This is a genomic window from Pseudoxanthomonas sp. LH2527 (assembly GCF_022539275.1).
Lineage (GTDB): Bacteria > Pseudomonadota > Gammaproteobacteria > Xanthomonadales > Xanthomonadaceae > Pseudoxanthomonas_A.
The window spans coordinates 57672-113033 of the sequence record NZ_JAKZBW010000010.1 but is presented as its reverse complement, the minus strand read 5'-3'; the positions used below and the strand labels follow the sequence as shown (position 1 = coordinate 113033).

Genomic DNA, 55362 nt, shown 5'->3' with positions numbered 1-55362 from the left:
CTGCAGCTCGAAATCCAGATGCCGCACCGCCCAGCGTTCGGCATCGGGATAGCGGAAGCCGACATTCTCGAACACGAAGCCGCGGGTGATCGGGCGCGGGATCGGCACCGCGTCGGCGGGCGAGGTGATCTCCGGTTCGATCTCGAAGAACGAGAACAGGTCGTCCAGGTACAGCGCCTGGCCGGCCACCTGCGAGAAACCGATCAGCAGGCCCTCCAGCAACTGGCGCAGGCGCAGGAAGCTGCCGGCGAGGAAGGTCAGGTCGCCGATGCTGAAGTCGCCGCGCACCGTGCGCCAGGCGATGTAGCCGTAGGCGACGTAGTAGCCCAGCGTGCCGAGTGCGGCGAGCACCGTGCCCCAGACCGCGCGACGTCGCGCCAGGGCGCGGTTGGCGAGGAAGAACTTCTCGGCCAGTCCGCGGTAGCGCTCAATCAGGAAGCGATGGAGGTTGAAGATCTTCACCTCCTTCGCGGTTTCCACGCTGGCGCCCATCTGGCGCAGGTATTCCAGCTGGCGACGCTCCGGCGTCCACTGGAAGTTGAGCGAATAGCCCAGCGCGTTGAAGTGCGCCTCGCCGACGAACGCGGGGATCAGCGCCAGCGCCAGCAGCGCGATCAGCCATGGTGCATACACCAGCAGGCCGGCGGCGAAGGCGACCACGGTGATCGCGTCCTGCACCTGGCCGAACAGCTGGCTCATCAGGTTCATGCGGCCCATCGTCTGGCGGCGCGCACGGTCCAGCTTGTCCTGCAGGTCGGGGTCTTCAAAGTCCTCCAGGTCGAGCGTGGCGGCGTGTTCCATCAGCCGCACGCTGGTGGCGTTGGTGAACAGTTCCGACAGCAGCGCGTCGGCATAGCTCACCAGCCGGCCGAGCAGGTCGGAGCCGATGGCCAGCGCGAACTCCAGCGCCAGCAGCGAGGCCAGCGTGTCGAGCTGCCCGCTGCGCCAGGCCTCGCCCAGCGAGCCGAAATCCAGGCCCAGGCCGACCAGGCGGATGGCCTCGTCGATGATCAGCTTGGCGATGTACAGCGTGACCACCGGCATGAAGGCCCGCACCAGCCGCAGGCCCAGGCTGGCCAGGGTCAAGGTGCGGCTGGTCTGCCAGATCTGGCGCAGGAACGGGCCGAGGTTGCGCATCGCGTCGAAGCGCTCGCGCAGGTTGGGGGTGGGACTGCGTGCGGGCGCGCTGTGCGGGGAGGACGACGGCATGCCCGGATTGTGCCCGTTCGTGGCGTCGTCGTCAGTGAAGGGGCGGCGTGCGGCCCGCGGCCATCGTGGCCTCGGCGTCAGCGCATCGCCACCGCCGGGCCGGACGGCCCGATGTCGAGCGGCTGGATGTCGAGTCGCTGGCCTGGCTCGACGCGTTCGCCGCCGCGGATCACCAGGCGGTCGCCGACGCGGACGCTGCCGGTCACTTCGACCAGCCCGTCCATGTCGGCGCCGGTCTTCACCGGCACGCGCTCGGCCTTGCCGGCCGCATCCACGCGCACGACGAAATCGCCTTCCCGGCGCAGCATCACCGCGTCGCGCGGCACCGCCACCACCGTGCGCGTCGCGGCGCTGGGCAGGCCCACGTCGACGGCGGTGCCGACGGGAATGTCCAGGCCCTGCACGGCGATGCGCAGTTCCAGCTGCCGCGAGGTTTCGTCGCCGACTGGCACCAGCGCACTGACGGGGTAGGTGCCTTCTTCGCCCGCGCTGCGCACGCGCACCTCGGTGCCGGCTGCCAGGTGGCGGGCCAGGTCCACCGGCGCGCGCACGCGCACTTCCTGCGCGCCGGTGTCCACCACCCGTGCCACCGAACCGCCGGTGACCAGGTATTCGCCCAGTTGCGTATGCCGCTCGGCGACGATGCCGTCGAACGGCGCGCGGATCACCATCTGCGTGCGCTGGTGGCGGATCTGCGCGAGTTGCGCCAGCACGCGTGCGCGGTCCTGCACCAGCACGTCGCGGTCGGCACGCAGCTGGTCGTACTGCGCGCGCGCGATGTTCTGCTGCGCGGCCAGCTGCGCGTACCGCTGCTCCTGCCGGTTGGCCAGCGCCAGCTGCGCCTGGATGCGGGCCAGGTCGGCCTGGCCTTCCTGTTCGCGCAGGCGCAGCGCGGTGTCGTCGAGCACGGCCAGCGCCTGGCCGCGGCGCACGCGTTGTCCCACGTCCGCCACCTCGACCACGCGACCCTCCTGCTCGCCGGCCACGCGGGCATCGCGGCGGCTGATGACGCTGCCCGGCGACCAGTGGCGCGGGGAGAACGGCGCGTTGATGGCGGGCGCCACGCTGACGATGGCAGCGGGGCCGTCGGCAGTGTCGGCAGGCGCGCTGGCGTCGGCGTCCCGTTTCAGCAGGGGGAGGGCGAGGACGCCGGCCAGCGCGAGGGCGATCAGCAGCTTGTGCAGGGAACGCATGGGGATTCTCCGGAGCGGGGGTCAGGAAGCAGGATGGGGACGCGATGCGTCGAGCGCGTCGCGTGCCGGCCGCGGCGCGCGTTCGCCCGCCAGCCGCAGCAGCGCGGGCACCAGCACCACGGTGAACAGCAGGCTCAGAGCGACACCGCCGACCGACACGGCGGCCAGTCCGCGATAGATCACCGCGCCGGGGCCGGGGTTGATCGCCATCGGCAGCGCGCCGAGTACGCCGGTGAGCGCGGCGATCAGGATCGGACGCAGGCGCTGGTCCAGCGCCTGCTTCAGCGCGTCGTCCAGCGAGGCGCCGGCGGCCTGCGCTTCGCGTGCCTGCGCCACCAGCAGGATGGCGTTGTTGATCACCATGCCCAGCAGCATGATGAAACCGATCATCGACAGCAGGTCCAGCGTCTGTCCGGCGGCGAGATCCAGCACGCGCAGGCCGGCGACACCGCCAAGCACCGCCATCGGCAGCGTGGCCATGACGAAGGCGCTGTCGCGCAGCGACTTGAACATCGCCGCCATCAGCATGAACAGCACCACCAGCGCCAGGGCGAAGTTGGCGCCCATGCTGCGCACCACTTCGCCCAGCCGGTCAGCGCTGCCGGAGATGCGGATGGCCGCGTCCGGCGGCAGGTCGGCGCGCAGCGACGGCACGATCTCGTCGTTGACGATGTCCAGCGCTTCTTCCAGCGACATTGCCGCGGGCGGATCGACCGTCAGCGTCACCGTGCGGCGGCGGTCGATGCGGCGCAGCTGGTTGGGCGCCAGCACGGTATCCACCTGCGCCAGGTCGGCCAGGCTCAGCACGCCGCCCTGCGGCGTGGCCAGCGGCGCGGCGCCGAGGCGCTCGACATCGTCTCCGCGATTGCTGCGCAGGATGATGGCCAGGCGGCGGTCGCCGTCGAAGTATTCGCCCAGCCACTGGCCGTCGCCCAGCGCGCGCACCACGGTGCCCAGCTCCGGACGGCGCCAGCCGACTTCGGCCAGCCGGCGGTCGTCGGGGTTGATACGCAGCTCGGGCGTGCCGGCATCCGCATTCGGCCACGCCTGCACGTTGGCACCGGCGAAGCGGTCCGACAGCAGCTTGCGACCGGCTTCGGCGGCACGCGCCAGTGCGTCGCCGTCGCCGTGTTGCAGGTGGATGGCGATGGCGCGCGCGGAACCGCCGAAGCTGCCGAACAGCTCGCCCTCGCTGGCGAAGGCGCGGGTGTCGGGGAAGCCGACGACGATCTCGTCGCGGACGATGCGCTCCAGTTCGCCGATGTCGTCCGGATCCACCACGCGCGCACCCAGCGAGCCGCCGCCGGGCCACAGGTTGAGATACCAGTTGCTCAGCTGCGGTCCCTTTTCGCCGTCCATGTACGGGCGCATGCGCTCAAGCACGAGCGGCGCGATCTCGCGGTTGACGCGTTCCGGACTCATGCCCGGCGGGAAGTTGAAGAACGCATCCACGGCCGCGCGCTTGACCGGCGGCAGGTAGTCGATCTGCGGCATCAGCAGCGCCGCCAGCAGGGCAGGGGCGAGCACCAGCGCGCCGACCCACGTCCACTGGCGCCTGCGGCCCTGGGTGACGCGCAACGCCCAGTCGCTGATCTGCGACCAGGCGCGATGCCGCGCGCCATCGCCCGGCCGCGTGCGCAACCAGGTGCCGGCCGCCGCGGGCAGCACGGTGACCGCCACCAGCAGCGAGATGCCGACGGCAATGGAGATGGTCAGCGCGAGGTCGGCGAACAGCTGGCCTTCCACGTCGTCCATGAAGATCACCGGCAGGAACACCGCCACCGTGGTCAGCGTGGACGCGACCAGTGCGCCGCCCACCTGGCGCGTGCCTTCCAGCGCGGCGCGGCCGGCCGGCAGGCCCTGCTCGCGCAGGCGCACGATGTTCTCGGCCACCACGACGGCGGCGTCCATCACCATGCCGACCGCGAACGCGAGGCCCGCCAGCGAGATGACGTTGAGGCTGCGGCCGGTCAGTTGCAGCACGATGAAGGTCGCCAGCAGCGAAATGGGGATCGCGCAGGCGATCAGCGCGGTGGCGCGCACGTCGCGCAGGAACCACCACAGGCAGCCGATGGCCAGCAGCACGCCGGCGGTGAGGCTGCCGGACAGCAGGCCGAGCGCGCGGTTGATGAAGACCGAGGCGTCGAAACTCTGCGCGATGTCCAGACCGAGCGGCTTCAGTTCCTGTTCGCGCACGTCGGCGACGACGCGCTTCACCTCGTCCAGCGTGTCCAGCACGTTGGCGCCGCTCTCGCGCAGGATGCGCAGCCCGATCGCCGGATTGCCGTTCTGGTAGGCGAAGAAGCGCTGCTCGGGCCGCTTCACGTCCACCGCGGCGACATCGCGCAGCCGCACCGGCCGGCCGTCGCGCCAGGCGAGGATCAGGTCGCCCATCGTCTCCGGCGAGTAGCGGCCGGCGAAGCGCAGCACGTATTCGCGACGACCGGCTTCGACCACGCCACCGGAGACGTCGGTGGCACGCGCGGCAACGGCGGCGACGTCGGGTATCTGGATGCCGAGCGCCGCGGCGCGTTCCAGGTCGAGCGTGATGGTCAGCTCGTCCTCGGCGCCGCCGTTGATCTCCACGCCCGCCACCCCGTCCACCGACGTCAGTCGCGGCACGATGCGGTCCTCGATCATCTGCCGGTAATCGAGGATGTCGCCATTCGTGCCCGGCAGCTTCTGCACGAAGAAATAGGTCAGCGAGTTGTTGGCGTTGTCGGCGCCGGCCTGCACGACCGGCGGCGTGGCATCGCGCGGCAGCGGCTGCAGGCGGTTCATCCGCGACAGCACTTCCACCAGCATCGCGTCCATGTCGCTGCCGACGGCGAAGGTCAGATTGATGAAGCTGTTGCCGGCATTGACGTTGGAGGCGATCTCCTCCAGTCCGGGCAGGCCCTGCATCACCGCCTCGATGGGCTCGACGATCTCCGACTCCATCTCCTGCGGCGAGGCCGCGCGCCACGCGGTCTGGATCGACATCTGCGGCCGCTCGATGTCGGGGAACAACTGCAGCGGCAGCTTCAACAGGCTCATCAGGCCCAGGGCGCAGACCATCGCCACCACCACCGCGACGGCGGCCGGATTGCGCAGGGAAGCGTCGGTGAGTTTCATCGTGCAGGTCCGCGTGGTGGTCGGCGGAGCGCACGATGCGCGTGTCCTGCGCTGGGGTTATGGCCCGGAAGTCATGCGATGCGCCGCGTTGCGGCGAGCGGTGGAACGCGTGCGATGAACCGAGCGTTGTGAATCCAGGTTGCGTCGGTTTGGCTTAGCCGATGTGGGAGCGACGTAAGTCGCGATGACCGCATCAAGGTGTGTCATCGCGACTTACGTCGCTCCCACAGGAAGCAGGCAACGCTCAGAGCAACACCGACAGCTTGTCGCGATGGCTGCGCGACAGCTTGAGTTCCTGCCCGCAATCCAGGCGCAGGAAGCTCTCGCCGTTGGTGTGCGGTCGCATTTCCACCACGCGACGCGCGTTGACGATGGTGGAACGGTGGATGCGCGGGAAGCGCTGCGGGTCCAGCTGCTTTTCCAGGTCGCGCATGGTCGCGCGCAGGATCAGGGTGTTGCCGTTCGGGCCGTCGCCGTCGGTGTGGATGCACATGTAGTCGCCGGCCGCGTCGATCCAGCGGATGCTGTGCAGGTCCACGCGCACGGTGCGGCCGCCGTCGCGCACGGCGAGCTTTTCCTCGCGGCGCAGCAGGTCCAGTGCATCCGGCTTGAGCGCATCGTCCAGGTCCAGCGGCGGACGGCCGCTGAGTTCGCCCAGCAGGCCGAGCAGGTGCGCGCAGTGGCCGCTGGCCTCGCGCTGCGCGCGGGCCTGGCGCACGCGCGACAGGGCCTGCGCCAGGCGCGATTCCTCCACCGGCTTGAGCAGGTAGTCGGTGGCCGAGGCCTCGAAGGCGCGGATGGCGTAGTGGTCGTAAGCGGTCACGAACACCACCAGCGGCATCTCGCTGGCGGGAATCGCGCGCAGCGCCTGGAAGCCATCCATGCCCGGCATCTGCACGTCGAGGAACATCAGGTCCGGACGATGCTCGCGCAGGCCGGCGATGGCCGATGCGCCGTCGCCGTAGTGGCCGACGATCTCCACGTCCGGGTGCGCGGCGAGGCGGATCTCCAGGCCGCGGCGGGCGAGCGGTTCGTCGTCCACGATGAGCGCGCGCAGCGGGGTGGAAGCGGCGGTGTCCATGCCTCAGTCTCCGCGCGTCTGCGAGGTTTCGAAGGGCAACCTCAGCGTCACCTCGATGCCGCGCTCGCGGTTGTGCACCGCAAAGCCGCTGGCTTCGCCATACAGCACCTGCAGCCGTTCGCGCGTGTTGCGCAGGCCCACGCCCTTGCCGGGCGGCAGCTGGTCGCCTTCGAGCGCACTGCAGCCGGGGCCGTCATCGATCACCCGCAACACCAGCCGGTCTCCGTCGCGCTCGGCCTCGATCCGCAACAGGCCGCCGGCCACCTGCTTGGCCACCGCGTACTTGATGGCGTTCTCCACCAGCGGCTGCAGCAACAGGCTGGGCAGCAGGGCGCGCCAGCAGTCCTCGTCGATGGCGGTCTCGATGCGCAGGCGGTCGGCGAAGCGGATCTTCTCGATGTCCAGGTACAGGGTCAGCGCGTCCAGCTCCTGCCGCAGCGTGACGCGCTGCATCGGATCGTTGTCCAGCGAGTGGCGCAGGAACGACGACAGGCTCTGCACCATGCGGTTGGCGGTGGCGTTGTCGCGGTCCAGGATCAGGGTGGAGATGGCGTTGAGCGTGTTGAACAGGAAGTGCGGGTTCAACTGGTAGCGCAGCATCTTCAGCTGCGCCTGGTGGGCCATGCTGCGCGCGGCCAGCGTGCGCTGGGTCTGGTCCTGCAGTTGCCGGTAGTACTTCAGGCCGAGATACAGGCCCACCCAGGCCAGCACCACGTAGATGTAGCTGAGCGAATGCGCGACGAACTCCAGCCGGTTGGCCGGGGCGCATTCTTCGCAGAACCGCAGCATCACCGCGCGGCTGGTCAGGTTCATCACGGTCGACGCCGCCAGCATCGGCAACACCATGATCGCCGTCAGCACGGGCGGCGGCAGCGACCAGCAGGCACGCAGCAGCTGGCGCAGTCCCAGGGTCGCGACGAAGCCGGTGCAGGCGGCGGTGAACGGCACGATCCAGTAGCCGGACGGCTTGCCGTAGGCGAGCGCCTGCAGCGAGCCGAGCGTGAAGTAGGCAATCCAGCCGCCCATCTGCAGCATCCAGAACGGCTGCTTGCGGGTCAGGTCGAGCGGATGCGAGGACGCGATGGCCATGGGGGAGTAAGTGGACGCAGGTGCCGCCATGCTAACGCCGTCGGTCCGCTTGGGCGGCTCGGCTCGACGGGCGGCAGGCACGCTTCGGCGCAGCCGCGGCCTGTCCGCCCGGTCACTGCAACGGCCCGGGCGGCTCGCCCTCGCCGCCGGACTGCAGGGCGACCGGCAGGTGCCAGCCGTAGGTCACCGCCATCATCCGCAGGCCGAAGCACAGCCCCGCGCCGACCAGCGCGCAGGGCAGCGCCGGCAGCGACAGCCAGTGGCCCAGCGCCACCACCAGTGCACCGGCCAGCGCCGCGACCGCATACAGCTCGGCGCGCAGCACCAGCGGCACCTGTGCCAGCAGCAGGTCGCGGGCGATGCCGCCGCCGATGCCCGTCAGCATGCCCATGCCGGCGGCCATCGGCGGCCAGATGCCGTATTCCAGCGCTTTCTGCGTGCCGGCCACGGCGAACAGCGCCAGCCCCATCGCATCGAACATGCGCACGGGGTGGTGCAGCTTTTCGATCAGCGGGGCGCGGAAGAACGTCACGATGCCGGCCGCCAGCGAGGTCACCGGGTAGCGCCAGTCGCTGAGCGCAGCCGGCGGCGTCGCCCCGATCAGCAGGTCGCGGGTGATGCCGCCGGCGGTTGCAGCAATGAACGACAGCACCAGCACGCCGAAGATGTCCAGGCGGCGGCGCACGCCGAGCGTGGCGCCGCTGAGCGCGAACACGAAGGTGCCCACCAGGTCGAGGATGAGGACAAGGGTATCCATGCCGGCATTGTGCCGCCGGCATGGCAGGCCTGCGAGGGCGGCGCGGTCAGGGCAGGATGGGCTGCATGCCCACGCCCAGGCGGTTCCAGGCGTTGATCGTGGCCACGGCCATGGTCAGTTCGGCAATGCCGGCCTCGTCGAAGTGCGTTTTCAGCGCATCGTAGGTGGCGTCGGCCGGTGCGCCCGCCGGCAGGGTGGTCAGCTGTTCGGCCCAGGCCAGCGCAACGCCTTCGCGGGCGTCGAAGAAACGGCTGTCGCGCCAGCCGGCCAGCGTGTCCAGCTTGCGCGGCTCCACCCCGGCCTTGCGCAGCGCGCCGCCGTGCATGTCCATGCAGTAGGCGCAGCCGTTGATCTGCGAGACGCGCAGGAAGATCAGTTCGAGGAATTCCTTGCCTAGCGTGCCGTTGTGCACGGCGGTGCTGGTGGCATACAGGCTGCGGAAGGCGTCGGGGACGTGCTTCGGATAGTCGACGCGATGGAACTTCATGCTCATGGCAGTGCCTCAATGGCGGCCACGATGGCCACCTTCGCTACCAGGACGCGCCACCGTCCTTCGCCGTGACAGCCGTACCCAGCTTGTCGGGATTGGCGACCGTGAACAGCTCGCTGATGCGCTCGCCATCGCTCACCGCCACCATTACCGCGACCAGCACGCCGTCGCGGTACCGCAGGATCGCCGGCTCGCCGTTGACCGTACCCATGCGCCACGTGATGGCGGGGTCGTGGCGGCGGTAGGCGGCCCAGAACAGGCGGGCGATGCGCACCGCACCCAGCAGCGGGCGCGTCACCGCCAGCGCCTTGCCGCCGCCATCGGACACCAGCCGCGCGTCTTCGCTCAGCAGCGCCGTGATCGCCGGCTGGTCGCCGCGTTGCGCAGCGCGCATGAAGCGCTCGAGCAGCTGGCGATGGTGTTCCGGCGCCACCTCGAAGCGCGGGCGGCCCGCCTGCACGCGTTCGCGGGCGCGATGGACCATCTGCCGGCAGTTCGCTTCGCTCTGTCCCAGCAGCGGGGCGATCTGTGCGTAGTCGTAATCGAAGGCTTCCTTCAGCAGGAAGGCCGCGCGCTCTTCCGGGCCCAGCCGCTCCAGCACGGCAAGGAAGGCCAGCGACACCTGCTCGGCGACTTCGGCGGACCGTTCCGGCGTGGGGGAGTCGTCGATCTCCGAGGGCGCAGGCAGCCAAGGGCCGGTGTAGTGCTCGCGCTGCACGCGGGCGGCGCGCAGGCGGTCGATGCCCAGGCGGGTGGCGGCGGTGACCAGCCAGGCTTCCGGGTCGCGGATGCCGGTCCTGTCGGCCTGCTGCCAGCGCAGCCAGGTGTCCTGGACCACGTCTTCGGCGTCGCTGCGGCTGCCCAGCAGGCGGTAGGACAGCCCGAACAGGCGGCCGCGATGGGCTTCAAAGGTGTTGGCGGCGTTCATGCGACCAAGGACGGGGCAGGGCGACGTGGCGTGACAGCCGGGCGAGGGGTCACTTTGGCCTAAAATGGCGGCTTCCGCCCGCGACCCCACCGGCAGCCCCGGCTCTACGTCCCATGACCTCGATCAAGCAGGAAGACCTCATCCAGTCCATCGCCGATGGCCTGCAGTACATCAGCTACTACCATCCCGTCGATTACATCAAGAGCCTGGCCGCCGCCTACGAGCGCGAGGAATCGCCGGCGGCGAAGGACGCCATCGCGCAGATCCTGATCAATTCGCGCATGTGTGCCGAGGGCCATCGCCCGATCTGCCAGGACACCGGCATCGTCACCGTCTTCCTCGAGATCGGCATGGACGTGCGCTGGGACGACGCCACGATGGGCGTGGAAGACATGGTCCACGAAGGCGTGCGCCGTGCCTACAACCACCCGGACAACAAGCTGCGCGCCAGCGTGCTGGCCGACCCGGCCGGCAAGCGCACCAACACGAAGGACAACACGCCGGGCGTGGTCAACGTCAAGGTCGTGCCGGGCAACACCGTGGACGTGATCGTCGCCGCGAAGGGCGGCGGTTCCGAGGCGAAGTCGAAGTTCGCCATGCTCAATCCCTCCGATTCCATCGTCGACTGGGTGCTCAAGACCGTGCCGACCATGGGCGCCGGCTGGTGCCCGCCGGGCATGCTCGGCATCGGCATCGGAGGCACCGCCGAGAAGGCGATGCTGCTGGCCAAGGAATCGCTGATGGAGCCGATCGACATCACCGAACTGCAAGCCCGCGGCGCCAGCAACCGTGCCGAAGAACTGCGGCTGGAGCTGTACGAGAAGGTCAACGCGCTCGGCATCGGCGCGCAGGGCCTGGGTGGCCTGACCACCGTGCTCGACATCAAGGTCAAGGACTATCCGACCCACGCGGCCAACCTGCCGGTGGCGATGATCCCGAACTGCGCCGCCACCCGCCATGCGCACTTCACCCTCGACGGCAGCGGCCCGGTGATGCTGGACCCACCGTCGCTGGAAGACTGGCCGGAGCTGACCTACGACGCCTCCAAGGGCCGTCGCGTCGATCTCGACACGCTGACCCGCGAGGACGTGGCCAGCTGGAAGCCGGGCGAAGTGCTGCTGCTCAACGGCAAGCTGCTGACCGGCCGCGATGCCGCGCACAAGCGCATGGTCGAGATGTTGAATCGCGGCGAACAACTGCCCGTCGATCTGCGGGGCAAGTTCATCTACTACGTCGGCCCGGTCGATCCGGTGCGCGATGAAGTCGTCGGCCCCGCCGGCCCGACCACCGCCACCCGCATGGACAAGTTCACCGAGCAGGTGCTGGCGCAGACCGGCCTGCTGGGCATGGTCGGCAAGGCCGAGCGCGGCCCGGCCGCGATCGAGGCGATCCGCAAGCACCAGTCGGCCTACCTGATGGCGGTCGGTGGCGCAGCGTACCTGGTGTCGAAGGCGATCAAGGCGGCGAAGGTCGTCGGTTTCGCCGACCTGGGCATGGAGGCGATCTACGAGTTCACCGTGCAGGACATGCCGGTGACGGTGGCCGTCGACTCGCAGGGCACCTCGGTGCACAACACCGGCCCGAAGGAATGGCAGGCGCGGATCGGGAAGATTCCGGTGGTGGTGGCGTAACGCTGTTCCCTTCTCCCTGCGGGAGAAGAGCCTGCCCCGTACTTGATACGGGGTGCCCGTAGGGCGGATGAGGGTGAGGCGGAGTCAGGGTGCTCAAACCATTCGGACTTTCGTCGCCCTCACCCCAACCCCTCTCCCGAAGGGAGAGGGGCTCAAACCGCAAGAGGTCCGTGCATGTCCACCACGCTCTACTACTCCCGCAGCACCGCCAGCCTGGTCGTGCACTGGTTGCTGATCGAACTCGGCATTCCGCATGAGCTGCACGAGCTGGACTTCGACAAGCGCGACCAGAAATCCGAGGATTACCTGAAGCTCAATCCCGCCGGCGTGGTCCCCACGCTGGTGATGGACGGGCAGGTGATCACTGAAACCGCCGCGATCCTGATGCATCTGGCCGACACGCATCCGCGCGCGGAGCTGGCACCGGCCGTGGCCACCACGCAGCGTGCGCAGTACTACCGCTGGATGCTGTTCTGCGCCAACACGCTGATGCCGGCCTATCGCGCGTGGTTCTACCCGGACGAGGTCGCCGGCGCGGCCAACATCGAGGCGTCGCAGCAGCATGCGCGGGCGAGGCTGGAAAAGGCGTGGGGTCAGGTCGCCGATCATCTGGAGGCGCACGGCCCCTACCTGCTGGGCACGCAGCGCAGCGCCGCAGACTTCCTGCTGACCATGCTGATGCGCTGGTCGCGCAACATGCCCAAACCGACCGACACCTGGCCGGTGCTGCACGCCCATGCCCAGCGCATGAAGGCGCTGCCGAGCTTCAGGGAAGTCTATGCCCGCGAGGGGCTGACGGACTGGACGTAAACGAACGCCGCTCTCTGTAGGAGCGACGTGAGTCGCGACCGAGAAGCTTGAATGAGTTGCATGCATGGTCAACAGCCGAGCATTCGCCATGCACCGCACGAGGTGAAGTTCCCGCCAGTTCGGCCGCGCGGTCGCGACTCACGTCGCTCCTACAAGTCGCTCCCACACCCGGCCACCGCGGTCGCTCAGTCCACGTACTCGTCGAACTTCCGCCCACCCTGGAACGGCATCAGGTGCTGGCGCACGATGCCGCGCGGCACGGTCTCCAGTTTCATCACGCCGTATTCCTCCGGCCAGTCTTCCTGCTTCGGCGGCAGCTTGAACGTGCCCATCAGCATGTCCACCAGCGGCAGGTGGATGGCGTAGTTCACGTCCAGATAGTCCTTGTGGCGTGCGTGGTGCCAGTGGTGGTAGCGCGGCAGCACCAGCAGGTACTCCAGCCAGCCGAAGCGGATGCCCAGGTTGGCGTGCGCCAGCACGGCCTGCAGGCCGACCAGGATCACGTACGCGTTCACCGCCGGCGTCGAGAAGCCCAGCACCAGCAGCGGCAGCAGCACCGCGCTGCGCGTCAGCACGATCTCGACGATATGGATGCGCGAGCCGGCCAGCCAGTCCATCTCGCGGCTGGAGTGGTGCACGGCATGGAAGCGCCAGAGCCACGGAATGTTGTGGTACGCGCGGTGCAGCAGCGCTTGCGCCAGGTCGGCCACGAACACCGCGATCAGGAACTGCACCCATACCGGCAGCGACTGGATCGCATTCTTCAACGCGGGGAACGCCGCCAGCCCTGCGATGGTCGAGGTGGATGCGGTCACCAGGATCAGGATGAACTGCACCAGCATGTGGCTCATGAAGAAGTAGGTGACGTCGGTGCGCCAGCCGGGCCGCAGCGGCGAGATGCGGCGCTTGCCCAGGTAATGCTCAAGCGGCACGAACACCAGCGCCGAGAAGAACAGCGAGATGACGAACCAGTCCAGGCCCAGCGAATATGGCGTCTTGCCGATGGCGTCGAACTGCACGTTGGTGCCGCCGAACAATACGGCCAGCGTGGCACTGCCCACGCCGACCAGCGCGATGCGCTTGTTGCGGTCGCGCAGGATCGCCCAGGTACCCATCGCGAACGCGGCCGCCAGTCCGACCAGCAGCAGGTGGCGGGCGAACTGCTCGTTATAGGCCGCGCGGAATTCCTTGCTGGTGAGCAGCTCCGGGAAGTGGAAGCAGGCCACGGCCAGCAGGCTGAGCAGCCCGAGCAGGGCGGAGGAGTACGCGAAGAACGAACGGCGCTGGCGTGACATGGTGCTTCCCTGGCAGGCGATGTGGATTCCTGCGCGGGATATTACGTCAGCGGATGCGGTTTCCGGCCGCATCGATGACCGCTTCGCCATCTTCCTTGTTGAAGGCCCCGCGTTGCGGCTGCGGCAGGATGTCCAGCACGGCTTCGGAAGGACGGCACAGTTTCGTGCCCCGTGCGGTCACCACGATCGGCCGGTTGATCAGCACCGGATGCGCCAGCATCGCGTCGACCAGCGCGTCGTCACCGGCATCGGCCAGGTGGAGTTCGGCGTAGAGCGGTTCCTTCGCGCGGACGACGTCGCGCACGGGGACCTGCATGGCATCGATCAGCGACCGCAACGTGGCGCGGTCCGGCGGCGACTGCAGGTACTCGATCAGCTGCGGCTCGATACCGGCGTTGCGGATCAGTCCCAGCGTATTGCGCGAGGTGCCGCAGGCGGGGTTGTGGTAGATCGTCACCGCGTCCATCAGTACCAGTCCAGCAGCGAGATGCCCAGGCCCACATAGGTGGCTTTATGGTTGTAGTCGATCAGGCTCTCGCCGTAGCCATGGAACACCTGCACATGGCCGCGGAACGCGCGGTTGATCGGGAAGCCGTAGTCCAGTTGCAGCGCGCCATGCGATTCATCGCCGCCCCGCAGCGAATGCCGGCCGAGCACCGTGAAGATGTGGCCGTCGCGCGCGTAGGTCAGCATCGCGTCGCCGCGGCCGATGTAATTCTCGATATCGGGATTGTCGTCGTCGTTGCCGTCCGGCACGCGGTACCAGGGGCGCACCACGAAGGCCCAGTTGTCGCGGTCCAGGCCGATGGTGGCGATGACGCGGTTCCAGCTGCGCGACAGCGGGTCGCTGCGGCCGTTGGACTGGTGGTTGATGCCGATGCCGGCCATCCGTCCCTTCCAGCCGGCGATGCTGTAGTTGTTGCGGAACACCAGCATCACTTCCGGCTCGTAGTTGGTCTCGCGGAACGGGCGCGATTCCTCGCCGTTGTAGACCTGCCAGCGCGAGCTCTGGGTGTAGGCGCCCCAGATGTCGCCGTTGTCGCCGAACACGTTCTCCGCGAACTTGGTCTTGAAGCTCAGCTGGAACTTGGCTTCGATGTCCTGCAGTTCCTGCGCTTCGGTGACCGTGTTGTCCGGATTGGGGGACGACGGGGTCTCGTTGACCTGGCTGGTCCAGAACGCCGGCAGCAGGTACATCGGCTTGTACGCACGCAGCTGGAACACGCCCAGCTTGGAGTCCTTGGCCAGCTCCCAGCGGCTGTCGAGCAGCGAGCCGCGGCCGGCGTTGGCGATCAGGTCGGCCTCGGTCGCGTCATCGACGCGGAACCAGACCCCCATGCGACGGCGTGCGCGCTCGCTCAACGGCAAGTCGGCCGCCTTGGCCGCGTCGGCTTCGGCGCGGGCGTCGGCGCGCGCCTTGGCGCGGGCTTCGGCTTCGGCCTCCTTCGCCGCCAGTGCCTCCTGGTCGGCGCGACGGGTGTCGGCGGCCGTTCGCCCCAGCGCGCTGTCGTAGCAGGCCAGGCGCGCGGCATCGTTTTCCAGCAGCAAGCAGGCTTCGGCCGATGCCGCAGCGGGCGGACTCTCCTGCGCCTGGCTGGCGAAGGAAACGGTGACGCCGATGACCAGCGGCAGCAGTCGGGTGCGTTGCATCATGCGGGGACTCGGTCGGGGGAGGGCGACATTCTGCCAGTCGGGCGGGATGGCGCGCGTGCAGGCGCGCTCAGAAGATCCAGGCGAACACGAACAGGCCGACCATCGCGAAGGTCAGGCCCAGCTTCAGCACCACGCCCAGCACGATGCCCAGCCAGGTTCCCAGGCCCACCTTGGTCGCCTGCCGCAGTTCACGCCCGTGCCACAGCTCGCCGAGCAGCGCACCGACGAAGGGGCCCGCCAGCAGGCCGATGGGCATGAAGAACAGGCCGGCGAACGTGCCGATCACCGTGCCCCACAGCGCCTTGCGGCTGGCGCCGACGCGCTGCGCCCCGATGGCCGTGGAGAAGATGTCCGCGGCGAACGACAGCGCGGTCAGCAGGCCCAGCATCACCAGCGTCACCCAGCCGATCTGCTGGAAGTCGCCGGCCCAGGCGGCCAGCAGCATGCCCGCGAACACCAGCGGCAGGCCGGGCAGGGCCGGCAACACCACCCCGGCGATGCCCACCAGGATCAACACCACCGCCAGGGCGTAATAGAGCATCTGGATGTCCAATCAAATCTCCTCGTGAATCAATGGGTTGCCGGGGGCTTGACTTTTCCGTTCAAGCGTTTGCATTTTGCCAAATGCCGGGTTACTGTGCGGCCGCTGCCGTTGCCAAGGTCACCGTGAATCGTGGCCTGATGGGGTAGATCCATGATCCGCTGCATCCTTGTACCTCGCTTCCTCCTTGCAACCAGCCGCCCAGCAGGCGTATCCACCACCCGTTTCAAGGAGCAAGTAGATGTCTGATCGTGAAACCGGAACCGTCAAATGGTTCAACGATGCCAAGGGCTTCGGCTTCATCAGCCGCGAGAATGGTGAAGACGTGTTCGTGCATTTCCGCGCCATCCAGACCCAGGGCTTCAAGAGCCTGAAGGAAGGCCAAAAGGTCAGCTTCACCGTCGTGCAGGGCCAGAAGGGCCTGCAGGCCGATGCCGTGCAGCCGGTCTGAGTCGAAATCGCCGAACCGCGCCCCGGCGCGTGCTCCCATGAAAAAGCCCGGCTGACGCCGGGCTTTTTCTTTGCGCTGGAAAAGGTGGATGCGATCAGCGGATCACCACGCGCCCGTTCTGGACGCGGACGTAGGTGTTCTCGCGTACGCCGCCCAGGTCGCGCTGGCTGATCGTCACCCGCCGGCCATCGTCCATGCGGACGGTGACGTTGTAGGTGTCGCCGGTGGTGCGGTTCTGGATGGCGTTGCCTGCCGCCGCGCCGGCGACGGCACCGGCCACGGTGGAGACATTCTTGTTGCCTTCGCTGCCGCCGGTGCGATCCGAGATCTGGCGGCCGGCGACGGCACCGACGATGCCGCCCAGCACCGCGCCGGTGGCCGACGGCGCCGTGCGGCCGGACGGCACCACGTCGATGCGCTCGACGATGCCGCAGTCGGCGCAATAGCGGTTGGCCGGTGCGCTGTTGTAGCCGCCGCCGTAGCCGCTGTTGCCGTAGCCGGGAGAAGTGCTGGCGCAGCCGGCGAGGGCGACGGTGGCGGTCAGGCCGATGGCGAGCAGACGCATGTTCATGGGTGCCTCCTGTGGGTGGTGGGGCTGCCGGTACCGGGCAGCGCTTCGTCGCGCATGCTCCACAGGCGGGCGTGAACATGATGACAATCGGGCCGCTTGCGCGGCCCGGATGTCAGGTGCGATTCAGTCGCGCGCCGCGTCCTATCCGCGGAAGTCCTGATGACAGGCCTTGCAGTCCGCTCCCACTTTTTCGACCAGCGCACCGGCGGCGGCGCAGTCGGTCGGCGGCGCGCTCAGGGCGGCATCGAGATCCGCACGGAACTGGCTGGTGTGGGTCTTGAACCGCTGGTCGTCCGCGATCCCGGGAAACGCCATCTCCAGATCGTTCGCCATCGCCCGCAACGTGCGCACATGCGGAATGGTGTCGGTGGCGGCGCAGCGGTTCTGCTTCACCTTGTCGGCCAACAACCCGGAATGCTTGGCCATCACCTGCATCACGCTGCCGGGGAACCGGTCCTGCTTCGCCTGGATGGCGCGCAGCGCCATCACCGTGCAGATGGCGCCCACCACCAGGCCGATCAGGAACAGGAACAGGTAACGCGAAGCGGCGGAAGGCTTCTTGGTCTCGGGCTGGCTGGCCATGCGGCGGGCTCCTTGTGGATGACGCAGTGATGGTACGACGGCCGTCACGGTTTGCGCCACGGCTTACACTGGTGCCATGAAGAAAGAACTCAGGGACCGGTTCGCCGGCATCGATCGTCTGTATGGCGTGGGCACGGTGGAGCGCCATGCCGCCTCACGTGTTGCCGTGGTGGGGATGGGCGGCGTCGGATCGTGGGTGGTGGAGGCGCTGGCGCGTTCGGGCGTCGGCCATCTGACCCTGATCGATGCCGACGACATCTGCGTGTCCAACACCAACCGCCAATTGCCCGCCCTGGAAGGCCTCTACGGACGCAACAAGGCCGAGGCGATGGCCGAGCGCTGCCGCGCGATCAATCCGCTGTCCGACGTCGAGGTGGTGCCGCAGTTCCTCACTCCCGCCAACATGTCGGACCTGCTGGATCGCGGGTTCGATCTGGTGCTGGATGCCTGCGACAGTTTCCGCGTCAAGGTCGAGATGATCGCCTGGTGCCGGCGCCGCAAGCTGCCGATCGTGGTGTCGGGATCGGCCGGCGGCCGTACCGACCCCACCCAGATCCGCCTGCGCGACCTCTCCCGCACCGAGCACGACGCGCTGCTGGCGCTGGTGCGCAAGAAGTTGCGTGCGGAGTTCAACTTCCCGAAGAACAAGGACCGCTACTTCGGCGTGCAGGCCGTCTATTCGCTGGAAAACGTCAAGTATCCGCAAGCCGATGGCAGCGTCTGCGGCCTGCGCCCGCAGCTCGGCGCGGACGCGGCATTGAAGCTGGATTGCGGCGTCGGACTGGGGGCCGCCACCCACATCACCGGCGCATTCGCGTTCGCGATGGTGGGCAAGGCGCTGGAACTGCTGGCCAAGCCGCCGAGAGCGGGGGTCAGTCCGCCGGCAGCGTGAACAACTGCTCGGCGTTGCGCGTCGTGACCCGTGCGATCTCGTCCGGCGAGACACCGCGGAGTTCCGCGATCACGTCGCGTATCACGGGGAGTCTGGACGGCTCGTTGCGTTGTCCGCGGATGCCAGCATCCGGTTGGTCGGGCGCATCCGTTTCCAGCAGTAGGAATTCGAGCGGCATCGTGCGCGCGAGCGTGCGCAGGCGGTTTGCGCGTTCGTAGGTGACGGGCCCGCCGAGGCCTATCAGGAAGCCCAGGTCCCACAACTGGCGCGCCTGCTCCGGACTGCCGGAAAAACTGTGCACCACGCCGCGCAGGCCGCCTGCGCGCTTGATGGCGGCGATCACGGCATCCACCGCGCGTCGGGCGTGCACGATCAGCGGAAGATCGAACTCGCGCGCCAGCTGCAGTTGGCCGTCGAAGTAGGCGTGCTGTCGGTCGCGGTCCAGGCCGTCGACGAAGTAGTCCAGCCCGCATTCGCCAACCGCCACCGGCCGCTCCCGTTCGATCCAGGCGCGCAGTTCTTCCAGGTGCTCCGGCCGGTGGTCCGCCAGGAACATGGGATGCAGCCCGTAGGCGGGAAACAGGCCGGAGTCCTGGGCGCAGACATCGCGGAGCTTGGGCCAGCTCGCAGCCGACACGGCGGGTACGACCTGCCGGGTGACGCCTGCGGCCCGTGCGCGCGCCAGCGCAGCTGCGCGGTCGGGGTCGAACTCCGGCGCATCGAAATGACTGTGGCTGTCGACCAGCATGTTTCAGCGCTGGGACGGTTCGATGGCCGGCGGCGGGTCCTTGCGACGCTTCCAGTTGGCCAGCAGCAGCGTGCCCAGGCCGAACAGGATTTCATCCACGAACGGAAACGGATCAGGCAGGAACAGCGTGACCGCAAACAGGGCGGCGGTGATCTTGAACAACGTGGGGTAACGCAGCTTTCGCGCCCAGTCGAGCAGTGGCAGCAACAGGGGGTTTGGCATGACGGTGCTCACTCTCCGCAGGGTGGAATATCGGCACGCTAGCATGATCGACATGTCGCCGAAGCGTTCATTTTTTGTTCGTTTTCGTGGGTCTTCGCGGGTGCTTTGTTCAGGTTGGCAATGGTGCAATGATGGCCAAGATGAATCGGGGACCGCCCCGACATGGAGGCAGCGATGAAGAGCAATACCACTACGATCCTGGTCGCCGTCGGCGCGCTGCTGGTGGGCGGTGTGGCCACGGCCGCCTTCCTCAAGGGCGGCGACAAGAGCCCGGCCGACCAGAACGGCCTGGTCACGGCAGCAGATGGCGCGCTGGTCGCGGATGATGCGGCGGCGACCGACAACGAAATCCCGATGGGTACGCTGCAGTACGCCACGGTGGTGAAGGCTGATCCGGTCACCAGCTCCGAAAAGCTGTACGCCACGGTGATCGGCACCGAACCGGTCCGCGAGACCACCACCACCAGCACGCCGCGCGAAGTCTGCGAGGACGTGGTGGTGCAGGAACGCCTGGCCGAGCGCGACGGCAACGTCGGCGGCACGGTGGCCGGCGCGGTGATCGGTGGCCTGCTGGGCAACCAGGTGGGCGGCGGCAGCGGCAAGAAGGCGGCCACGGTGGCCGGCGCGGTGGCCGGTGGCGCCATTGGCAACCAGGTCGACAAGCGCCACGTCGGCGGCCGGGTGGTCAACCGCACCGAGCGCCAGTGCCATACCGAAAACGCGACGTCGGAGTCCTCGCGCGTGACCGGCTACAACGTCACCTACCGCAACCCGGACGGCAGCACCGGTACAATGCGCATGGACAGCAAGCCGGGCACCCGCATCGCGCTGGGCACCACCGACAAGGTGATCGGTTACGACGTGACCTATCGCTTCGAAGGCCAGGACAAGACCATCCGCTTGGACCAGAAGCCGGGTGAGCGCCTGCCGGTGATCGATGGCCAGGTGGTGACGCAGACCGCCAGCGTGGACGCCCCCGACCAGGGCTGATCGCCGGCCGGCAACGGCCTGCGTTTCAACGTGGCACCCCGCAAAGGCCGGCATTTCGCCGGCCTTTGCTGTGCGTACTGGCGCTTACCGGCGCCGAGGGCCACCGCATACAATGCGGTGAATGACTCCTGCCGGTTGAAGCGCAATGGCCCTGAACCCGTATGACCTATTCGATGTCCGTTCCCTCCTGAGCGAAGAGGAGCGCGCCGTGCAGGACGCGGTGGCCCGCTTCACCGACGAACGCGTGCGTCCCATCATCGGCGACGCCTTCGACCAGGCCCGCTTTCCGAAGGAGCTGGTGCCGGAGATCGCCGAACTCGGCCTGCTCGGTTCCTCGCTGCCCGAGAAGTACGGCTGCGCCGGCCTCAATGCGGTCAGCTACGGCCTGATCTGCCAGGAACTCGAACGCGGCGACAGCGGCATCCGCAGCTTCGTCAGCGTGCAGTCCTCGCTGTGCATGTATCCCATCTATGCCTACGGCAGCGAGGAACAGCGCCAGCGCTGGTTGCCCGACATGGCCGCGGGCAAGGTCATCGGCTGCTTCGGCCTGACCGAGCCGCACGGCGGTTCCGACCCGGCCAACATGAAGACCACCGCGCGCCGCGACGGCGACGACTGGGTCATCAACGGCTCCAAGATGTGGATCACCAACGGCAACCTGGCCGACATCGCCATCGTCTGGGCGCAGACCGACGACGGTATCCAGGGCTTCCTGATCGAGAAGGGCACGCCGGGTTTCACCGCCCAGGAGATCAAGCACAAGATGAGCCTGCGCGCGTCGGTGACCAGCGCGCTGTTCTTCGACAACGTGCGCCTGCCCGACAGCAGCCGCCTGCCCAACGTCAAGGGACTGAAGGGTCCGCTGGGCTGCCTGACGCAGGCGCGTTACGGCATCACCTGGGGTCCCATCGGCGCCGCCATCGCCTGCCTCGATGAGGTGTTGGGCTACACCAAGGAACGGATCCTGTTCGACCGTCCCGTCGCCGCCACCCAGAGTGCGCAGATCAAGATGGCCGAGATGGCGCGCCGCATCACCCTGGCGCAGCTGCTGTCGCTGCAACTGGGCCGCCTGAAGGACGCCGGCACCATGGCGCCGGCGCAGGTGTCGCTGGCGAAGTGGAACAACTGCCGCATGGCCATCGACATCGCGCGCGAATGCCGCGACCTGCTGGGCGGCGCCGGCATCACCACCGAGCACGCCGCCATTCGCCACGCACTGAATCTGGAATCGGTGATCACCTACGAAGGCACGGAGACCGTGCACCAGCTGGTGATCGGCCGCGAACTGACGGGCATCAACGCGTTCTGAGGCTGAGCGCAAGGGATAGGGGACTTGGGCATCCTTTCATACGGTCGCAGACGCTGGGGAGCGTCGGTGTCCGCGCTGTTGTTGGCGGCTTGTGCCGCATTGCCACTCTCCGCGGCCGACTACAGGCTCGCCGACGACACGCCAGGCCCAACCCCGTGGACGTATCCCGAGCGTGAGGCGACGCCGGTGGCGGCGGACGGTGTGCGCTACCTGGGTGTGGCCGATCGCGTCGACCTTACAGGCGAGCATCCTGTCTGGCGCCGTTGGCTGAGCTACGAGGTGGCGGAAGAACGTGGCCTGTCGTCGGCAGGCCAGTTCAGTATCAGCTACCAGCCGGCGTACCAGCGCGTTGTCGTGCATGCCATCGATGTGTGGCGCGACGGGCAACGCTTGAACCGGCGCGGACAGTCGCGGATTGAAGTGCTGCGCCGTGAGGCGGGACTGGAGGATGGGTTGATCGACGGCAATCGCGAACTGTCCGTGACCATCCCCGACATCCGCGTGCACGATCGTGTCGAGTACCGTTACACCATCGAAGGCTACAACCCTGTCTTCGGTCGCGGCTATCACGACTACTGGAACACGCAGTACGGTGTGCCCCTGGGTACACGCGTGATCCGCACCGAGTACCCGGCCGACATGACGATGACCTTGCCGGTCACGCCCGAAGGGTTCGTGGCGAACAGCGGAACAAGCGCGCGCGGACGCTGGTGGGAGCTGCGCGGCGTGAATCTGCCGAAGCTGGAAGAAGAAGACGGCACGCCGGACAGCTTCGAGGAGACCCGCCAAGTGGAGATATCCACGGCGCGGGACTGGCGCGACGTCGCGCAATGGGCGATGCCCTTGTATCCCGGTCGTTTCAGCGATCGTGCGATGGCACGGGAACTCGCGGATCGGCTGGAACTCGATCCCGCTGACGCAGAGGGATCGCTGCTGCGCGCCACCGCGTTCGTGCAGGGCGAGGTGCGGTACACCGGTCTCGACATGGGGCTTCAGTCCCATGCGCCCAATCGTCCCGAACTGGTGGTCGAACGCCGTTTCGGCGACTGCAAGGACAAGACGCAGTTGTTGATCGCGTTGTTGCACGAAGCCGGGATTCCAGCTTCGCCGGTGCTGGTCAATAGCCGTCAGCGCGCCACGATCGCCATGCGCATGGCGAGTCCGCTTGCATTCGACCACGTGGTGGTGAGGGCCCAACTGCCCCGCGGAAGCGTGTGGATCGATCCCACTCGCGAACGCGAGCGTGGTCCGTTGTCGGGGAGGGCGCCCTTGGTTTTCGGTCGGGGATTGGCCGTGGCTGCGGACAGCGATCGCCTGATAGACATCCCGTCGCCGTTCCCCACCGAGCCGGATGTGGACGTCGACCAGCGGCTCGACTTCAGCGTAAAGGACGACTCGTTCAAGGCTGACTTTCTCGTGGAGACGCGCTATCGCCCGGGGCAGGCGGAGGGCATTCGCGCCAACTTCGTAGGCGAGGGCGCTGATGCCGTGGGCAAGCGCTACCTCGCCTATATGCAGAACTATTACGAAGGCCTCCGCGCATCCCGCGCGCCGGTGATGTCAGACGGCGAACAGGAGGTCAACGTCAGCGAGGCTTACACGCTGGAGTGGAGTGGTGAAGCCGCTGGATCGGTATTTGGCATCATCCCGTTCCAGTTGCTGGACTGGGCGCCCATGCTGCCGGAGCAGGCGGCGCGTCGCACGCCCTTGTCGTTGGGCGGTCCGCGTTACGGGCGGCAGGTGGTACGCAGTTTCCATCCCGACGGCTGGAGCGTTGAAGCGGGCGAGGACATCGTCGAGAACGCCTACTTCCACTTCCGCCGCCAGATCGAAGTCCGGCGCAACATGATGAAGATCACCGTGGAGTGGAAGCGGCTTGCCGACCAAGTGCCAGCGGCGGACTACATGCGTGTGCGAAACGACCTGCGCGAAATGCGTGAACTGCTGCAGTACGACATTGACCTGGCAGCCGGGTGGCCCATGCCGAGCCTGGAGCCCCGCGACTGGCTGTGGCCGGTGCTCGCATGGTTGTTGGCGATGGCCTCGGCGTCCGGCCTTTGGTTGATGCGAGCCAGATGGCTGGTGGCGGGCATGCTGTATCGACCGAGGCGGACCGTCGCCATGAAGCTGTCCACGGACACCCTGGCGATTGGCACTTTGTTCGGCTTGGCAGCGGCCTTGGTAGAGGTTGCCTTCGAAAGAGGCGGGACCCTGTTCGTCAAACCCATGCCGTTCGCGGTCGGGGTGCTGATTGGTGGTTTCGTCTTGATGGTGTTGCGCTGGTTCTTCTTCGCGGCCCTGCTGCAATGGGCGTTGCGGCTTTTCGGCCATCGCGTGGCCTACGCTGACATGCGCCGGGCGTATGGCCTGGCGCAGATTCCAATGACGCTCTTCCTGTTGCTGGCGATGCTGGCACAAGGATTCCGTCTGCACTGGATGGACGAAGTCGGCGATCCTGCGCGCGCGCCCGCCCAGATCACGGCGATCGCATTGGTCGTCGTGGGCATGGTGTGGTGGCTGGCGTCGCTGGCAGGCGCCTGCGCCGGAGTCGCGGGTACGCGACTCCGCAAGGGCGTGCTGGTGGTGAGTGTCAGTGTCCTGCCTCTGGTGTGTGCCGGTCTGGTTCTGGTCCTCTTTTTCCTCCCTGGATAGGTACGATGGACCTTTCCAATTTCCAGCTCGAAACCCCGCGTCTCCTGCTGCGCCTGCCGCGACGGGACGACTACGAAGCCTGGGCGGCCTTCGGCGCCGATGAGGACGCCACGCGCTACATCGGCGGCATGCAGGCGCGTTCGCCGGCGTGGCGCAGCCTCGCGGCGACGCTGGGCAGTTGGCATCTGCAGGGCTTCGGGATGTTCTCGGTGATCGAGAAGGCGAGTGGTCGCTGGGTGGGCCGGGTCGGGCCTTGGGAGCCCGAAGGCTGGCCGGGCACCGAGGTCGGCTGGAGCATCGCGCGGGAGGCGTGGGGCAGGGGCTACGCTCCCGAAGCCGCGGCGGCCAGCATCGACTGGGCGTTCGACCATCTGGGCTGGAGTGAGGTGATCCACACCATCGATCCGCAGAACGCCAACTCGAAGTCGGTGGCCGCCAAGCTCGGCTCGACCTACCTGCGCATGGATCGCCTGCCCGAACCGCACCACGAGAAACCGGTCGAAGTCTGGGGCCAGACGCGCGCGCAGTGGCAGGCGCGCAGAGCCGCGCAAGCGTGACCCCGACGTCCGCGCTACATGCAGGCTTGCACGAGGCCCTGCCGCAGATGGCGCGGACATTCCGCGATCCCTGGTGGATCATCGGCAGTGCCGCGATGACGCTGGCCGGCGTTGCCGGCATCGTGCCGCAGGACATCGACGTGCTGTGCAGCCGTCAGGATGCGCTGCGCCTGCGCGAGGCATGGAGCGACCATGTCGATACGGCCTACCGTCCCGCCGACGAAACCCGCTTCCGCTCCGCCTTCACGCGTTTCGTCCATCTGCCGATGCCGGTGGAAGTCATGGGCGGGCTGGAACTGATGACGGAGGCGGGGTGGCAGCCCGTGCGGGTGCACGACGACATGCGCATCGATATCGCAGGCGTCGCCGTGCCCATTCCGACGCGGCAGGAGCAACGTCGCATCCTGCTCGCGTTCGGTCGCGCGAAAGATCTCGCCAAGGCCGCCCGCCTGTCCGTTCCCGAGCATCCGCATGTCGCCTGATCCCGTCACTGTCCACGGCATGTCCAGCTCGGGCAACTGCCACAAGGTCCGCCTGCTGCTGGAACAGCTCGGTCGTCCCTACACCTGGGTCGAAGTCGACAGCGCCCATGGCGGCACCCGCACACCCGCATATCTGGCGAAGAACCCGAACGGCAAGGTGCCGATGCTGGAACGCGCCGACGGCTCCATCCTCGTCGAGTCGAATGCCATACTCTGCTGGCTGGCCGAAGGCAGTCCGTATCTGCCGGCCGATGCCTGGCAGCGTGCGCAGGCGCTCAGCTGGCTGTTCTTTGAGCAGTACAGCCACGAGCCGTACATCGCCGTGGCGCGCTTCATCCGTGGCTGGACGCCGCTGGATTCGCCGCGCCGCGCCGAGCTGCCGCGCCTGCAGGAGCGGGGTGAGCAGGCGCTGGCCGTCATGGAAAAGCATCTCGAACATGCGGCCTGGTTCACCGGCCCCGCCTATGGCGTGGCCGACATCGCGCTGTTCGCCTACACCCACTGCGCGGAGGACGGCGGCTTCGATCTTTCCGCCTGTCCGCGCATCACCGACTGGCTGGTGCGCGCGCGCGCCACGCCGGGTTTCGTTCCCATGCCGGGCGTGAGCGATGACGTCGCCGCGCGCCTGGCGGCTTCCCGATCCTGAGCGAGCACATGACTGCACATCATCCGATTCCGGCCCGCATGAAGGGCCTCAACCGTGCCGAGATCTGCGACCAGAACTTCATCGAGTTCGTGAAGGCGTGGAACGGGCATGTCGGCGCGACGCCTGCGGCCGGTGATGCGGTACTGCCGGGCAGCAGGCTGGACGCGAAGGGTTTCATCGAACTGCTGGAATCCCAGCTGATCTCGCGGCATCTCGATCTGATGGCACGCGTGCTGCGCGTGCAGAACAAGGTCTTCTACACCATCGGCAGTTCGGGGCACGAGGGCAATGCGATGGTGGCGCGGCTGACGCGGCATACCGATCCCGCCTTCCTGCATTACCGCAGCGGCGGCTTCATGGCCGAGCGCTTCCGCAAGCTGCCGGGGATGGACCCGGTGATGGATTCGGCGCTCAGCTTTGCCGCGAGCGCGGACGATCCGGCCTCCGGTGGCCGCCACAAGGTGTGGGGCAGCAAGCCCTTGTGGGTGTTGCCGCAGACCTCGACCATCGCCTCGCATTTGCCGAAGGCGCTGGGCACCGCCGTGGCGATCGAACAGGCGCGCCGCATCGGTCACGCGCTGCCGATTCCGGACGACAGCATCGCCATCTGCTCGTTCGGCGATGCCTCCAGCAACCACGCCACCGCGCAGACCGCGTTCAATGCGGCGGCGTGGACCGCGTACCAGAAGCTGCCGGCGCCCGTGCTGTTCGTCTGCGAGGACAACGGCATCGGCATTTCGGTGAAGACGCCGGAGGGCTGGATCGGACGGAACTTCCGCGACCGCAAGGACCTGGACTACTTCCACGCCGACGGCCTGGACCTGGCGACCGGCTACGGCCAGGTGCAGACGGCCGTCGAGCACTGCCGACGCACGCGTCGCCCGACCTTCCTGCACCTGCGCACCACCCGGATCATGGGCCACGCCGGCACCGACTTCGAGATCGAATGGCGGCCGCTCGAGGAACTGTGCGCTGTGGAGGCGACCGATCCGCTGTTGCGTTCGGCGGCGATCGCGCTGGAGTCCGGGCTGCTGTCGAAGGAGGCGTTGCTGGACCTGTACGAAGCCACCCGCACGCGTTGCTTCGCCGCCGCCGAGGACGCCGACCGCCGACCGCGCATCACCACGCTGGAACACGTGATGGAACCCCTGGCGCCTTGCACGCCGGATGCCGTGGCGAAGGAAGCGGTGCGCAGCGCACCACACGAGAAGCGCGTCGCCGCGTTCGGCAGCGAGGACAAGCTGCCGGAGAAGCTGCCGCCGCGTCACCTCGCCATCCAGATCAACAACGCGCTGCACGACCTGTTCTGCAAATACCCGGAGACCCTGCTGTTCGGCGAGGATGTGGCGCAGAAGGGCGGCGTGTACACGGTGACCAAGGGTCTGCAGAAGGCGTTCAAGGGCACGCGTGTGTTCAACACGCTGCTCGACGAGACCATGATCCTTGGCCTGGCGCAGGGCTACGCCAACCTGGGCATGCTGCCGATCCCCGAGATCCAGTACCTGGCCTACTTCCACAACGCCTGCGACCAGATCCGCGGCGAGGCCGCCAGCCTGCAGTTCTTCAGCAACAACCAGTACCGCAATCCGATGGTGGTGCGCATCGCCGGCCTGGGCTACCAGCGCGGCTTCGGTGGCCATTTCCACAACGACAATTCGATCACTGCGCTGCGCGACATCCCGGGCCTGGTCGTCGGTTGTCCGTCGCGTGGCGACGATGCGGCGATGATGCTGCGCACCCTGGCCGCGCTGGCGAAGGTGGATGGCCGCGTGTCGATCTTCCTGGAGCCGATCGCGCTGTACATGACCAAGGACCTGCACGAGGCCGGTGACGGCCAGTGGCTGTTCCCGTATCCCGCACAGGACGAGGCGATGCCGCTGGGCGAAGGCCGGGTGTACAACGAGGATGCGGACGACCTGGTCGTCTTCACCTACGGCAACGGCGTGCCGATGAGCCTGCGTGCCGCGCGCAGTATCGGGAACAAGCATGGCTGGAAGGTGCGCGTGGTGGACCTGCGCTGGCTGGTGCCGCTCAATGCCGCCTTCATCGCGGCGCAGGCGAAGACGGCCAAGCGCATCCTGGTGGTCGACGAAGGGCGCCATGCCGCCGGCGTCGGCGAGGGCGTCATCACCGCCATCGCCGAAGCGGGCTACGCGGCCCGGCCGTTCCAGCGCGTTGTGGGTGCGGACACGTACACGCCGCTGGCGAGTGCGGCGTTCCTGGTGCTGCCCGGTGACGAGGACATCGTTGCGGCGGCCGACCGGCTGGCATGATGGCGGTCCCCACCCGCTGAGGAACGGACATGTCCACGCGTCGTATCGGCGTCATCATCGGCAGCCTGCGCGCCGGTTCCTTCAATCGCCAGCTCGCCGGTGCCGTGCAGGTGCTGGCGGGTGACCGCTTCGTCTTCGAGGACATCGGCATCAGCGACCTGCCGCTGTACAACCAGGACAACGACGCGGATTTTCCTGCGGCCGGCCTGCGCTTCAAGCAGCAGGTGGAAGTCTGCGATGCCCTGCTGTTCGTCACGCCGGAGTACAACCGTTCCATCCCGGGCGTGCTGAAGAATGCCATCGACATCGGTACTCGCCCGGGCGGCAGCAATTCGTTCGCGGGCAAGCGTGCGGCGGTGATCGGCACGTCGCCGGGCGCGCATGGCACGGTGTCGGCCCAGCAGCACCTACGCAACGTGCTGGCAGCGGTGGATGTCGCCGTGCTGCCGCAGCCCGAGATCGCCATCCAGTACCGCGAAGGCCAGATCGACGCCGGGGGCACCGTCACCGATGAACGCCTGCGCAAGCGGCTGCAGTTGTTCCTCGACCGGTTCGAGGCCTGGCTGTCTCCGTAGCGTGCGCCATGCGCACGACGCGGGATAGATCAATCGTTCATGAGGTCGTGCGCGCAGCGCACGCTACGGCCAGCGGTCCATGCATCGTTCTCGCGGTCGTGCAAGCGCGCGCAGTGTCGCCTCGTAGCGTGCGCCATGCGCACGACGCGGGGTAGATCAATCGTTCCGGAAGTCGTGCGCGTAGCGCACGCTACGGTCGGTGGTTCGGCGGGCGTTCGTCTGCCAGGGTGCGTGCCAGCATGCGCCGGAACGGGGTGGCCCGCTGGCCGACACGCAGGACGGTTTCGCGCAGCAGGCGGATGGGCGCGCGGTCGTCGGTGTACATCGCCACGATGGCACGGGTGGCGAGGTAAAGCGGACGCGATCCGCGACGGTGGCGGCGCTCGTAGCGGGCCAATCCCTCGGCGCCGCCCAGGTCGCCGTCGCCTTGCAATGCTTCGCGCGCCACGACGGTCAGCCGTTCCACGCTGGCGAGTCCCAGATTGAAACCATGCGCCGTCACCGGATGCATGCCTACGGCTGCATCGCCTACGAGAGCGAAGCGGCGGCCGACGAAGCGGCGCGCGTACATGCCGACCAGCGGATACACATGGCGACTGCTCTCCAGCCGCATGTGGCCTAGACGATGACCGTAGCGCTGTTCGATCTCGTGGGCGAAGCGGTCCGCCTCCAGCCCCGCCAGTCGCGTCGCCGCGCTGTCGGGGAGGGTGACGACGACGGAAGCCAGATGCTCCTGCAGCGGCAGCAGGGCGAGCGTCTGGCCATGGCCGAACCATTCCCACGCCACGCCATGGTGCGGCTGCTCATGACGCATGCGGCAGACCAGCATGCTCTTGCCGAAGTCGTGCTGGTCGGCGCCGATGCCCATCGCGCGGCGTGTTTCGGAGAAGCGGCTGTCGGCGGCCACCAGCAACTGCGCTGTCAGTCGCGGGCTGTCGTCCAGCGTCACGCAGGCGTGGTCGGCGGTGGTGTGGATCGTGTGGACGCGCGCGCTGTCGAACAGGTCCAGCCGTGGCAGGTCGCAGACCGCCTTCCAGGCGGCTTCGCGGATGCGGTGGTTCGGCACCAGCATGCCGAGTGCCGGCTTGCCGGCCAGACCGGCCTCGATGCGCATGTCGAGCAGGCTGTCGCCGTCCATCACCCTGGCCGCGCGCAGCGGCGAGCACGCGTCCTCCGGCAGGTGTCGCCAGATGCCGAGGTCGCGCAGCAGGCGCATCGATGCGTGCGTCAACGCGATCTCGCGTCCATCGAAGGCGGGCTCGGCAATGGCGGCGCGTGGGTGGCGCTCCACCAGCGCCACCTTCAGGTCGAGGTCGCAGAGCGCCTTCGCCAGGCACAGTCCGGCCGGGCCGGCGCCGATGATGATGACGTCATGCTGCATGCGCAGGCTCCTGTCCGGATCGGACAGCAGTCTCGGGTTGCGCCGCCGGCACGTCATTGACGTGGATCAATCGACGCGCGGAACGACCTCAGCGGCGCAGGCCTTCCTGCAGCGGTTGCCGGACGAGCCGGTGGCCATCGGCGACCAGGCCACTGCCGGCATGTTCCAGCGGCATCACGGCCAGCAAAACGCTGCCGCCGTTTTCCTGTGCCACACAGGCCACTTCGCCGACATCGCGCTCGTCATCGCGCACCGGCGTGCCGTCGGCGACCGTGCCGTCGACGGTGAAGCATTGAAGCGAGCGCTTGGCCTTGCCGAGGAAATGCGTGCGCGCGACGATTTCCTGACCCGGGTAGCAACCCTTCTTGACGCTGTAGGCGGACAGGCGATCCAGCGCCAGTTGCTGCGGGGTCCACTGCTCGCGCTGTGCGGACGACAGGCGGGGCAGGCCATGGCGCAGGTCGGCGACCTGCCAGGCGGCTTGCGATGCCGGATCCTCATTGGCGGGAGGACCGATGTGCCACGTGCGCGGTCCACCGTCGCCTCCCACATCCAGTTCGAGCACGCCGTCGGCGTCGTCCAGCGTGGCGCCCTGCGCACGGGCCGGTGCGGCGAACGTGCCGCTGACCGCGAGGTCGCCCGGCACGTCGATCTTCAACTTTCGTCTAAAGACGAACCGGCGCAGCGCTTCGGCGAGCGCCGCGGCGGGATGATCGGGCAACACCAGCCACAGGCGATCGGCGGACAGCCTTGCCAACGCGAACACCGCAATCACGCGCCCCTTGGGCGTCAGCCATGCATTCCATTGCCATTGTCCCGGGGCCAGCGCGACCACATCGTTGGCGAACTGCGCGTGGGCGAAAGCCACGGCATCCGGGCCTTCCAGCGTTACCAGCGTATGGTCGGGCAGGCTGAAAAACGGTGCAGTGGTAGGAGAAAGGTTGTAAGCCACGGGGGCGAGGATTAAAATTTTGTGCGTTGCGAGACCGCCATGATAGGTCAAACTCCCCCGGTTCCCGACCCCGATCCCAGAACACAGCCGTCCGATACCCCACCGCCGACATCCGGCGAAGGGGCAGCAGATACGGCCGTGCAGAAGGAGATCGGTGGCCGCGACGGGCCCGAGCCCACGCGTTACGGGGATTGGGAAAAGAACGGGCGCTGCATCGATTTCTGAGCAACGTACGTAAAGCCAACGCGGTCCAACCGCCCAGCCGAGACAACGAGCGCAACGAATGGCGACTCCACAACGTCCGCTTTCCCCCCATCTGCAGGTCTACCGTTGGCAGATCCAGATGGTGACCTCCATCCTGCACCGCGCCACCGGCATCGTCCTCGCCGCGGGCGCCCTGCTGATCACGGCGGGCCTGGTCGCGCTGATGATCGGCCCGGACGCCTGGAACTGCGTCACCGCGCAGGCCGGCGCCTGGTACGGCCAAGTCTTCCTGTTCGGCTGGGCCTGGGCTTTCGCCTACCACCTGTGCAACGGCATCCGCCACATCGTGCAGGACTTTGCCATCGGCTACCGCATCGCCACGTTCGTGCGCAGCAGCTGGCTGTCGGTGATCGCCAGCCTGGTCATCACCGCCCTGGTCTGGGGCTACGTGCTGCTGGGAGGTGGCGCATGAGCGATTTCCGTACCCCGATCAAGAACGCGCGCGGCCTCGGCTCGGCGAAGACCGGTACCGAACACTTCGTCCATCAGCGCCTGACCGCGACCGCGCTGGTCGCACTGACCGTCTGGTTCCTGGTGTTCGTGCTGAGCCTGCTCGGCGCCGATTACGTCACCGCCACCGCCGCCATCGCCAGGCCGTGGAATGCGATGCTGCTGGTCGGCTTCCTGGTGGCCATGTTCTGGCACGCCCAGCTCGGCCTGCAGGTCGTGCTGGAAGACTACGTACACAACTCGCTGCTCGCCCTCGCGGTGCAGACCACCGTCAAGTTCATCGCCGTGCTGGGCGCCATCGTGAGCGTCTTCGCCGTGGCCCGCATCGCGCTGGGGAATTGAGCCACATGTCCGCTTACAAGATCACCGAACACAAGTACGACATGGTCGTGGTGGGCGCCGGCGGCGCCGGCCTGCGCGCGACCTTCGGTCTGGCCGCCAAGGGCCTGCAGACCGTCTGCCTGACCAAGGTCTTCCCGACCCGCTCGCACACCGTGGCGGCGCAGGGCGGCATTTCCGCCGCGCTGGGCAACATGGGCGAGGACGACTGGCGCTACCACTTCTACGACACCATCAAGGGCTCGGACTGGCTGGGCGACCAGGACGCGATCGAGTACATGTGCCGCGAGGCCATTCCCGCGATCATCGAGCTGGAGCACTACGGCGTGCCGTTCTCGCGCACCGAGGAGGGCAAGATCTACCAGCGCCCGTTCGGTGGCATGACCACCAAGTACGGCGAAGGCCCGCCGGCGCAGCGCACCTGCGCCGCCGCCGACCGCACCGGCCACGCCATGCTGCACACGCTGTACCAGCAGTCGCTGGCGCACGACGCGCGCTTCATGGTCGAGTACTTCGCGCTGGACCTGATCTTCGACGAGGAAGGCGCCTGCCGCGGCGTGCTGGCGCTGGACATGGCCACCGGCACGCTGCACCTGTTCCGCGCCCATGGCGTGGTGCTGGCCACCGGCGGCTACGGCCGCGCGTACTTCTCGGCGACCTCGGCCCATACCTGCACCGGCGACGGTGGCGGCATGGTGATGCGCGCCGGCCTGCCGATGCAGGACATGGAGTTCGTGCAGTTCCATCCCACCGGCATCTACGGCGCCGGCTGCCTGATCACCGAGGGCGTGCGCGGCGAAGGCGGCATCCTGCGCAACAGCAACGGCGAGCGCTTCATGGAGCGCTACGCCCCGCACTACAAGGACCTGGCCTCGCGCGACGTGGTCAGCCGTTCGATGACCATCGAGATCCGCGAAGGCCGCGGCGTGGGCGAGCACAAGGACCACATCCTGCTCGACCTGACCCACCTGGGTCCGGAAGTCATCAACGAGAAGCTGCCCGGCATCGCCGAGAGCGCCCACATCTTCGCCGGCGTGGACGTCACCAAGCAGCCGATCCCGGTCATCCCGACCGTGCACTACAACATGGGCGGCATCCCGACCAACTACCATGGCGAAGTGGTGCGCAAGGTCGGCGACAATCCCGATGCGGTAGTGCCCGGCCTCTACGCCATCGGCGAAGCGGCCTGCGTATCGGTGCACGGCGCCAACCGCTTGGGCTCGAACTCGCTGCTCGACCTGGTGGTGTTCGGCCGCGCGGTGGCCAACCGCTGCGCCGAAACCATCAAGAGCGGCTCGTCGCACAAGCCGCTCGCCGGCGACGCCTGCGACAAGGCGCTGTCGCACCTGGACAAGCTGCGCAATGCCAACGGCGACACGCCGACCTCGGTGATCCGCGACAACATGCAGCGCACCATGCAGTCCGATGCCGCCGTGTTCCGCACCAGCAAGACGCTGAAGGAAGGCTGCGACAAGATGGCCGACATCTTCTCCAGTTTCCAGGACGTCAAGGTCAGCGACCGCTCGCTGATCTGGAACTCGGACCTGATCGAGACCTACGAGCTGCACAACCTGCTGCTCAGCGCCGTCGCCACGATCAATTCGGCCGAACAGCGCCACGAGAGCCGCGGTGCGCACGCGCACGAGGATTTCCCCGAGCGCGACGACGTCAACTGGCAGAAGCACACGCTGGTCAACGTCGCCGACGACGGCACGTGCAGCTTCGACTTCCGCCCCGTGCACATGTACACGCTCAGTAATGACGTGGACGTGGTGCCGCCCAAGCCGCGCGTTTACTGAAAGCCGTGAATAGGGAATCGGGAACAGGGAATGGGCAAGGCGGCGGTATCTGCCGCGGTCCTCAGCCCGCTCCCATCCATTCCCTTTTCTCTATTCCCCATTCCCGGATCTGAGCCATGGCCGAATTTTCCCTCCCGAAGAACTCGCGCGTCACCAAGGGCAAGCACTTCCCCGCGAAGGGCGCCAAGAACGTGCGTACCTTCAAGGTGTATCGCTGGAACCCGGACGACGGCGCCAACCCGCGCACGGATACCTACGAGATCGATCTCGACAAGTGCGGCCCGATGGTCCTGGACGCGCTGATCAAGATCAAGAACGAGATCGATCCCACGCTGACGTTCCGCCGCTCCTGCCGCGAAGGCATCTGCGGTTCGTGCGCGATGAACATCGACGGCACCAACACGCTTGCCTGCACCAAGGCCATCGGCGATTGCGGCAAGGCCGAAGTGCCGATCTATCCGCTGCCGCACATGGACGTGGTGAAGGACCTGGTGCCAGACCTGACCCATTTCTACGCGCAGTACGCCTCGATCAAGCCCTGGATCCGCACGCAGACCCCGGCACCGCCGGACCGCGAGCGCCTGCAATCGCCGGAAGACCGCAAGAAGCTGGACGGCCTGTACGAGTGCATCCTGTGCGCCTGCTGTTCGACCAGCTGCCCGAGCTACTGGTGGAACGGCGAGCGTTACCTGGGCCCGGCGATCCTGCTGCAGGCCTACCGCTGGATCATCGACTCGCGCGACGAGGACACCGGTGCGCGCTTGGATGATCTGGAAGATCCGTTCAAGCTGTACCGCTGCCACACCATCATGAACTGCGCGCGGACCTGTCCGAAGGGCCTGAATCCGGCGCTGGCGATCGCCGAGATCAAGAAGCTGATGATGGCGCGTCGCGCCTGATCCCATGAGCGACGCACCGGCCACGGCGATCCTCTGGCCCGCGGTGGCGATGGTCGGCCTGACCTTCCTGGTGTGGGTCCGGCTGTACCAACTGCGACTGGGTGAGATGGCACGCAAGCGCATCGATGCGCAGTCGCTCGCCAACGCGGCGGACTCGGTGCGCCTGCTGGTCGATACGCGCGCGTCGGACAACTTCCGCAACCTGTTCGAGCTGCCGGTGCTGTTCTACGCCGGCGTGTTGCTGGCGGCACAGCTCGGCGTCTCCGACGGCGTATCGCTTGCCCTGGCCTGGGCTTTCATCGCCTTGCGCGCCGTGCACAGCCTGGTCCACTGCACGTTCAACCATGTCATGACCCGCTTCGTGGCCTATGCGCTGGCCACACTGGTCCTGATCGCCTTCTGGGTGCGGCTGGCGCTGGCCATGGTGGCGGCATGAGCGACGATCCCGAACTGAAGCGCATCCGCTGGCGCTGCCGTCGCGGCATGCGCGAACTGGACCAGTTGTTCGGCCGCTATCTGGACCGCTGCTGGGCGACCGAATCCGAGCCGCAGCGGGCGGTTTTCCTACGCCTGCTCGATTGCGAGGACGATAAGCTCTGGCGCTGGTTCATGGGCTACGAGCACTGTCCCGATGCGGAACTCGCCGCGCTGGTGGAACGGATCCGTCAACTGCCGGCTTGAGTGGCGGCCCTCGCGCCTGCTGCAGGCGCTGTTGATCCTGCTGGGCGTACTGGCTGCCGTGGCGGTGCTGGCCTGTGAGATGCCGCGCCTGTTCGCCTGGCCGCTGGCGGCGCTCGCCCTGGCGCAGGGTGCGTGGCTGGCGTGCAGGGAAGGGCGCAGGGCGCGTCTCTCATTCTGGTTCCCCGGCAACGACCGCCCGCCGACGGTCGACGGCCTGCCGATGTTCGACGCGCGCCTGCACTGGCGGGGTCCGCTGGCGTTCCTGCGCTGGCGTGCAAGCGCCGGCGGTCGCTGGCAGCACGCGGCGTGGTGGCCGGACACGCTGCCGGCCACCCAGCGGCGTGAACTCCGGCTTGCTGCGGGCGAGGGGGATGCTGGGCGGCATCGGAGGGATCGGGCACCATAGGCACATGTTCAAACCCATCCCAGTCGCCATCGGCCTGCGCTATCTCCGCGCCAAGCGCCGCAACGGTTTCATTTCCTTCATCTCGCTCGCCTCCGTGCTCGGCATCGCGCTGGGCGTGATGATCCTGATCACCACCCTGTCGGTGATGAGCGGTTTCCAGCGCGAGATCCGTGACCGCCTGCTGCAGGCCACCGCGCATGCCACCGTCATGGGCGCGGGCGAGGCGATGCAGGACTGGCCGCAGGCCACCAAAATCGCCATGGCCGACCCCCGTGTCTCGGGTGCCGCGCCCTTCATCCACGTGCAGGCCATGCTGACCGGCAACGCCGATCCGCAGGGCGCGCTGGTCACCGGCATCCTGCCGGGCGAGGAGCCCAAGGTCTCGGTGATCGGCGACAAGATGAAGTCCGGCACGCTGGATTCGCTGCAGCCGGGTGGGTTCCACATCCTGCTCGGGCAGGAACTGGCGGCCTGGTTGCGCGTCGGCGTCGGCGACAGCGTCGTGGTGACCGCCGGCGACTTTCAGGGCACGCCGATGGGTGCGATGCCCAAGATCAAGCGCTTCACCGTCAGCGGCATTTTCTCGGTCGGCCACAACGACGTCGACCGGAACCTCGCCCTGGTCCACATGGGCGACCTGCAGCGCGTGCTGCGGATGGGCGACGGCGTTACCGGCGTGCGCCTGAAACTGCACGACATGTACCAGTCCTGGGACGTCGCGCGCGACCTGGCGCTGCGGCTGCAGGGTCCGTACCGCATCAGCGACTGGACCAGCGAGAACGCCAACCTCTACCACTCGCTGAAGATGGAGAAGACGGTGATGGGCATCCTGCTGTCCTTCATCATCCTGATGGGCGCGTTCTCGCTGGTGAACTCGCAGGTGATGCTGGTGACCGACAAGCAGGCCGACATCGCCATCCTGCGCACGCTGGGGCTGACGCCGCGCGGGGTGATGCAGGTGTTCATGGTGCAGGGCGTGCTGATCGGCGTGATGGGCACGGTGCTTGGCGTGGTCGGCGGCATCCTGCTGACCATCAACCTGGAATACATCCTGGCCGCCATCGAGGCGGTGTTCAAAGTGACGCTGCTCCCGCCCGACGTCTACTACATCACCGGTCTGCCGTACGAACTGAGCGGCAGTGAGGTCGTGACGATTGCGGCCGTGGCACTGACGATGAGTTTCCTGGCCACGCTGTATCCGGCGTGGCGCGCCGCCCGCACCCAGCCCGCGGAGGCGCTGCGCTATGAATGAGGTCATCCGTTCCGCCGTGGTCCATGCCGAAGCGCTGGGCAAGACCTACGCCGAAGGCTCGCTGCGCACGCCGGTGTTCGATGGGCTGGAGCTCAACGTGCAGCCCGGCGAGACCGTCGCCATCGTCGGCGCCTCCGGCGCGGGCAAGAGCACGCTGCTGCACCTGCTCGGTGGTCTGGACACGCCGACGGCAGGCGAGGTGTATGTCGCCGGCAAGAAGATGTCGTCGCTCTCCGATGCCGCGCGCGGCCAGTTGCGCAACCAGGCGCTCGGCTTCGTCTACCAGTTCCACCACCTGCTGCCGGAGTTCACCGCGCTGGAGAACGTCATGATGCCGGTGATGCTGGGTGGCGCCGGGGTCGAAGCCGCGTCGGGCAAGGCGAGGCTGTTGCTGGAATCGGTCGGCCTCGGCCACCGTCTGGCGCACAAGCCGGGCGAGCTGTCCGGTGGCGAGCGTCAGCGCGCCGCGGTGGCGCGCGCGCTGGTCAACCAGCCGGCCTGCGTGCTGGGCGACGAGCCGACCGGCAACCTGGATGAAAAGACGGCGGCGACGGTGTTCGAGCTGATGCTCGACCTCAATCGGGCGCACAAGACCAGCCTGGTGCTGGTGACCCACGACCGTCGCCTGGCGCGCCGGCTGGACCGCGTGCTGGAGCTGCACGAAGGCAAGCTGCGCGAACTGGCCCACGACGCCGTCTGAGCATCGTCGGGCAGCCCGCCTCGGGCATCAACCGGTGCGGGAACGGCGCATGCGTGCGCCGATGAGAGTGGCCAGCCACGCCATCGGCAGGTAGGCGAACAGCAGGTCGACGGCCTTGAACCAGGTGGGCGCCGGGATCATCAAGCTCGCGGCAATCCCGCCGAACAGGAACAGCACGCCGATCACCCAGGCGAACAGCGCTTTGCAGCTGCCGGCAATTCCGTAGGCCAGCAGTGCACCGACCAGCGTGCCCAATGCGTGGGCAAGGAAGGGCGCGACGAAGTGCTTTGGCTCAAGAAGGTGCATGGCCTGTTGCAGGCCTTCGGCGGTGGTCATGTCGACGCCGGGCGGCGGCGGAACCAGCGCGGGCCCCAGCATGACGATCGCCATGTTCACCACGCTGCCCAGGACCAAGCCGACAACGACGGCCGCGATGTTGCGCAGGATGATCGGCATGGTGGCCTCCGGGTGATGGGTTGCCAGGTCTTCAGGCGATCCGATATGCGTGTCAACGGTGTCGTTCGGAGGGACCGGACACGCTCTCTATCGCCAGTACGAAATACGCGTCCGATTCGCCGTCACCTGCATCCACTTTCGTCAGGGGGCCGGTGAACGTGGCGCTGACCTCGCCGGTGAATTCGATCCCTGCATCCTTGAAGGGTTTGACGACGCGATCCGAGGTGATACGTCCCACGATGGCATGTTCGGGCACCCCATCCGTCACAGTCTGTCCACACGGGTAGAGAACCACCAGGTCATCCTCGCGGTGCGGGTTCGCGCTCAACGGGAGGGCCATGCAGGCGTCGACCCTGACAGTCCTGCCAACCAGTGACGGGTCGTCATGAACGGCGGGAAGCGTTGTCGAGACCGGTGTGTAAGCCTGCGTTGCCAGCGGGAGGGACAACAGGCACGCCGCTAGGGAGCAGATTCGATATGCGTTGGTGGGTTTCATGGAACCATGCCGTCCTTGATGGTGAGCGATGATGACTTGAAAGAAGAGGACGCTCGAAAATGCTCAAATCCGATGGCCGACGCGGTGGCCAACATGATCGAGCATTTACTCGGTGCTCTTGACTATGAAATCATCTGAATACCGCTTGCCGCTCATACACATCTCCGTGATTGCCGTAACGTACGGCTTGGAGGTCTCTACTGAGCGCGGGGCGATTCGCAGCCTGCAAGCCCTCGGCATCAAGCGGCGAATCGTCTTGGCTGTCTGTCGAGTTCATGGCCAATGTCCTTATGAGACCTAATGCCTGAGTTAAGCCGGACCGCTTTGCGGCCACGACTTGGCCGAATTGTTAGACTTCACCTGCGGGATCATTCTTGGGTTCTTTCATTCCCAGGGCGGCGCGGAACATGGGGTGTACTTGAAAGCTTCCAATCGAATTTAAGTTCAACGTGGAAACTTGATGTGGGCCCACGTAGGAGCTTCCGCTTCGCCTTTGCGCTTTGAGGCCGCCAACTGCTTTTGCCCGCAAAAAACCGATACTCCATAGGAGGTCAATCAAATAGTCGTAACTCTGCTCTCGAACCCAAGAGGCGCCAGAAGATGTCTTAATGTCACCCTCGCAGATTTGCAGGCAGAGATACTCGAGATCAGTTCGATCAAAAAGATAGACCTTTCCGCGGAACACCTCAAAGATGCTTTCCAGTCCGGGCGTCTGAAATCTGTACTCTGAGGCGATGTCTTTATTTCGCGCGGCAGAGTAGTCAAGCTCCACTCTTGAGATGGTGTTGTAATCGATCGGAGCGGCGCCGCCACTTTGAGCGTCGTCGACCGCATCAGAACAGAATTGAATTAGCTCGCGAGGACGGTAGAGCGTCCTGTCTACCAAGTAGTTGAAAGACTTTGCTTTGCGGTAAGCAAGCGTTTCAGCAAAGACCTCATTCCATGCCTCCTGGTCTGTTTTGTGCTTCAGGTATGGAAAGGAATGCCTGATTCTATTCGCTGCGACTGTCAATAAGGATTCCTCGTTCCAGCGAATCGTTTCAATGAGGTCTCGGTACTTTTGAGTGTCGTCGTACAGCGATGGAATGCTGTCGTATAACTCCTGGCGGAGCGAGATATACGTGGTCAAGCCTGGGAACTGTTCATTCAGCCAGATCGACGCTTGAAAAAGACCAGAAACGAATGAGCGAGCATCTTCTGAATTATCCCAGCCCTTGTCTAGCTCATCGATGATGATGATGATCTTCTGCGACTTGAGTAGTTCGCGTAGCGAATCGTAAATTGGCTCCAACTCCTGAAGTTGGTACAGACTTGCTAGTTGCTTGGTCTTTACACTTGCCTCGTAGGTGCCTACTTTTAGTCCCTCAATTCTCTTGAGGTAGGAAATCAAGACTGAAATAGGGTTATCTTGAGAGTCGGCGTGCTTGTCCCGGAGATATTCATATATCTTTGCGGAAGGCCCGGTTTTGATCTTTTTTCCGTTTTTCGAAAGCGCTTGCATCGCTTTAACGAGAATCAAGTATTTCCAAGAGGACGAGAAGGCGCCGTGTTTTGCCCAGGCGCCTTCATTCTCAGCTTTCAAAACTGAGGAAAGCATTTCGTAGGAATATGTTTCTGGATTTAGCTCCAGTACGATTTCACCGCTTGCGCGGGCTCTCTCACCCAGTATTTTGAAAATCGCGCTTTTCCCCGTTCCGCGATTTCCGAGAAGAATCGTTCTCTTCCGATCTGCAATTCTTTTAAAGGCCTCAGACTCGAAGAAGTACTCGACAAGACCGACATTGATGTCGCGCTCCGCAGCGGGCGCCCCGAAGTGCATGCTTTTAAGGTCAACTGCCATGATTTCCCCTGTGGGCTCTAACGCCAGAATTAAGTCGACGCGCGAAGCGGGTTCGGTTTGAATGACTTGTTGTGCGCGCCAAGGTAAACCCGAAGCCAGCGACCCGCAACGTAACCCTTAGACCGCGGGCACGGACGAACAGTCCGCACGCTCGGAACAGGTCGAGGCCAGCAAAGACCGAAGCCGACAGCGCCGCAAATCCGAAAGTCATGAAGCCATCCCTATGCCGAGCGGCGAGTACGTCATGCGTCCGAAGCCGAGTGAAGCGAAGCGGGGAGCTGTCCTCTGTCAGGTTGCGTCAGCGTCCGATCAACGTCTAAGACAACGACACAGCGGAAATCGCCGAATCACCGAAGCCGACAACACCAACATCTACCCACGCATAACGCGAAGTATTCAGGCTTGCCCGGGATGCGTCAATCGGGATTTTCTTATGTGAGAACAATGCCTTGCCTGATGGCTCGCGCTCATCCCTCATGCGAGGTTGTCGGCATTATTCGCATGGAACGCGGTGGCCATGGATTATCAGCCGGAGGGCGGGGCGGTATCGGGTGGGGATGCGGGGGTAGAGGAAGGAAGCTTGCTGGAGGCCGTGGTTCGCAAGTTGCGGGTCGGTCGCTACAGCTTGCGGACCGAGCGGGCGTATCTGGGGTGGATTCGCCGGTTCATCCTGGTCAACGGGAAACGTCATCCGCGTGAGTTGGGTGCTGCGCAGGTCGAGGCGTTCCTGACCGGGCTGGCGGTGGAAGGCAAGGTTGCGGCCAGTACGCAGAACCAGGCGTTGTCGGCGCTGCTGTTCCTCTATCGCGAAGTGCTGGGCCTGAAGCTGGCGTGGATGGATGACGTGGTGCGTGCCAAGCGGCCACTGCGCGTGCCGACCGTGCTGTCGCAAACCGAAGTGCGCACCCTGCTGGCCCACATGGACGGCCGCATGGCGTTGCTGGCGCGGCTGCTCTACGGCACCGGCATGCGCTTGATGGAAGGCGTGCGCCTGCGGGTGAAGGACGTGGACTTCGGCCGCAACGAGATCACGGTGCGCGAAGGCAAGGGCGGCAAGGATAGGCGGACGGTGTTGCCTGCATCGCTGGTGCCGGCACTGCAGGCGGAAGTGGAGCGCGTGCATGTACTGCACCGCCAGGATCTGGCGCGCGGCGCCGGCGAGGTGTGGCTGCCGCATGCGCTGTCGCGCAAATATCCCTCAGCGGCGCGCGAGCTGGGATGGCAGTACGTGTTTCCCGCGCGCAACATCAGCCTGGACCCACGCGACGGACGATGGCGGCGTCATCACCTGGACGAAGCGATGCTGTCGCGGGCGCTGAAGCGCGCCCAGGGCGAGGCGGGCATCGTCAAGCCGGTGACCGCGCATACGCTGCGCCATTCGTTCGCCACCCATCTGATCGAGAGTGGCTACGACATCCGTACCGTGCAGGAACTGCTGGGGCACAAGGATGTCGCCACCACGCAGATCTATACGCACGTCCTGAACCGCGGCGCGGGCGCCGTGCTCAGTCCGCTGGATCGCTGACGTGGACCCGGTGCAGCAGAACGTGCTGGCGCCATTGGGGCTGGCGTGCGTGGCGGCCCTGCTGTTCGGCATGGTCGCCATGCTGTGGCAACCGGCGTTGCCGGCAGCGATCGTGCTGTGGCTGCTGCTGACGGCCGGGATGGCGGGGTGGTGGGTCTCGTCCCGCTGGCGCTGGATGGGGGCGTTGCTCGCGGGGGCGGCATGGGCAGGACTGCATGCCAGCTGGAGCATGGGCGCGCAGTTGCCGGTGCCGTGGGAAGGGCGCGAGGTCGTGGTCAGCGGGCAGGTGGTGGGCTTGCCGGAGCCGCAGGCGCGGCGGACGCGGTTCCTGTTCCGTGTCGATGATGCGGCGGAACAGCCGGCGCCCTTGCGGGGACGCTTGCTGCGGCTGGCGTGGTACGACGATTTCGGCGCCACCGAGCCCGGGCCGCGCGTGCAGGTGGGCGCGGGCGAACGCCGGCAGTTCCAGATCCGCGTGCGGGCGCCGCGTGGCCTGGCCAATCCCGGTGGCGTGCCGAGCGAACGCTACGCGGCGGCGCAGCGGATCAGTGCCACCGGCTATGTGCGCGACGCGACGCGTGCGAGCCGGCTGTCGGCGGGGCAGGGCGTGGATGCGTGGCGCAGTCGCATGGCGGCGCGGATCGCGCAGGAGGTGCCGGATCGTCATGCACGCTTCGTGCAGGCGTTGGCGCTGGGCGACACGCGCGGTCTCGACGACGCGGACTGGCAGGTGCTGCGCGCAACGGGGCTGACGCATCTGATCGCGATTTCCGGGTTCCACGTCGGCATGGTGGCCGGCGCGTGCGCGCTGGTGGCCGCCGCACTCTGGTGGCTGTTCCCGGCGCTCGCCCGCCGCGTGCCGCGTCCGCAGGCGGCGGGCGCGGCGGCCTTGCTAGGCGCGGTGGCGTATGCGGCGGTGGCGGGATTCGCGCTGCCGACCGTGCGCACCGTGCTGATGATCGCGGTGGTGGTGGTGGCGCGCCTGTCGCGACGCCATGTCCGGGTCGTGGATACGTTGGCGCTGGCGGTGCTGGCCGTGCTGGTGTTCGATCCGCTGTCGCTGCTGGCCGCCGGCTTCTGGCTGAGCTTTGGCGGCGTGGCCTGGCTGGCGTGGTGCCTGCCGGCTTCGCTGCATTGGGCGAAGGCGTTCCTGCCGGCGCAGGCCGTCGCCACCGTCGGGTTGCTGCCTTTCACCGCGGTGCTGTTCGGGCAGGCCTCGCTGGCCGGTCCGGTGGCGAACCTGCTCGCGATCCCGTGGTGGAGCCTGGTGATCGTGCCGCTGTCGTTGCTGGGTACCGGGCTGGAAGCGCTCCATGTCGGCGCCGGGGCATGGGCGTGGCGGGCGGCGGCGGCCTGCTTCGCACCGAGCTGGCAGCTGTTCGAGCGCGTCGCGGCGCACCCGTACGCGCTGTGGTGGCTGCCGGAGAGCCCGGCGTGGGCATTGTGGCTGGCGCTGGCGGGTGGCTTCTGGCTGCTGCTGCCGCGCGGCGTGCCCGGCAAGTCGCTGGCCTTGCTGCTCTGGCTGCCGCTGCTGTGGCCCGACCGCGAACGACCCCGCGCCGGCGAAGTGGAACTGGTGGTGATCGACGTGGGGCAGGGGCTGTCCGCGCTGGTGCGCACGGCGAACCATGCGCTGCTGTTCGATGCAGGACCGGCGGTGGAGGAGGGCTTCGATGCCGGCGAGCGTGCCGTGGTGCCGGCGCTGCGCGCACTCGGCGTGCCCCGCCTCGACGCGCTGGTGGTCAGCCATGGCGACAACGACCACGCCGGCGGCGTCGAGGCGGTGCGCGACGGCCTGCCGGTGCGCACCGTACTGGCGCCGCCCGGCAGTCCGGTGGACGCGCACGCGGCCTGCATCACCGGCGCCACCTGGACATGGGACGACGTTCGCTTCCGTTTCCTGCATCCCGGCCTGTACTTCCCCTACCTGGGCAACGAGGCCAGTTGCGTGTTGAAGGTGGAGACCGTCCACGGTGGCCTGCTGTTGCCGGGGGACATCGGCGCCATCGTCGAGCGCGGGCTGGTCCATCGCGATGCGGCCGCCCTGCGGGCCGATGTGGTCGTGCTGCCGCACCACGGCAGTGCCGGGTCTTCCGATCCTGCGTTCGTGGCGGCGACCTCGCCGCGGCTGGTGCTGAACGCCAGCGGCGCCGGCAACCGCTTCGGCCATCCGCGCGCCGAGGTGGTGGCGCGCTGGCGCAGGCAGGGTGCCGAGGTCCTGGACACCCAGTCCGGCGGCGCGCTGCGCGTGTGGCTGGGCGCCGAGGGCCTGCAGGTGCGTGAGCGGCGTCACGACCGGGCGCACTGGTGGGACGCCGTGCGGCGCCAGCGGGCCGGTGGGCTATCCTATCGGCTGGAAGACGAACGGCCCGATGCGCCGGAGGACTGAACGTGCTGGAACTGGTGAAGGCCGGCGGTTGGCCGATGATCCCGCTGCTGCTGCTCGGCGTGCTGGCCCTGGCCATCGTGGTGGAACGGTTCTGGTCGTTGCGGCGCAAGGAGATCCTGCCGCCCGGACTGGGCGAGGAAGTCCGCGCCTGGGCCGGCCGCGGCCAACTGGAGCCGGCCCACATCGAATCCCTGCGCCGCAACTCGCCCCTGGGCGAAGTGCTGGCGGCGGCGCTGGACGTGCGCAACAAGCCGCGCGACCAGATCCGCGAGCGCATCGAGGACACCGGGCGCCACGTGGTGCACCGCATGGAGAAGTTCCTCAATGCGCTGGGCAGCATCGCCTCGGCCGGTCCGCTGCTGGGCCTGCTGGGCACCGTGGTCGGCATGATCCAGATGTTCCTCGGCATCCAGGACAGCGGCCTCGGCGACGTCAATGCGCTGGCGGGCGGCATCGGCAAGGCGCTGGTGTGCGCGGCGGCCGGCATGATCGTGGCGATCCCGGCGCTGCTGTTCCACCGCTATTTCCGCGGCCGGGTCACCGGCTACGTGATGGAGATGGAGAAGGAAGCCACGGCGCTGGTCGACGCGCTGGAAGCCCGCCATCCGCGTCCTGCCGCACGCCCCGCCGGTACGGTCGCGCCGGTCGCGGCGCCGACCAGCGCCTGAGGCCGGCGCATGCGCATCCGCGACGACCGTTCCCAGGAAGAACCCGAGATCAACCTGGTGCCGTTGATCGACGTGATCCTGGTGCTGATCATCTTCTTCGTCATCACCACCACCTTCGACACCCGCTCGATGCTGCAGCTGCAGCTGCCCAGCGCGACCGGCGAACCGGTCGCCGCGCAGGTCAAGGCGCTCAGCGTGCTGGTCAACGCCGACGGGCGTTACTTCGTCGACGAACAGGAAGTGCTGCGCCCGGACATCGACGCCCTGAAGCAGACCCTGCAGCAGGTCGCCGGCAGCGACCGCAGCCGGCCGGTGCTGCTGCGCGCCGATGCCCGCACGCCGCATCAGGCGGTAGTGACCGCGCTGGATGCGCTGGGCCAGCTGGGCTTCCGCAAGATCAACATCGCCACCGCGCCGGAGGCGCAGAAGTGAGCGGAATGGAATCGCCGTGGCAGGTCTACAAGCGGCTGATGGGTTTCGCGCGACCCTACCGTGGACTGCTGGTGCTGGCCGCCCTGGGCATGCTGATCGAAGCGGCGGCAGGCGGCGCCTTCAGCAAGCTGATGGAGCCGGTGGTCAACGAGACCTTCATCGATCGCGACAAGTCCAAGAGCCTGCTGCTGCCGCTGGCGATCGTCGGGCTGTTCGTGATCCGCGGCATTGCCGGCTACGTCACCGACATGGGCATGGGCAAGGCGGCGCGCAGCATCGCCCGCGACGTCCGGGTCAACGTGCTGGGCAAGTACCTGCGGCTGCCGGGACTGCGCTTCGACACCGAGCCGGTGCCGGCGATGCTGGTGCGGCTGGGCTCCGATGCCGACCAGATGGCGCAGGCCGCCGTCGATGCGATGAAGGTGATGCTGCAGCAGGTGCTGCAGATCATCGCCGCGCTGGTGGTGATGTTCTGGACCAGCTGGCAGGTCACGCTGGCGATCCTGATCATGGCGCCGCCGCTGGCGTGGATCATGGACAAGGTGGCCAAGCGCTACCGCCGCATCAGCCATCGCATCCAGGAAAGCGGCGCCGAGATGATGCAGGCCGCCGACCAGACGCTGTCCAACCAGCAGGAAGTGAAGGTCTACGGCGCCCAGGGCAGCGAGCTTGCACGCTATGAAAGCCTGGCCAACGCCAACTTGAAGCTGGCGATGAAGGTCGAAGCCACGCGCAGCGTGTCCTCGGCAATGGTGCAGCTGATGGGCGCCATCGGCCTGGCGCTGCTGCTGTTCTTCGCCGGCCGAGAAGCGATGGCGGGACGGCTGACGGCGGGCGGCTTCGTCACGCTGATGATCTCGATGATGGCGATCATCCCGGCGCTCAAGCAGCTGACCAACGTGCAGAACATGCTGCAGCGGGGCGTCGCCTCGGCGCAGCGCCTGTTCTCGGTGCTGGACGCCGACGACGAGAAGGACACCGGCACGCGTCCGCTCGATCGTGCGCGCGGCCTGCTGGAGTTCCGCGACATCACCACCCGCTATCCCGGCCAGAGCCGGCCCGCGCTGGAAGGCATCAGCTTCACCGCGCGGCCGGGGACCGTCACCGCGATCGTCGGCCGCTCCGGCAGCGGCAAGTCGACGCTGATCAAGCTGATCCCGCGCTTCTACGAATACGAATCCGGCCAGATCCTGCTGGACGGCCATCCGCTGCAGGACTACCGCCTGGCCGACCTGCGCCGGCAGGTCGCACTGGTGGGCCAGCAGGTGATGCTGTTCGACGGCACGGTTGCCGCCAACGTGGCCTACGGTGAACTGCAGGGCGCCGAAGCGGTGGCGATGGAAGAGGCCGTGCGTGGCGCCAACGCCATGGAATTCGTGAACGAAATGCCGGATGGCCTGCAGGCGCCGATCGGCAACAAGGGTGGTCGCCTGTCCGGTGGCCAGCGCCAGCGCCTGGCGATCGCACGCGCGATGCTGAAGGACGCGCCGATCCTGATCCTCGACGAAGCGACCGCCGCGCTCGACAACGAATCCGAACGGCTGGTGCAGAACGCGCTGCAGAAGCTGATGCCCGACCGCACCACGCTGGTCATCGCGCATCGCCTGTCCACCATCGAGCACGCCGACCAGGTGCTGGTGCTGGACCAGGGGCGCCTGGTCGAGCAGGGCACGCATGCCGAGTTGCTCGCGCGCGGCGGACTGTATGCCCACCTGTACCAGATGCAGTTCCGCGAGGGCGAGGCCGGGTGAGCAAGCGCGCGATGCCGCAGCCTCCCGAGTACTGGTTCGGCGAGGGCGCCGTGCCGTGGTGGGCGCGCGCGCTGTCCGGCGTGTACGGCGCGCTGGTAGCGCTGCGACGGCGCCTGTATCGCGTCGGCCTGCTGCGCGCGCACCGCGTGGGCGTGCCGGTCATCGTGGTGGGCAACATCACCGCCGGCGGCACCGGCAAGACACCGCTGACCATCGCGCTGATGGAGCGGCTGCGCGCGGCCGGCTTCAAGCCGGGTGTGGCCAGCCGCGGTTACGGCCGCCGCGACGGAGGCCAGGCGCGCTGGGTGGATGCGGCCACGCCGCCCGCCGATGGCGGCGACGAACCCGTGCTGATCGCGCGCCAGACCGGTACCCGCGTGCGCGTGGACCGCGACCGCGTCGCCGCGGCGAAAGCGCTGGTAGCGGCCGGCTGCGACGTGGTCATCTGCGACGACGGCCTGCAGCACTACCGCCTGCAGCGCGACGTGGAAATCGAAGTGATCGACGGCGCGCGCCGCTACGGCAACGGCCGCCTGATGCCGGCCGGCCCGCTGCGCGAACCGGCGGCGCGCGCGGCCGACTGTGCGTTCCGCGTGGTCAACCTGCCCGATACCGAGGCGGCGGCCGCGTTCGGCGAATGGCCCATGCAGCTGCAGGCCGACGACGCGCTGCCGTTGCGCGGCGGCCGGCCGAAACCGCTGTCGGCATTCGCGGGCCAGCGCGTGCATGCGGTCGCCGGCATCGGCAACCCCGGCCGCTTCTTCGCCATGCTGCGCGCCAAGGGGCTGGGTGTGGTGCCGCATGCGTTCGCCGACCACCACGCTTACCAGGCCGACGATTTCGCGTTCGGCAGCGAACTGCCGGTGCTGATGACCGAGAAGGACGCGGTGAAGTGCGTCGCCTTCGCCAATGCCTGGTTCTACAGCGTGCCGGTTGCGGCCAAGCTGCCCGAGGCGTTCTGGATCGCCTTGCTGGAGAAGCTCGGACCCGTTGCGGGCGCCGGTGCGAAGTAGCGCATTCCCTTCCTGGAGTTCCGGATCCCGATGACCGATTTCATAGTCGCCATTCCCGCCCGCTACGCCGCTTCGCGCCTGCCCGGCAAGCCGCTGCGCCTGCTCGGCGGCACCCCGCTGGTGGTGCACGTGGCGCGCCGCGCCCTCGCTGCCGGTGCGCGCGAGGTGTGGGTCGCCACCGACGATGCGCGCATCCGCGATGCCTTGCAGGGCACCGGGGTGCAGGTGGCGATGACCTCCGAACGGCACGCCTCCGGCAGCGACCGTCTGGCCGAATGCGCCGACATCGCCGGCTGGGCCGATGACACGCTGGTGGTGAACCTGCAGGGCGATGAACCGTTCGCGCCGCCGGCCGGCATCCGTGCCGTCGCCGAAACACTGGCGGCCAGTGGCGCGGCCATGGCGACGCTGGCGGTGCCGGTGGACGACGCGGCTACGCTGTTCGATCCGAACGCGGTCAAGCTGGTGCGGGCGGCCAACGGCGATGCGCTGTATTTCAGTCGTGCGCCCATCCCGTGGCACCGCGATGCGTTCGCGCAGTCGCGCGACGTGCTGCCGCCGGGGCAGTGGCTGCGGCATATCGGCATCTATGCGTATCGCGCCGGGTTCCTGCGCCGGTTTTCCGCGCTGCCGCCGGGCGTGCTGGAGCAGGTCGAATCGCTGGAACAGCTGCGGGTGCTGGAAGCCGGCCATCGCATCGCCGTGGCGCTGACGCCGGAACCCTTCCCGCCGGGCGTCGACACGCCGGAAGACCTGGCCCGCGCCGAGGCGATCCTGCAGGCGCAGGCATGAAGCTGCTGGTCGTCTGCCTGGGCAACATCTGCCGCTCGCCGATGGCGGAGGGTGCGCTGCGGGCGCGGCTGGCGTCGTCGCCGCTGGCCGGGCGCGTGCAGGTCGACTCCGCGGGCACCGGCGGCTGGCATGCCGGCGAGCCGCCGGACCGGCGCGCCATCGCCTGCGCCCGGGGCCACGGCGTCGACATCGGCGGGCAGCGTGCGCGGCAACTGTCGGTGGACGATTTCGAGGCGTTCGACTGGATCCTGTGCGCCGACCGCGCCAATGTGCGCGATGTCCTGCGCATCGCACCGGCGGTCCGTCGCGATCGGGTGGCGCTGCTGCTGGACTGGGCGGGCGTCGAGGCCGAGGGCGAAATTCCCGACCCGTATACCGGCGGGCCGGAGGATTTCCGGCAGGTCTGGCGACTGGTCGATTCGGCCGCACAGGCGGTCGTGGCGCGGCTCGCCGCTGGTTGAGACTGGGGCATAATCAGGGAGGATGACGGACATGACCTTGGCACCCGAACTGCCGCGTGGCCTGCAATGGCTCAACGCACCCGCCACCACGTTGCACGAGCAGCGGGGGCGCATCGTTGCGCTGGCCTTCGTCAACAGCGCCTCGGCTTGGTGCGCGCAGCGGATCAACGACCTGGCGGTGCTGCAGGCCCGCTACGTGGGCCGGCTGCAGGCGCTGGTCATCCACGTGCCGCGTTTCGACAGCGAGCGCGATCCGCAGGCCGCGCTGAAGCGCTTGCGCCGCCACGGACTGTCGCTGCCGCTGGCGCACGACGCGGACTGGGTGGCCTGGCAGCGTTTCGGGGTGACGTCGTGGCCGACGGTGTTGCTGATCGACGGCGAAGGCAACGTGCAGCACCGTGCCGTCGGCGCCGAAGGGCTGGCGGATCTCGAGCGGCAGATCGCCCGCCTGTGCGACGGCCTGCATGAACCCCCGGACGACGACCTGCGTGCCTTCCGCGAAGCCTATCCCGAGCCACGCCTGCCGCTGTGCTTTCCGACCGGGCTGGTGGCCACGCCCGACCGCCTGTTCGTGGCCGACAGCGGCCATCATCGCGTGCTGGAGTGCAACCACCACGGGCGGGTGATCCGGCAGTTCGGCATGGGTACGCCCGACTTCGCCGACGGTGAACTGAACCACGCCGCGTTCCGCCGGCCGCAGGGCCTGGCGCTGGTGCGGGAGTCGCTCTACGTGGCGGACACCGGCAACCATGCCCTGCGACGCGTCAACCTGCCGACCAGCACGGTCGACACCCTGTGCGGCAACGGTCGTGCGGGCGAGCCGACCGAGGGCGTGGTCACCGCGCCGCGCGACGTGGCGCTCAACCAGCCGCAGGCGCTGGTGGTCAACAACAACCAGATCTTCCTGGCGATGGCCGGCGACAACCGGGTGTGGAGCTACGACCTGGGCACCCGTGAGATCCGTGCGCGTGCCGGCTCGGGCCAGCTCGACGTGCGCGATGGCAGCGGACCGATGGCCGCTTTCGCGCAGCCGGCCAGCCTGGCCACCACGCTGCAGATCCTGTACGTCTGCGACGCGGTCGGTTCGGCGGTGCGTTCGCTGCAGGTGCGCGGCGACACCGTGCAGACACTGGTCGGGCAGGGCACCTGGAGTTTCGGTGACGACGACGGTCCGCGCGACCGCGCCCGGCTGCAGCATCCGCAGGCGGTGGCGATGAGTCCTGATTCGCCCGTCATGTGGATCGCCGACAGCGGCAATGGCACTCTGCGCACGCTGCGCCTGGGCGGTGGCGAACTGACCACCGTCGCGTTGCCGCGCAAGCTGCACGGCCCGGCGGGGCTGTCGGTGGCCGCGGGCGCGGTGTGGATCGCCGAGACCGATGCCCACGCGGTGCTGCGTTACGATATCGCCACCGGCGAACTGAGCCACGTTCCGATCGACGAATGAGCGGCAGTCCCCAGGCGGAATTCGACGGCAAGGCCTTCGCGGCCGGGCTGAGCACCGCGCCAGGCGTGTACCGCATGTACGCCGCCGACGACGCCCTGCTGTACGTCGGCAAGGCCGGCGCCCTGCGCAAGCGCGTGGCCAGCTACTTCAACAGCTCGCCGAAGTCGCCGCGCATCCTGTCGATGCTCTCGCAGGTCGCGCGGATGGACGTGACCGTCACCCGCACCGAAGCCGAAGCGCTGCTGCTGGAAAACCAGCTGATCAAGTCGCTCACGCCGCGCTACAACGTGCTGCTGCGCGACGACAAGAGTTACCCCTACGTACTGCTGACGCGCGAGGAGTGGCCGCGCATCGCCTTCCACCGCGGCGCGCGGGCGACGCCGGGGCGCTACTTCGGTCCCTATCCCAGCGTCATCGCGGTGCGCGAAACGCTGAACCTGATGCAGAAGCTGTTCCGCATCCGCAACTGCGAGGACAGCGTGTTCCGCAACCGGTCGCGGCCGTGCCTGCAATACCAGATCGGCCGTTGCAGCGGTCCCTGCGTGGGCCTGGTGGCCGACGCCGACTACGCCGAATCCGTGCGCCAGGCGACGCTGTTCCTCGACGGGCGCAGCGATGAACTGACGCGCGAACTCGGCACGGCGATGGAGCAGGCCGCCGCGAACCTGGAGTTCGAGCAGGCCGCACGGCTGCGCGACCTGGTGGCGTCGATCCGTACCTTGCAGGCGCGCCAGTACGTGGACGGCCATGCGGCTGACCTGGACGTGCTGGCCTGCGCGATGCAGGGCAGCCAGGCCTGCGTGCTGCTGCTCGCCTTCCGCGACGGCCGCAACCTGGGCACGCGCACCTTCTTCCCCAGGACCAACGGCGAGGATTCGGCGGAGGAAGTGCTCGGTGCCTTCGTGTCGCAGTACTACGCCGAACAGCCGGCGCCGCAGGAGATCGTGCTGGATCGCGAGATTCCCGAGGCCGAACTGATCGAGCACGCCCTGACTGCCGCCGCCGGGCGCAAGGTGCAGCTGAAGTGGAGTGTCCGCAGCGAGCGTGCGGGCTATCTCGATCTGGCCCGGCGCAACGCCGAGATCGCGCTGGTCACCGAGCTGGGCAGCCGCAACGCGCAGACCGCGCGCAGCGAAGCGCTGAAGGAACTGCTGGGCCTGCCCGAGGTGGCCAAGCGCATCGAGTGCTTCGACATCAGCCATACGATGGGCGAGGCCACCGTCGCGTCCTGCGTGGTGTTCGACGCCAATGGCGCCGTGCGTTCGCAGTACCGCCGCTACAACATCACCGGGATCACCCCGGGCGACGACTTCGCCGCCATGCACCAGGCCATCGAGCGGCGGTTCCGGCGCGCGGTGGAGGAGGGCGGCGTGCTGCCCGACGTGCTGCTGATCGACGGCGGCGCCGGCCAGCTGGCGCAGACGCAGACCGCGCTGGCGGACCTGGGCGTGGATGGCGTGACGCTGGTCGGCGTGGCCAAGGGCGCCGAGCGCCGGGCCGGGCACGAGGCCCTGGTGCTCCCCGATGGCCGCGAACTGCGGCCGGGCGCGGCGTCGCCGGCGCTGCAACTCATCCAGCAGGTGCGCGACGAGGCGCACCGGTTCGCCATCACCGGCCATCGCGGCAAGCGGCAGAAGGCGCGCATGACCAGCAAGCTGGAAGACATCCCCGGCATCGGTCCGCGCCGGCGCGCAAGCCTGCTCAAGCACTTCGGTGGACTGGCCGGCCTGAAGGCCGCCGGGGCCGACGAGATCGCCCGCGTCGAGGGCGTGAACGCCGCACTGGCCGAGCGAATCTACGCTAACCTGCACGGACTGCCGTCCCCCGCGGCAGGAAACGAGTAAGCCTGCGATGACGTTGACCGTTCCCACCTGGCTCACGCTGCTGCGGATCGTGCTGATCCCGGTGCTGGTGCTGGTGTTCTACCTGCCGTATTCGTGGACCAATTTCGCGGCGGCCTTCATCTTCGTGCTGGCGGCGGTCACCGACTGGCTGGACGGCTGGATCGCGCGTCGCTACCACCTGTATTCCGCGTTCGGTGCGTTCCTCGATCCGGTGGCCGACAAGCTGATGGTGGCGGTGTCGCTGTTCCTGATCGTGCAGGACAATCCCACCATGTGGATGGCGATTTGGGCGGCGGTCATCGTGGGGCGCGAGATCGCGGTGTCGGCGTTGCGCGAGTGGATGGCGGAACTGGGCCAGCGCGCCACGGTGAAGGTCGCCTCGCTGGGCAAGATCAAGACCATCGTGCAGATGGTGGCGCTGTCCTGCCTGCTGTACGCCTCCACACCGGGGAAACAGTCGTTGGCCGACATCTGGATGGGGCGCTGGGTGTTCGTGCTGGGCGACTGGCTGCTGGCCATCGCGGCGCTGCTGACGTTGTGGTCCGGCATCCAGTACCTGCTCGCGGCGTGGCCGATCCTGCGCGATGGTGAAAAGAAGCCTGTTGACATGCCGGAACAAGACGCTACAATTTCGTCTCTCTCGACGCGGGAATAGCTCAGTTGGTAGAGCACGACCTTGCCAAGGTCGGGGTCGAGGGTTCGAGTCCCTTTTCCCGCTCCAGATTTTCGTCCTGAGAGGGACGGTCCACCAAACCCCGTTCGCGGGGTTTTGTGTTGTAGGGCGCCTTGAAAACGCGTTCCGATTGCGCCAGTCTGGCGCGGTGGCCACCCGGGTGGTGGCACGTGTCCGTACAGTTTTGGCCTCGTGGCAGAGTGGTTATGCACCGGATTGCAAATCCGTTTACAGCGGTTCGATTCCGCTCGAGGCCTCCAGAGTAAGACCGGCGATGCGTGCATCGCCTTTGCGGGAATAGCTCAGTTGGTAGAGCACGACCTTGCCAAGGTCGGGGTCGAGGGTTCGAGTCCCTTTTCCCGCTCCATACACGCTCCTGGTGGAGCACGCACGAAGCCCCGCTTGCGGGGCTTCGTCGTTCCGGGAGGGTGCGCATGCCGCCGCTTTCCAATGCGCCGGGACTGAGGCAGGCTATCCCCGGGCCCGGATGGCGAAACTGGTAGACGCATCGGACTTAAAATCCGCCGGCCGCAAGGCCATGCCGGTTCGATTCCGGCTCCGGGCACCACGGCCGCGTTGTCGCCTCAACGCTTCGGCTTCTTCTCTTCCTCGCGCACCTTGCGGCGGACGAACAGCGCCACGAAGGCGCCGATCCCCACCATGACGATGCTGCCACCGATGGCCAGCCAGCCCACCGGCTCCATCAGGATCTCGCGCAGGATCGGATGCATGTCGCTTGTCTCCCCGGTTGTGGTGCGTCAACGTCGCATCGCGCGCGCTGGCGGGCATTGATCCGGATCAACCCTGTGCCGTGGTGCCGTCGGGTGTGCGGCATCCCGTCGCAGGGCATGGCATAGAATCATCGCTCGCCCACGGGAGACTGCCGATGCAGCGTTACCTCGCCTATGCCGGCAGCATCGCGCTGGCGCTTGCTTCGTTGTGGCTGGCATGGACGTGGCCGGCGGCGTGGTGGGGGGTGGCCGCGTTCGGCGCGCTGGCGCTGCTCGGTACCTGGGATGTCCTGCAGACGCGCAGCACGCTGCGCCGCAACTATCCCGTGCTGGCGCACTTCCGCTACGGCCTGGAATCGGTCGGTCCCGAGATCCGCCAGTACTTCATCGAAGGCGATACGGCGGAGGTGCCGTTCTCGCGGCAGCAGCGGGCGCTGGTCTACCAGCGGGCGAAGGGCGTCAGCGACGTGGTGCCGTTCGGCAGCCAGCAGGACGTCTACGGCGTGGACTACGAGTGGATCAACCATTCGATGGCGCCGGCGCACGTCGACTCGCACGATTTCCGCGTGGTGATCGGTGCCGGCACGGCGCAGCCGTATTCGGCCAGTGTGTTCAACATCTCGGCGATGAGCTTCGGCTCGCTGTCGGCCAATGCCGTGCGTGCACTCAACGAAGGCGCGCGACGCGGCAACTTCTACCACGACACCGGCGAAGGCTCGATCTCGGCCTATCACCGCGAAAAGGGCGGCGACCTGGTGTGGGAGATCGGCTCGGGCTACTTCGGTTGCCGCGACGAACAGGGCCGCTTCAGCGAGGAGCGTTTCGTCCAGAATGCGCAGTCGCCGCAGGTGAAGATGATCGAACTGAAGCTGTCGCAGGGCGCCAAGCCCGGTCACGGCGGCGTGCTGCCGGCGGCGAAGGTCAGTGCTGAGATTTCGGCCACCCGCGGTGTGCCGATGGGGCACGACTGCGTCTCGCCG

The 55362-nt window shown here is 67.5% G+C and carries 56 protein-coding genes, 4 tRNA genes and 1 pseudogene (2 of these 61 running past the window's edge); 39 read left to right on the top strand and 22 right to left on the bottom strand.

What is annotated here, in order from left to right:
- The 8 genes from MMG85_RS07975 to MMG85_RS07940 form a co-directional block, all read right to left on the bottom strand.
- Positions 1 to 1209 carry the 5' portion of an ABC transporter ATP-binding protein gene (locus MMG85_RS07975; RefSeq protein ID WP_241045555.1) on the bottom strand. The gene continues 666 nt to the left of window position 1, outside the view, so the window shows 1209 of its 1875 coding nt (coding positions 1-1209); the start codon lies at positions 1207 to 1209; its stop codon lies beyond the left edge, outside the window.
- A 77-nt stretch (positions 1210 to 1286) separates the two neighbouring features.
- Positions 1287 to 2402, bottom strand: a complete 1116-nt coding sequence (locus tag MMG85_RS07970; RefSeq protein ID WP_241045554.1) for an efflux RND transporter periplasmic adaptor subunit — start codon at positions 2400 to 2402, stop codon at positions 1287 to 1289.
- 21 nt (positions 2403 to 2423) lie between these two features.
- Positions 2424 to 5516, bottom strand: a complete 3093-nt coding sequence (locus tag MMG85_RS07965; protein ID WP_241045553.1) for an efflux RND transporter permease subunit — start codon at positions 5514 to 5516, stop codon at positions 2424 to 2426.
- A gap of 244 nt (positions 5517 to 5760) precedes the next feature.
- Positions 5761 to 6597 (bottom strand): LytTR family DNA-binding domain-containing protein, encoded by an 837-nt coding sequence (locus MMG85_RS07960; protein ID WP_055944084.1) that lies wholly within the window; start codon positions 6595 to 6597, stop codon positions 5761 to 5763.
- 3 nt (positions 6598 to 6600) lie between these two features.
- Positions 6601 to 7686: a histidine kinase gene (locus MMG85_RS07955; protein WP_241045552.1), complete on the bottom strand. Its 1086-nt coding sequence runs from the start codon at positions 7684 to 7686 to the stop codon at positions 6601 to 6603.
- A gap of 112 nt (positions 7687 to 7798) precedes the next feature.
- A complete protein-coding gene (locus tag MMG85_RS07950; RefSeq protein WP_055944090.1) occupies positions 7799 to 8443 on the bottom strand; it encodes a trimeric intracellular cation channel family protein in 645 nt (214 codons plus the stop codon).
- A 46-nt stretch (positions 8444 to 8489) separates the two neighbouring features.
- A complete protein-coding gene (locus MMG85_RS07945; RefSeq protein ID WP_241045567.1) occupies positions 8490 to 8930 on the bottom strand; it encodes a carboxymuconolactone decarboxylase family protein in 441 nt (146 codons plus the stop codon).
- Positions 8931 to 8973: 43 nt separating this feature from the next.
- A complete protein-coding gene (locus MMG85_RS07940; protein WP_241045551.1) occupies positions 8974 to 9861 on the bottom strand; it encodes an RNA polymerase sigma-70 factor in 888 nt (295 codons plus the stop codon).
- A 113-nt stretch (positions 9862 to 9974) separates the two neighbouring features.
- Here MMG85_RS07940 and MMG85_RS07935 point away from each other — a divergent pair, with 113 nt between their 5' ends.
- Together MMG85_RS07935 and MMG85_RS07930 are read left to right on the top strand one after the other, a co-directional pair.
- Positions 9975 to 11492, top strand: coding sequence for a fumarate hydratase (locus MMG85_RS07935; protein WP_241045550.1), 1518 nt, complete (start codon positions 9975 to 9977; stop codon positions 11490 to 11492).
- Positions 11493 to 11666: 174 nt separating this feature from the next.
- Positions 11667 to 12302 carry a glutathione S-transferase family protein gene (locus MMG85_RS07930; RefSeq protein ID WP_241045549.1) on the top strand — a complete coding sequence of 212 codons (636 nt, stop codon included), beginning with the start codon at positions 11667 to 11669 and terminating at the stop codon, positions 12300 to 12302.
- A gap of 185 nt (positions 12303 to 12487) precedes the next feature.
- On the opposite strand, the gene MMG85_RS07925 is transcribed toward MMG85_RS07930, so the two are convergent.
- From MMG85_RS07925 to MMG85_RS07910, 4 genes are all read right to left on the bottom strand, one after another.
- Entirely contained in the window at positions 12488 to 13597 is a 1110-nt protein-coding gene (locus MMG85_RS07925) for a sterol desaturase family protein (protein WP_241045548.1), read from the bottom strand.
- 46 nt (positions 13598 to 13643) lie between these two features.
- Entirely contained in the window at positions 13644 to 14063 is a 420-nt protein-coding gene (arsC, locus tag MMG85_RS07920) for an arsenate reductase (glutaredoxin) (protein WP_241045547.1), read from the bottom strand.
- Positions 14063 to 15247: a phospholipase A gene (locus MMG85_RS07915; RefSeq protein ID WP_241045566.1), complete on the bottom strand. Its 1185-nt coding sequence runs from the start codon at positions 15245 to 15247 to the stop codon at positions 14063 to 14065. The genes arsC and MMG85_RS07915 overlap by 1 nt, the downstream gene beginning before the upstream one ends.
- Before the next feature lie 70 nt (positions 15248 to 15317).
- On the bottom strand, positions 15318 to 15803 hold the full coding sequence (locus MMG85_RS07910) for a DUF456 domain-containing protein (RefSeq protein ID WP_241045546.1): 486 nt from the start codon (positions 15801 to 15803) through the stop codon (positions 15318 to 15320).
- Between the two features lie 229 nt (positions 15804 to 16032).
- On the opposite strand from MMG85_RS07910, the gene MMG85_RS07905 reads away from it, so the two are divergent.
- Entirely contained in the window at positions 16033 to 16242 is a 210-nt protein-coding gene (locus MMG85_RS07905) for a cold-shock protein (protein ID WP_055944114.1), read from the top strand.
- Between the two features lie 94 nt (positions 16243 to 16336).
- Here MMG85_RS07905 and MMG85_RS07900 read toward each other — a convergent pair whose 3' ends face one another.
- Together MMG85_RS07900 and MMG85_RS07895 are read right to left on the bottom strand one after the other, a co-directional pair.
- Positions 16337 to 16813: a glycine zipper 2TM domain-containing protein gene (locus MMG85_RS07900; protein ID WP_055944117.1), complete on the bottom strand. Its 477-nt coding sequence runs from the start codon at positions 16811 to 16813 to the stop codon at positions 16337 to 16339.
- A gap of 141 nt (positions 16814 to 16954) precedes the next feature.
- A complete protein-coding gene (locus MMG85_RS07895) occupies positions 16955 to 17395 on the bottom strand; it encodes a cytochrome c (RefSeq protein ID WP_055944120.1) in 441 nt (146 codons plus the stop codon).
- Positions 17396 to 17471: 76 nt separating this feature from the next.
- On the opposite strand from MMG85_RS07895, the gene MMG85_RS07890 reads away from it, so the two are divergent.
- The gene (locus tag MMG85_RS07890; RefSeq protein WP_241045545.1) at positions 17472 to 18287 is read left to right on the top strand and encodes a tRNA threonylcarbamoyladenosine dehydratase; all 816 of its coding nucleotides are present in this window, start codon (positions 17472 to 17474) and stop codon (positions 18285 to 18287) included.
- Here MMG85_RS07890 and MMG85_RS07885 read toward each other — a convergent pair.
- Positions 18268 to 19035: a TatD family hydrolase gene (locus MMG85_RS07885; protein ID WP_241045544.1), complete on the bottom strand. Its 768-nt coding sequence runs from the start codon at positions 19033 to 19035 to the stop codon at positions 18268 to 18270. The two genes, MMG85_RS07890 and MMG85_RS07885, sit on opposite strands and share 20 nt — an antisense overlap.
- Before the next feature lie 3 nt (positions 19036 to 19038).
- On the bottom strand, positions 19039 to 19257 hold the full coding sequence (locus MMG85_RS07880) for a DUF6116 family protein (protein WP_055944132.1): 219 nt from the start codon (positions 19255 to 19257) through the stop codon (positions 19039 to 19041).
- Between the two features lie 174 nt (positions 19258 to 19431).
- Between MMG85_RS07880 and MMG85_RS07875 the strand changes: the two genes are divergently transcribed.
- The 8 genes from MMG85_RS07875 (at position 19432) to MMG85_RS07840 (ending at position 28741) form a co-directional block, all read left to right on the top strand.
- Positions 19432 to 20247 (top strand): glycine zipper 2TM domain-containing protein, encoded by an 816-nt coding sequence (locus MMG85_RS07875; protein WP_277399783.1) that lies wholly within the window; start codon positions 19432 to 19434, stop codon positions 20245 to 20247.
- 145 nt (positions 20248 to 20392) lie between these two features.
- On the top strand, positions 20393 to 21556 hold the full coding sequence (locus tag MMG85_RS07870) for an acyl-CoA dehydrogenase family protein (RefSeq protein ID WP_055944135.1): 1164 nt from the start codon (positions 20393 to 20395) through the stop codon (positions 21554 to 21556).
- 66 nt (positions 21557 to 21622) lie between these two features.
- Positions 21623 to 24208 carry a DUF3857 domain-containing protein gene (locus tag MMG85_RS07865; protein WP_241045543.1) on the top strand — a complete coding sequence of 862 codons (2586 nt, stop codon included), beginning with the start codon at positions 21623 to 21625 and terminating at the stop codon, positions 24206 to 24208.
- Positions 24209 to 24213: 5 nt separating this feature from the next.
- Entirely contained in the window at positions 24214 to 24765 is a 552-nt protein-coding gene (locus tag MMG85_RS07860) for a GNAT family N-acetyltransferase (protein WP_241045542.1), read from the top strand.
- Positions 24766 to 24791: 26 nt separating this feature from the next.
- Complete coding sequence (locus tag MMG85_RS07855) at positions 24792 to 25247, top strand: hypothetical protein (RefSeq protein WP_241045541.1); 456 nt, start codon at positions 24792 to 24794, stop codon at positions 25245 to 25247.
- Entirely contained in the window at positions 25237 to 25893 is a 657-nt protein-coding gene (locus tag MMG85_RS07850; protein ID WP_241045540.1) for a glutathione S-transferase family protein, read from the top strand. Before MMG85_RS07855 ends, MMG85_RS07850 begins: the two co-directional genes overlap by 11 nt.
- Positions 25894 to 25901: 8 nt before the next feature.
- Positions 25902 to 28166, top strand: coding sequence for a thiamine pyrophosphate-dependent enzyme (locus MMG85_RS07845; RefSeq protein ID WP_241045539.1), 2265 nt, complete (start codon positions 25902 to 25904; stop codon positions 28164 to 28166).
- A gap of 29 nt (positions 28167 to 28195) precedes the next feature.
- A complete protein-coding gene (locus tag MMG85_RS07840; RefSeq protein ID WP_241045538.1) occupies positions 28196 to 28741 on the top strand; it encodes an NADPH-dependent FMN reductase in 546 nt (181 codons plus the stop codon).
- Positions 28742 to 28931: 190 nt separating this feature from the next.
- On the opposite strand, the gene ubiM is transcribed toward MMG85_RS07840, so the two are convergent.
- Positions 28932 to 30122 carry a 5-demethoxyubiquinol-8 5-hydroxylase UbiM gene (gene ubiM, locus MMG85_RS07835; protein ID WP_241045537.1) on the bottom strand — a complete coding sequence of 397 codons (1191 nt, stop codon included), beginning with the start codon at positions 30120 to 30122 and terminating at the stop codon, positions 28932 to 28934.
- A gap of 88 nt (positions 30123 to 30210) precedes the next feature.
- A complete protein-coding gene (locus tag MMG85_RS07830; RefSeq protein ID WP_241045536.1) occupies positions 30211 to 31074 on the bottom strand; it encodes a folate-binding protein in 864 nt (287 codons plus the stop codon).
- A 39-nt stretch (positions 31075 to 31113) separates the two neighbouring features.
- Between MMG85_RS07830 and MMG85_RS07825 the strand changes: the two genes are divergently transcribed.
- The 10 genes from MMG85_RS07825 (at position 31114) to lolD (ending at position 37864) form a co-directional block, all read left to right on the top strand.
- A complete protein-coding gene (locus MMG85_RS07825) occupies positions 31114 to 31299 on the top strand; it encodes a DUF1674 domain-containing protein (protein WP_241045535.1) in 186 nt (61 codons plus the stop codon).
- A 58-nt stretch (positions 31300 to 31357) separates the two neighbouring features.
- Positions 31358 to 31750 carry a succinate dehydrogenase, cytochrome b556 subunit gene (gene sdhC / locus MMG85_RS07820; protein ID WP_241045534.1) on the top strand — a complete coding sequence of 131 codons (393 nt, stop codon included), beginning with the start codon at positions 31358 to 31360 and terminating at the stop codon, positions 31748 to 31750.
- Positions 31747 to 32130 carry a succinate dehydrogenase, hydrophobic membrane anchor protein gene (sdhD, locus tag MMG85_RS07815; protein WP_241045533.1) on the top strand — a complete coding sequence of 128 codons (384 nt, stop codon included), beginning with the start codon at positions 31747 to 31749 and terminating at the stop codon, positions 32128 to 32130. The genes sdhC and sdhD overlap by 4 nt, the downstream gene beginning before the upstream one ends.
- Positions 32131 to 32135: 5 nt before the next feature.
- Positions 32136 to 33926, top strand: coding sequence for a succinate dehydrogenase flavoprotein subunit (gene sdhA, locus MMG85_RS07810; RefSeq protein ID WP_241045532.1), 1791 nt, complete (start codon positions 32136 to 32138; stop codon positions 33924 to 33926).
- Positions 33927 to 34042: 116 nt separating this feature from the next.
- On the top strand, positions 34043 to 34825 hold the full coding sequence (locus tag MMG85_RS07805) for a succinate dehydrogenase iron-sulfur subunit (protein ID WP_055944159.1): 783 nt from the start codon (positions 34043 to 34045) through the stop codon (positions 34823 to 34825).
- 4 nt (positions 34826 to 34829) lie between these two features.
- Positions 34830 to 35261, top strand: coding sequence for an MAPEG family protein (locus MMG85_RS07800; protein WP_241045531.1), 432 nt, complete (start codon positions 34830 to 34832; stop codon positions 35259 to 35261).
- Positions 35258 to 35506: a succinate dehydrogenase assembly factor 2 gene (locus MMG85_RS07795; RefSeq protein ID WP_241045530.1), complete on the top strand. Its 249-nt coding sequence runs from the start codon at positions 35258 to 35260 to the stop codon at positions 35504 to 35506. The genes MMG85_RS07800 and MMG85_RS07795 overlap by 4 nt, the downstream gene beginning before the upstream one ends.
- On the top strand, positions 35457 to 35912 hold the full coding sequence (locus MMG85_RS07790; RefSeq protein ID WP_241045529.1) for a hypothetical protein: 456 nt from the start codon (positions 35457 to 35459) through the stop codon (positions 35910 to 35912). The genes MMG85_RS07795 and MMG85_RS07790 overlap by 50 nt, the downstream gene beginning before the upstream one ends.
- A 4-nt stretch (positions 35913 to 35916) precedes the next feature.
- Positions 35917 to 37164, top strand: a complete 1248-nt coding sequence (locus tag MMG85_RS07785) for a lipoprotein-releasing ABC transporter permease subunit (RefSeq protein ID WP_241045528.1) — start codon at positions 35917 to 35919, stop codon at positions 37162 to 37164.
- Positions 37157 to 37864, top strand: a complete 708-nt coding sequence (gene lolD / locus MMG85_RS07780; RefSeq protein ID WP_055944170.1) for a lipoprotein-releasing ABC transporter ATP-binding protein LolD — start codon at positions 37157 to 37159, stop codon at positions 37862 to 37864. The genes MMG85_RS07785 and lolD overlap by 8 nt, the downstream gene beginning before the upstream one ends.
- A 27-nt stretch (positions 37865 to 37891) precedes the next feature.
- On the opposite strand, the gene MMG85_RS07775 is transcribed toward lolD, so the two are convergent.
- Positions 37892 to 38320: a hypothetical protein gene (locus tag MMG85_RS07775; protein WP_241045527.1), complete on the bottom strand. Its 429-nt coding sequence runs from the start codon at positions 38318 to 38320 to the stop codon at positions 37892 to 37894.
- A 52-nt stretch (positions 38321 to 38372) separates the two neighbouring features.
- Positions 38373 to 38816, bottom strand: a complete 444-nt coding sequence (locus MMG85_RS07770) for a hypothetical protein (RefSeq protein WP_241045526.1) — start codon at positions 38814 to 38816, stop codon at positions 38373 to 38375.
- Between the two features lie 6 nt (positions 38817 to 38822).
- Here MMG85_RS07770 and MMG85_RS18450 point away from each other — a divergent pair, with 6 nt between their 5' ends.
- Positions 38823 to 38954 (top strand): hypothetical protein, encoded by a 132-nt coding sequence (locus MMG85_RS18450; RefSeq protein WP_277399782.1) that lies wholly within the window; start codon positions 38823 to 38825, stop codon positions 38952 to 38954.
- 211 nt (positions 38955 to 39165) lie between these two features.
- Here the strand turns inward: MMG85_RS18450 and MMG85_RS07765 are convergent, their stop codons facing one another.
- Positions 39166 to 40656 (bottom strand): hypothetical protein, encoded by a 1491-nt coding sequence (locus MMG85_RS07765; RefSeq protein WP_241045525.1) that lies wholly within the window; start codon positions 40654 to 40656, stop codon positions 39166 to 39168.
- Between the two features lie 580 nt (positions 40657 to 41236).
- On the opposite strand from MMG85_RS07765, the gene MMG85_RS07760 reads away from it, so the two are divergent.
- From MMG85_RS07760 to MMG85_RS07690, 15 genes and pseudogenes are all read left to right on the top strand, one after another.
- Positions 41237 to 42181, top strand: coding sequence for an integron integrase (locus tag MMG85_RS07760; protein WP_241045524.1), 945 nt, complete (start codon positions 41237 to 41239; stop codon positions 42179 to 42181).
- 70 nt (positions 42182 to 42251) lie between these two features.
- Positions 42252 to 44607, top strand: a pseudogene (locus tag MMG85_RS07755) (DNA internalization-related competence protein ComEC/Rec2); the annotation flags it as partial.
- Positions 44573 to 45238: a MotA/TolQ/ExbB proton channel family protein gene (locus tag MMG85_RS07750; protein ID WP_241045523.1), complete on the top strand. Its 666-nt coding sequence runs from the start codon at positions 44573 to 44575 to the stop codon at positions 45236 to 45238. The pseudogene MMG85_RS07755 and the gene MMG85_RS07750, both read left to right, overlap by 35 nt.
- A gap of 9 nt (positions 45239 to 45247) precedes the next feature.
- The gene (locus MMG85_RS07745; RefSeq protein WP_055944201.1) at positions 45248 to 45670 is read left to right on the top strand and encodes a biopolymer transporter ExbD; all 423 of its coding nucleotides are present in this window, start codon (positions 45248 to 45250) and stop codon (positions 45668 to 45670) included.
- A gap of 5 nt (positions 45671 to 45675) precedes the next feature.
- Entirely contained in the window at positions 45676 to 47421 is a 1746-nt protein-coding gene (gene msbA, locus MMG85_RS07740) for a lipid A export permease/ATP-binding protein MsbA (RefSeq protein ID WP_241045522.1), read from the top strand.
- A complete protein-coding gene (gene lpxK / locus MMG85_RS07735) occupies positions 47418 to 48434 on the top strand; it encodes a tetraacyldisaccharide 4'-kinase (RefSeq protein WP_241045521.1) in 1017 nt (338 codons plus the stop codon). Before msbA ends, lpxK begins: the two co-directional genes overlap by 4 nt.
- Positions 48435 to 48464: 30 nt before the next feature.
- Entirely contained in the window at positions 48465 to 49226 is a 762-nt protein-coding gene (gene kdsB / locus MMG85_RS07730; protein ID WP_241045520.1) for a 3-deoxy-manno-octulosonate cytidylyltransferase, read from the top strand.
- On the top strand, positions 49223 to 49687 hold the full coding sequence (locus MMG85_RS07725; RefSeq protein WP_241045519.1) for a low molecular weight phosphotyrosine protein phosphatase: 465 nt from the start codon (positions 49223 to 49225) through the stop codon (positions 49685 to 49687). Before kdsB ends, MMG85_RS07725 begins: the two co-directional genes overlap by 4 nt.
- 31 nt (positions 49688 to 49718) lie before the next feature.
- Positions 49719 to 51134 carry a redoxin domain-containing protein gene (locus MMG85_RS07720; RefSeq protein ID WP_241045518.1) on the top strand — a complete coding sequence of 472 codons (1416 nt, stop codon included), beginning with the start codon at positions 49719 to 49721 and terminating at the stop codon, positions 51132 to 51134.
- Positions 51131 to 52978 carry an excinuclease ABC subunit UvrC gene (uvrC, locus tag MMG85_RS07715; RefSeq protein ID WP_241045517.1) on the top strand — a complete coding sequence of 616 codons (1848 nt, stop codon included), beginning with the start codon at positions 51131 to 51133 and terminating at the stop codon, positions 52976 to 52978. Before MMG85_RS07720 ends, uvrC begins: the two co-directional genes overlap by 4 nt.
- Positions 52979 to 52985: 7 nt before the next feature.
- Complete coding sequence (gene pgsA / locus MMG85_RS07710) at positions 52986 to 53633, top strand: CDP-diacylglycerol--glycerol-3-phosphate 3-phosphatidyltransferase (RefSeq protein ID WP_082563371.1); 648 nt, start codon at positions 52986 to 52988, stop codon at positions 53631 to 53633.
- Positions 53624 to 53699 (top strand) — tRNA-Gly (locus MMG85_RS07705). Before pgsA ends, MMG85_RS07705 begins: the two co-directional genes overlap by 10 nt.
- 138 nt (positions 53700 to 53837) lie before the next feature.
- Positions 53838 to 53911, top strand: a tRNA-Cys gene (locus MMG85_RS07700).
- Between the two features lie 31 nt (positions 53912 to 53942).
- Positions 53943 to 54018, top strand: a tRNA-Gly gene (locus MMG85_RS07695).
- Between the two features lie 114 nt (positions 54019 to 54132).
- A tRNA-Leu gene (locus tag MMG85_RS07690) sits at positions 54133 to 54219 on the top strand.
- 16 nt (positions 54220 to 54235) lie between these two features.
- Here MMG85_RS07690 and MMG85_RS07685 read toward each other — a convergent pair.
- Complete coding sequence (locus MMG85_RS07685) at positions 54236 to 54382, bottom strand: DUF3149 domain-containing protein (protein ID WP_241045516.1); 147 nt, start codon at positions 54380 to 54382, stop codon at positions 54236 to 54238.
- Positions 54383 to 54537: 155 nt separating this feature from the next.
- On the opposite strand from MMG85_RS07685, the gene MMG85_RS07680 reads away from it, so the two are divergent.
- On the top strand, positions 54538 to 55362 hold the 5' portion of the coding sequence (locus MMG85_RS07680) for an FMN-binding glutamate synthase family protein (protein ID WP_241045515.1). The gene runs 798 nt beyond the window's last position; the window shows 825 of its 1623 coding nt (coding positions 1-825); it begins with the start codon at positions 54538 to 54540; the stop codon falls past the right edge of the window.

Bases quoted from the DNA above. Each gene is read 5' to 3' on its own strand.
- sdhC (WP_241045534.1), top strand. From the start codon at position 31,358: ATGGCGACTCCACAACGTCCGCTTTCCCCCCATCTGCAGGTCTACCGT.
- MMG85_RS07945 (WP_241045567.1), bottom strand. From the start codon at position 8,930: ATGAAGTTCCATCGCGTCGACTATCCGAAGCACGTCCCCGACGCCTTC.
- MMG85_RS07935 (WP_241045550.1), top strand. From the start codon at position 9,975: ATGACCTCGATCAAGCAGGAAGACCTCATCCAGTCCATCGCCGATGGC.
- MMG85_RS07925 (WP_241045548.1), bottom strand. From the start codon at position 13,597: ATGTCACGCCAGCGCCGTTCGTTCTTCGCGTACTCCTCCGCCCTGCTC.
- MMG85_RS07885 (WP_241045544.1), bottom strand. From the start codon at position 19,035: ATGCTGGTCGACAGCCACAGTCATTTCGATGCGCCGGAGTTCGACCCC.
- MMG85_RS07930 (WP_241045549.1), top strand. From the start codon at position 11,667: ATGTCCACCACGCTCTACTACTCCCGCAGCACCGCCAGCCTGGTCGTG.
- sdhD (WP_241045533.1), top strand. From the start codon at position 31,747: ATGAGCGATTTCCGTACCCCGATCAAGAACGCGCGCGGCCTCGGCTCG.
- ubiM (WP_241045537.1), bottom strand. From the start codon at position 30,122: ATGCAGCATGACGTCATCATCATCGGCGCCGGCCCGGCCGGACTGTGC.
- MMG85_RS07915 (WP_241045566.1), bottom strand. From the start codon at position 15,247: ATGCAACGCACCCGACTGCTGCCGCTGGTCATCGGCGTCACCGTTTCC.
- MMG85_RS07725 (WP_241045519.1), top strand. From the start codon at position 49,223: ATGAAGCTGCTGGTCGTCTGCCTGGGCAACATCTGCCGCTCGCCGATG.
- MMG85_RS07795 (WP_241045530.1), top strand. From the start codon at position 35,258: ATGAGCGACGATCCCGAACTGAAGCGCATCCGCTGGCGCTGCCGTCGC.
- MMG85_RS07900 (WP_055944117.1), bottom strand. From the start codon at position 16,813: ATGAACATGCGTCTGCTCGCCATCGGCCTGACCGCCACCGTCGCCCTC.
- MMG85_RS07955 (WP_241045552.1), bottom strand. From the start codon at position 7,686: ATGGCCATCGCGTCCTCGCATCCGCTCGACCTGACCCGCAAGCAGCCG.
- MMG85_RS07860 (WP_241045542.1), top strand. From the start codon at position 24,214: ATGGACCTTTCCAATTTCCAGCTCGAAACCCCGCGTCTCCTGCTGCGC.
- MMG85_RS07720 (WP_241045518.1), top strand. From the start codon at position 49,719: ATGACCTTGGCACCCGAACTGCCGCGTGGCCTGCAATGGCTCAACGCA.
- MMG85_RS07800 (WP_241045531.1), top strand. From the start codon at position 34,830: ATGAGCGACGCACCGGCCACGGCGATCCTCTGGCCCGCGGTGGCGATG.
- MMG85_RS07845 (WP_241045539.1), top strand. From the start codon at position 25,902: ATGACTGCACATCATCCGATTCCGGCCCGCATGAAGGGCCTCAACCGT.
- MMG85_RS07960 (WP_055944084.1), bottom strand. From the start codon at position 6,597: ATGGACACCGCCGCTTCCACCCCGCTGCGCGCGCTCATCGTGGACGAC.
- MMG85_RS07790 (WP_241045529.1), top strand. From the start codon at position 35,457: ATGCGGAACTCGCCGCGCTGGTGGAACGGATCCGTCAACTGCCGGCTT.
- pgsA (WP_082563371.1), top strand. From the start codon at position 52,986: ATGACGTTGACCGTTCCCACCTGGCTCACGCTGCTGCGGATCGTGCTG.
- MMG85_RS07840 (WP_241045538.1), top strand. From the start codon at position 28,196: ATGTCCACGCGTCGTATCGGCGTCATCATCGGCAGCCTGCGCGCCGGT.
- MMG85_RS07965 (WP_241045553.1), bottom strand. From the start codon at position 5,516: ATGAAACTCACCGACGCTTCCCTGCGCAATCCGGCCGCCGTCGCGGTG.
- MMG85_RS07765 (WP_241045525.1), bottom strand. From the start codon at position 40,656: ATGGCAGTTGACCTTAAAAGCATGCACTTCGGGGCGCCCGCTGCGGAG.
- MMG85_RS07950 (WP_055944090.1), bottom strand. From the start codon at position 8,443: ATGGATACCCTTGTCCTCATCCTCGACCTGGTGGGCACCTTCGTGTTC.
- MMG85_RS07875 (WP_277399783.1), top strand. From the start codon at position 19,432: ATGAAGAGCAATACCACTACGATCCTGGTCGCCGTCGGCGCGCTGCTG.
- MMG85_RS07890 (WP_241045545.1), top strand. From the start codon at position 17,472: ATGAAGAAAGAACTCAGGGACCGGTTCGCCGGCATCGATCGTCTGTAT.
- MMG85_RS07745 (WP_055944201.1), top strand. From the start codon at position 45,248: ATGCGCATCCGCGACGACCGTTCCCAGGAAGAACCCGAGATCAACCTG.
- MMG85_RS07825 (WP_241045535.1), top strand. From the start codon at position 31,114: ATGATAGGTCAAACTCCCCCGGTTCCCGACCCCGATCCCAGAACACAG.
- MMG85_RS07940 (WP_241045551.1), bottom strand. From the start codon at position 9,861: ATGAACGCCGCCAACACCTTTGAAGCCCATCGCGGCCGCCTGTTCGGG.
- MMG85_RS07880 (WP_055944132.1), bottom strand. From the start codon at position 19,257: ATGCCAAACCCCCTGTTGCTGCCACTGCTCGACTGGGCGCGAAAGCTG.
- MMG85_RS07805 (WP_055944159.1), top strand. From the start codon at position 34,043: ATGGCCGAATTTTCCCTCCCGAAGAACTCGCGCGTCACCAAGGGCAAG.
- MMG85_RS18450 (WP_277399782.1), top strand. From the start codon at position 38,823: ATGCCGTCCTTGATGGTGAGCGATGATGACTTGAAAGAAGAGGACGCT.
- arsC (WP_241045547.1), bottom strand. From the start codon at position 14,063: ATGGACGCGGTGACGATCTACCACAACCCCGCCTGCGGCACCTCGCGC.
- lolD (WP_055944170.1), top strand. From the start codon at position 37,157: ATGAATGAGGTCATCCGTTCCGCCGTGGTCCATGCCGAAGCGCTGGGC.
- MMG85_RS07775 (WP_241045527.1), bottom strand. From the start codon at position 38,320: ATGCCGATCATCCTGCGCAACATCGCGGCCGTCGTTGTCGGCTTGGTC.
- MMG85_RS07970 (WP_241045554.1), bottom strand. From the start codon at position 2,402: ATGCGTTCCCTGCACAAGCTGCTGATCGCCCTCGCGCTGGCCGGCGTC.
- MMG85_RS07905 (WP_055944114.1), top strand. From the start codon at position 16,033: ATGTCTGATCGTGAAACCGGAACCGTCAAATGGTTCAACGATGCCAAG.
- uvrC (WP_241045517.1), top strand. From the start codon at position 51,131: ATGAGCGGCAGTCCCCAGGCGGAATTCGACGGCAAGGCCTTCGCGGCC.
- msbA (WP_241045522.1), top strand. From the start codon at position 45,676: ATGGAATCGCCGTGGCAGGTCTACAAGCGGCTGATGGGTTTCGCGCGA.
- MMG85_RS07785 (WP_241045528.1), top strand. From the start codon at position 35,917: ATGTTCAAACCCATCCCAGTCGCCATCGGCCTGCGCTATCTCCGCGCC.
- MMG85_RS07685 (WP_241045516.1), bottom strand. From the start codon at position 54,382: ATGCATCCGATCCTGCGCGAGATCCTGATGGAGCCGGTGGGCTGGCTG.
- kdsB (WP_241045520.1), top strand. From the start codon at position 48,465: ATGACCGATTTCATAGTCGCCATTCCCGCCCGCTACGCCGCTTCGCGC.
- MMG85_RS07895 (WP_055944120.1), bottom strand. From the start codon at position 17,395: ATGGCCAGCCAGCCCGAGACCAAGAAGCCTTCCGCCGCTTCGCGTTAC.
- MMG85_RS07850 (WP_241045540.1), top strand. From the start codon at position 25,237: ATGTCGCCTGATCCCGTCACTGTCCACGGCATGTCCAGCTCGGGCAAC.
- sdhA (WP_241045532.1), top strand. From the start codon at position 32,136: ATGTCCGCTTACAAGATCACCGAACACAAGTACGACATGGTCGTGGTG.
- MMG85_RS07770 (WP_241045526.1), bottom strand. From the start codon at position 38,816: ATGAAACCCACCAACGCATATCGAATCTGCTCCCTAGCGGCGTGCCTG.
- MMG85_RS07870 (WP_055944135.1), top strand. From the start codon at position 20,393: ATGGCCCTGAACCCGTATGACCTATTCGATGTCCGTTCCCTCCTGAGC.